Here is a 57671-nt window from a genome sequence, read left to right on the forward strand (position 1 = left end):
TTATTGCTTGCGATCTCACGTCACGCTACTAGTAAAATTAATACGCTTACAGATTTAGACAGTATTAATACATTTGGGTTTAGAGGAGAAGCTTTAGCTAGTATTCGAGCAGTTTCAAGATTAAAATTAATTTCATGCCCTAAAAATAGTAAAATAGCATGGAGTATATATTCAGAAGGATTTTCTGATTATACTCTATTGAAGCCAATTGCTCATCCGTTTGGAACTAGCATAATAGTGGAAAATTTATTCTACAACATTCCTGTTCGCCTTAAATTTATAAAAAACAAAAAATTGGAATTTCTAAAAATTTGCGAAATAATCAAAAGAATAGCTTTATCTCATTTTGATATCAATATTTCTTTTAAAAAAAATAAAAAACTGTTTTTAACCTATAAAGCAATAGAAAAAAATGATAATAAAATTCATCGATTAAAAACAGTATTTAATCACATTGACATAAATTATTTTTTAGAAATTAAAGAAAAAATCGACAATATCACACTATTTGGATGGTTGTTTTTTCCTCCATCTCCACCAAATTCATTTAAAAAAATACAATTTTTTTATGTTAACAATCGATTTATTTATAGTGATCTTATAAATAATGCTATTTTTAATGCTTTTTATGAAATAGCAGGAAATAAAAAAAATATATCATTTGTTTTATATATTACTTTACCTTCTAATGAAATAGATATTAATATTCATCCTACTAAAAATGAAATTAAATTTCATAAATCTAATATTATTTACTTTTTTTTATATAAAACTATTTTATCTCATTTAAAAAAATCTAAAATTAAATATTTTTCGAATAATTCTTTTTCAAAAGTCCATTCTGATAAATATAAAAATAATAATTTTTGTTCCTTAAGCATTGATTCAATGTCTAAAATTTGTTTTAAAAACGAAAAAAAATTTTTATATAAAGATATAATAGCAAATTATTTTTTTAAAATTGATTCTAAAAGATTTTTAAAAAAATATTTTTTTTCTTTTGGACGGTTATTAATGGTTTTTCAAAAATATTATGGATTAATGTATTACTTTGATACTTTTTCATTAATTTCTTTTCCTTTAGCAAAAAAAATAGTCGAACAGTACAAATTAAAAAAAGTTATTAAAAATCATATAATACCTGATTTTTTTTCATGTAACTTTTCGTTTTTAATTACTCTTGAACAGAGTAAAGTGTTATCTGATAATTTAAAATTATTACTAAAATTTGGATTTAATTTTATTTTAAAAGAAGAAACATTTTTTTTAAAAACTATTCCTAATTTTTTAAAATATCAAAATCTTGATATACTTTTATCTAGTTTTTTTTCATTTATTTTTTTAAAAAAAAAAATATGTATTAAAGATATAATTAAATGGTTTGATAGTAATATATTAGTAGAAAAAAACTCTTGGAGTTATTTAGATGGAATTTCAATTTTATTAGAAATAGAATATTTTTGTCCCTCTATACTTAAAAATCCTCCATTTAAACTATTACAAAAAATAAATATTAATGAAGCACTATGTATATTAAAAATATAAATTCTAATAAAGAACAAAAACCTATTGTTTTTTTTTTAATGGGACCTACTGGATGTGGGAAAAGTAAATTATCTATTTATCTCAGAAAATATTTGCCGATAGAGATAATTAGCGTAGATTCAGCATTAATTTATCGAGATATGAATATTGGAACAGACAAACCACATTCTGTGGACTTAAAAAATCATCCTCATCGCTTATTAAACATTAAAGATCCAAGTGAAGTTTATTCAGCTGCAGAATTTAGAAGAGATGCTTTAAAAGAAATTTCTAATATTTTAAAAATAGGTAAAATACCCTTTCTTGTAGGAGGTACAATGTTTTATTATCAAACATTGTTATATGGAATGTCTAATTTACCAGCATCTAATATTGAAATTCGTGAATATTTATTAAATAAAAAAAAAAAACAGAAATTTTTTATATGAAAAATTAATCTTAATAGATCCTATATCTGCTAATCGTATTCATAAAAATGATTCTCAAAGATTACTAAGAGCACTAGAAGTGTTTTATATATCTGGAAAAACTTTAACATCTTTGAAAGAAAAAAAAAATTCTTATTCACTACCATATAATGTTATTCAATTTTCTATTATTCCAAAAAATCAACAATGGTTATACAAAAAAATTGAATTACGTGTACGAAAAATATTGAAATTAGGTTTTCAAAAAGAAGTAGAAAACTTGTTTTTTAGACAAGATATACATAAAAATTTACCATCTATCCGATGTATAGGATATCGTCAAATGTGGGACTATCTCGAATATCGAATTAGTTATGAAGAAATGTTTAATAAAATCATTTTTTCAACAAGAAAATTGGCTAAGCATCAAATAACATGGTTAAAAAAATGGAAAAACGTGTATTATTTATATGCTAATAATCCACATTATCTTTTTTTGCAAATTTTAGAAATTCTTCAGAAAAATATGAATTTAACATTTCATTGTTGAATTGTTAATGCAAAATATATATTTAAAAAATATTAAAGAAAAATTGCATTGGTATTTTTTAAAAAAAATTTTTCTTTATTTTTTAATTAATTTTATTCAATTATCTTTTAAAAAATTTATAAAAAAAATACAGTTTTCATACTATAGAATATAGGATATATTATTTCTATTTATCGTTTTTTAAAAATTAATAAGTATCAAAACTAATAAAATGAGGCATAAAATGGCCTGGAATAAACTTAATGATGGTAAGCCAGAGCTTGATCCCTGGGGGAAAAAGAATAGTCAAGAAAAAAATGATTCAAAAAATAAAAATGATCGAAAAAATCATGAAAATAAAACTTTTTTAGATTTTAAGAAATTTTTATATAATATTAATAATATTGTGAATAGAACAACAAATTCTTCAAATTCATCAAAAAACAAAATCAATCCTTTTTTAATAATAAGTTTTGTTTCTTTTTTTATTTGGTGTTTTAGTGGTTTTTATACCATCAAAGAAGCTGAACGTGGAGTGGTAACTACTTTTGGAAAATTCAGTTATTTAGTCGAACCAGGATTAAATTGGAGACCAGTTTTTATTAACGAAGTAAAAGCTGTGAATGTTGAAACTGTACGTGAATTAGCAACGTCAGGTATTATGTTAACTTCAGACGAAAATGTAGTACGTGTAGAAATGAATGTACAGTATAAAATTACTGATCCCGCTAACTATCTTTTTTCTGTTGCCTATCCAGATGATAGCTTGCGTCAAGCTACTGATAGTGCGTTGCGTGGAGTTATAGGCCATTCAACTATGGATCGGGTATTAACTGAAGGGCGAACTTTAGTTCGAAGCGATACTCAAAAAGAAATTGAAGAAACAATTAAACCTTACAAGTTAGGAATAACTATATTAGATGTAAACTTTCAGACAGCAAGACCTCCAGAAGAAGTAAAAGCTGCTTTTGATGATGCTATTGCAGCACGTGAAAATCGTGAACAATACGTACGTGAAGCTGAAGCATATTCAAACGAAGTTCAACCAAAAGCAAATGGAAAAGCACAAAGAATTCTAGAAGAAGCTAAAGCTTATTCTTCTCGAATTATATTAGAAGCTCAGGGAGAAATAGTTCGTTTTTTAAAAATCCTTCCCGAATACAAAAAGAATAAAGAAATGACTCTAAAACGTTTTTATATAGAATCAATGGAAAGATTATTAAGCAAGACTAAGAAAATTTTTATTGACAAAAAAAATCATTCAAAATTATTTTTATCTTTAAATAATTTTTTTAATCAAGATGAATTTAACAAGAAAAATTTTTTTAATAATCCAATTAATTCAAGTCAAAACTATCCTTATTCTTCTCAAAGCAATAAAGAAGTTAATAATTTCCCTTCATTATCTCCAAATAATTTTTTTAAACAGCGTCATGTAAACTCTATACATAGTAATGTTCAAAACATAGAAAGAGAATGAAAATATGAATAAAATAGTTATTTGTATATTAAGTTTTTTTCTTCTTATTTTCTCATCTTCTTTTTTTATTGTTAAAGAAGGAGAACGTGGAATCATACTTCAGTTTGGAAAAGTTTTAAGAAATAATGAACAAAAAACTTTAGTTTATACACCTGGACTTCATTTTAAAATTCCTTTTTTAGAAAACGTTAAAATTTTAGATTCACGTATCCATACTATGGATAATCAAGCAGATCGTTTTGTAACAAAAGAAAAAAAAGATCTTATTGTTGACTCTTATATTAAATGGCGTATTAGTGATTTCAGTCGTTATTACCTAGCTACCGGAGGAGGAGATGTTTTTCAAGCTGAAGTATTATTGAAAAGAAAATTTAGCGATCGATTACGTTCTGAAATAGGACGTCTTAACGTAAAAGAAATTGTAACAGATTCAAGAGGAAGATTAACTACAGATGTTCTGTATGCTTTAAATAATGGAACAATAAATTTAGATAATACATCACTTATTAATGTAAATAGTATGAAAGCTCTTGGAATTGAAGTAGTAGATGTTCGTATTAAACAAATTAATTTACCCTTAGAAGTATCGGATGCTATATATAATAGAATGAGAGCAGAAAGAGAAGCAGTAGCTAGAAGTCAACGTTCTCAAGGACAAGAAAAAGCAGAAAAATTACGTGCAACAGCAGATTATAAAGTTTCTATGATATTAGCAGAAGCACGAAAAAAAGCTTTAATAATAAAAGGACAAGGAGAAGCCGAAGTAGCTAAATTATTTTCAGAAAATCTTGGTCAAGAAGCGTCTTTTTATTTTTTCGTACGCAGCTTGCATGCTTACGAAAATAGTTTTAAAAATAGTGATAATATAATGTTAATTAATTCAGATAACGAATTTTTTAAATATATGAATAAAATAATCAAAAATTAAAAATATATTTTAAGAAAATAAAAAAATAGGTATTTTAAAAAATGCATAAAAATATTGTAATATTAGGTACCCAATGGGGAGATGAAGGTAAAGGGAAAATAGTAGATTTTTTATCTTCAAATAGTGCTTATACAGTAAGATTTCATGGAGGACATAACGCAGGTCATACTTTAGTAGTTAATGGAAAAAAAATTATTCTTCATTTAATCCCATCAGGATTATTATATCCTAATGTAATTGGAATTATTTCAAATGGAGTAGTGATTTCTCCGTTTGAATTAGTTAAAGAAATTAAAATGTTGGAAAAAAATAACTATTTTATTAGTCAACGTCTTTTTATCTCTGAATCTGCTCCTTTAATATTACCATATCATGTTGCAATGGATTTAGCTCGTGAAAAAAAATTAGGCATTAATTCTATTGGTACAACGGGACGTGGAATTGGTCCTGCATATGAAGATAAAATAGCACGTCGTGCTTTACGGATAGGAGATTTAAAAAATATAAAAAAATTATCTAAAAAATTAGAAGTAATAGTTGATTATTATAATAATCAATTGGTATCTTTTTATAAAGAACAATCAATTTCTTATAAAAAAATTTTACAAGATTTACTAAAAGTAAGAGATATAGTTTATAATATGATTCAAGATACTGCTACTATTTTACATAAAGCAATTGAAGATAAAAAAAGAATTATTTTTGAAGGTGCTCAAGGTACTTTTTTAGATATTGATCATGGTACATATCCATATGTTACTTCTTCTAATAGTACTATAGGTGGTGTAATTACTGGAACAGGAGTTGGTCCTAAAAATTTAGATTATATATTAGGAATAACTAAATCATACACAACAAGAGTTGGAAAAGGACCATTTCCAACTGAATTATTTGATGAAACAGGTGATTATCTTTCTAAAAAAGGAAAAGAATTCGGATCTACAACTGGTCGTAAAAGACGTACTGGATGGCTTGATGGAGTAGCTTTACGTTATGCTGTTAAAATTAATTCTTTGTCTTCTTTATGTATAACAAAATTAGATGTTTTAGATGATTTAGAACAGATAAAAATTTGTACATCTTATAAAGATGTTAATACTTCACAAATTTATAAAGATTTTTCTATTTTTAATTTAGAAAATATAAGTCCGGTATACGAAACACATCCAGGATGGATGAAAAAAACATCAGGTATAAAAAAAATAGAAGATCTTCCCGAAGAAGCTCGTAACTATCTAAATCGCATTGAAGAAATAGCACAAATTCCTATTGATATAATTTCTACGGGTCCAGATCGTTCTGATACTATTTTAGTAAAAAGTCTATTTTTTTAAGTGACAATTTTGATTATCATCATTTATATTTTATTCTAAAAAAACTCTAAGGTATTAAAATTTTTAAATGAAATTAATGATTATTAATTAATAATAAGTTAGTTTAATAAAAAAATATATTATAAAATAATGTAATTGGAGAAGTAAATATGGTAGTAGAATCCTACCAAAAAAAAGAGAATAAGAAAAATAGAAATTTTATCCCATGTCGAGAACAGATTTTATTTTTATTAAAAACAGCTAAAGATTTAATAAGTCAAAAAAAGTTAGAAAAAAAATTTAGTATTAGTACTCAAGAACAGCAAAAAGCATTACGTCGAAGATTAAGAGCAATGGAACGAGATGGCCAAATTATATATACTCGTAATCGCTGTTATATTACTCCAGAAAATTTAAAAACAGTTACAGGTAAAGTTATAGGTCATAGAGATGGTTATGGTTTTCTTAGAACAGAAACATTTAAAGATGATTTCTGGCTTTCAACAGAACAAATGAAATTTTGCATTCATGGTGATATTATTTTAGCTCATGTTATAAAATCTGACAGAAAAGGACGAAATTCAGCAAAAGTTTTAAAAATACTACAACCAAATGATGTTTTAATTGTAGGTCGATATTATATTGATAATAAAAAAAAATTTGTTATTCCGCATGATAGTCGATTTAATTTTAAAATATTTATTTCTGATTCCGTTGTTTCTAATGCATACATTTCTCTAGGAACAATTGTTGTAGTTAAATTAAAAGAAAATTCGATGAAAAAAAACAAGATACAGGGAACTATAGTAGAAATCCTTGGAAAAGAAATGGGAACAAATTTAGCTATAGACATAGCATTGCGTACGCATTGTATTCCTTATTTATGGCCAAAAGAAGTTGAATATCAATTACATGAAATAAAAGATAAAATAAATCAAAAAGACTTTAAAAATCGTATAGATTTAAGACATATTCCATTTTTTACAATTGATGAAGAAGATGCTCGTGATTTTGACGATGCTGTTTTTTGTAAAAAAAAAACTAATGGAGAAAAAGGATGGAAATTGTGGGTCGCAATTTCTGATGTTAGTTACTATGTTAAGCCTGATACTGCTTTAGATAAAGTTGCCTCGAAAAGAGGAACATCTGTGTATTTTCCGTCTTTAGTTATACCTATGTTGCCAGAAAAAATATCTGTAGACGTGTGTTCTTTAAATCCGAACGTAGAACGTTTATCTTTAATATGTGAAATGAATTTATCAAATAAAGGAGAACTAATTGAATATAAACATTATGAAGCGGTTATATGTTCTCATGGACGTTTTACATATAATGAAATATTTAAAATTTGGAATGGAGATATTGAACTTCGTTTTAAATATAAAAAGTTATTGAAATATATTCAAAATTTATCATCTTTACAAAAAATTTTAAAAAAATATAATATTTCTAAAAGAGGTATTTATTTTGAAAATATAGAAGCTAAGTTTACATTAGATTCTGATTTTCGAATTAAAAACATTTATCAAAACATTCGAAATGATGCACACAAATTTATTGAAGCATGTATGATTTTAGCAAATATAGCTTCAGCTGAATTTGTTAAAAAGTACAAATATCCAGTTTTATTTCGCAACCATGACCGTCCTGCTAAAGACAGTATTATTAATTTTCGATCAGTCTTAAAAAAATTAGGATTATCTCTACTAGGAGGTGAAATACCAGAATCTACACATTATTCGGATTTATTAAAAAAAGTCTCAAATCGTCCTGATTATGAGATGATTCAAACAATATTATTACGTTCTATGAAACAAGCTGTGTATTCTCCAGATAATCGTGGTCACTTTGGGTTGTCATTATCCAGCTATGTACATTTTACTTCCCCTATCAGGCGTTATCCTGATCTTTTAGTTCATAGAGTAATTAAATTTTTATTACTAAAAGAAAAAAAAATATCTTTTAAAGGGAAAGACTTATCTAAATTTAAATTACATAATCTTAATGAAGTAAAAAAAATAGGTCTCCATTGTTCAATGACAGAAAGACGCGCAGATGAAGCTACTAGAGATGTTGTAGATTGGTTGAAATGTGATTTTATGCAAAAAAAAATTGGAGATGTACTTACAGGGGTGATTTCTAATGTTACTTCATTTGGTTTTTTTGTTCGTTTAAATCAATTTTTTATTGATGGATTAGTTCATATAGCAACTTTAATTGACGATTATTATTATTTTGATGCTATTGGGTTGAAACTTATTGGAAAATCAAGTAAAAATACTTATTGTCTTGGCGATACATTAAAAGTAAAAGTTATTGCTGTTAATTTAAATGAACGCAAGATAGAATTGTCTTTATATATGTCTCGTTGATTTTTAATCAAAAAGAATGATTTTTTAAAAAACGAAATTTTATTGATTTTTTTTTAAAATTAAAATACCATGTACATACAATTAGCTATAATTTTTTTTTATAAAAGTTCCTTGCTTCCTTGGAAAAATAGCTATAAATAATAAGGAAGATGAAAAATCCAAAAGGAGCATTTAAAATGCGTCATTATGAAATAATTTTTATGATCCATCCAGACTACAGTGAAAAAGTTTCTGCAATAATCGAAAAATATAAAAAAATTATCCATGATAATTTTGGCACTATACATCGTTTAGAAGATTGGGGTAGACGACAATTGTCCTATCCTATTAATAAATTACATAAAGCACATTATATTCTTTTAAATATAGAAGCTTCTCCTACAACTATTAGTCTGTTAGAGACAGATTTTCGTTTCAATAATTCAATTATTAGAAACATTATTATGTCTGTAAAAAAACCGATAAGTGAGCCATCACCAGTAATGAAGTTAAAAGAAGAAAAAAAAGATAAGAAGTAATTTATCATAAAGACATAAATTTTATTTTTTTTAAAAATAAAAATTTTCTTTAATTTTAGAGGATATCCAAGAAATGGCACGTTACTTTCGTCGTCGAAAATTCTGTCGTTTTACTGCAGAAGGAATTCAAGAAATAGATTATAAAGATATTACAATGTTAAAAAATTACATTACAGAAAATGGTAAAATTGTTCCTAGTCGTATTACTGGTACTAGAGCTAAATATCAGAGACAGTTATCTAGAGCTATTAAAAAAGCACGCTATCTTGCTTTACTGCCCTATACTGATCAACATCATTAAGATCTATTTTATTATTAAATTGTTAAATAAAATAGAGCAAAAAAAGAGAGAACAATAAACAATGGAAGTAATTCTTTTATTAAAAATAAAAAAACTAGGTGATTCCGGTGCAATTGTTCATGTAAAATCCGGCTATGCTAGAAATTTTTTAATTCCTAAAGGAAAGGCTATTTTAGCTAATAAAAAAAATATTGAATCTTTTGAAGCTCAGCGTATTGAATTAGAAAAAGAAAATATCAGCAAATTACTTATCGCTCAATCTCGTGCTGAAAAAATAAAGAAAATAAAATCTATAATTATTCAATCTAAAGTTGGTAAAGAAGGTAAAATATTCGGTTCTATAGGCATTAGAAATATTATAAAAGAAATGACTTTATTAGGTATAAAAGTTAATAAAAAAGAAATCAAATTGCCAAATGGAGTATTACGTCAAGTAGGAGAACATAAAGTCATTTTTCAACCACATAATGAGGTACATGAATATTTTATAGTTAGTGTTATTGCAAAAAAATAAATATTTTTTAAATATAAATTTAATATATACACGTGGTGTTAAATGTTAAAAAAAGTTTGTGAATTAGCACAAATTGCAGGTTCTGTTATAATGAATTATTATCTTTCTAAAAAATTAGTAAATATTTTTTATAAATCGGATAATACTCCTATCACTAATGCTGATTATCAAGCAAATAATATCCTGAAAACAGGTTTACTTTCTATTTTTCCAAAAATTCCTATCTTATCTGAAGAAGAATCACATGATTTTAAAAACTATAAAAATTGGCATACGTATTGGTTAATTGATCCATTAGATGGAACTAAAGAATTTTTAAAAAAAAATGGTGAATTTACAGTAAACATTAGTTTAATTAAAAAAGGTATACCTATTTTAGGCGTGATATATGCTCCTTTTTTTAATGTTCTGTATTCTTCTTTTAACAAAGAAGCTTGGAAAGAAGATAAAAGAAAAGGATATAAAAAAAAAATATTTGTTATGCAATCAAAAGAACCATTATTAGTTACGAGTCGTTCTCATCCTGATAAAGAATTAGATAATTTTTTGAGTAAAATAAATAGTAATTATAAAATAAAAAAGTTAGGTTCTTCATTAAAATTTTGTTATATTGCAGAAGGCAAAGCACAAATTTATCCAAGATTTGGAAATACATGTATTTGGGACACTGCAGCAGGTCATGCTATTATTACTGCAGCAGGCGGAAAAGTAAAGACATGGAACGGAGGAGAATTAAATTATTCTCTATCTTCTTTTAATGATAATTTATCTTTAATAAATCCAGGTTTTTTAGCTTCAGCATAATTTTTATTATGAAAGATATATAATAATGTTAATAATTCTTTACGAAAAAAATATTTATGAATAATATTAAAGTTAAAATCTTAGATTCTAATATAAAAAAAAATAGTAATTCTTTTTTACCTAAATATATGACTCCTGGTTCTTCTGGTTTAGACCTTAAAGCAAGTATAAAGAAAAAAATAATTTTACCTTCTAAAGAAGTTATTTTAGTCCCAACTGGAATAGCAATACATATTGATAATCCTTATGTTACAGCTTTAATTTTACCTCGTTCTGGATTAGGTCATAAACATGGAATTGTCTTAGGTAATTTGACTGGTTTAATTGATTCAGATTATCAAGGTGAATTAATGATATCTCTTTGGAATCGAAGTAAAAATGATTTTTCTATTAATCCTTATGATAGGATCGCTCAAATGATATTTATTCCAATCATTAGACCTGTATTTTCTATTGTTGAAAAATTTGAAAAGACCTCACGTTTTGAAAAGGGCTTTGGTCATTCAGGTCTCTAATAATATACTGAAGAAAAAATATGATATATTTTTACTTAAAATTTCTGAAAACAAGAAGAATATTCTTTATAATATTTAATTAATTTATGTGCGTATTTTTTTAACTTCTTTTCTTCTAATAGATAATATATAAAGTCATCAATTGTAATTATTGAGTTGATTGTACACTTTTTTTTATTTTGAGAGTTAATTATCACACTTAAGTTTTCTTCTTTTTTTTCTTTTCGATCTAACAAAACAAAAATTGAAGATATTTCAGCTTTTTCTTTTTTGATTATTTTAGCTGCGTGATTGATTGAAATTCCTGATGTAATAACATCATCTAAAATAATAATTTTTTTATTTTTTATATTTGTTCCTACAGAGTATCCTTTTTCTCCATATTTTTTTTCTTCTTTTCTATTAAAAGAATATGGAATGTCTAAATTATACTGGTTTTTTAATGCTATAGAAGTGGCTACTACAATTGGTATACCTTTATAAGCAGTTCCAAATAACATATCAAATTTGATATTTAAATTAATTATTGATTTTGCATAAACAGAACCAATTTTAGCAATATCTTCTCCGGTAGATAATAGACCTGAGTTAAAAAAATAAGGACTAGTTCGTCCAGATTTTAATGTAAATTTTCCAAAATTTAAGACTTTTTTTTTAAAAGAAATTCAATGAACTCTTTTTTCCACTCCATAAAGTTTGATCCTTATTTTTAGTGAAAAATTGTAATTTAATATAAACATTTTATTTTAATGGCCCTTGCTGGATTTGAACCAGCGACCAAGCGATTATGAGTCGCCTGCTCTTACCACTGAGCTAAAGGGCCTTAAAATTTACTATTATACTATAAATCAATTTCTTCTAATAATCTATAGTTCTTTTAATTTTTTTTAAATTTAATTTTTTATTTTATATCTATTTGACATATGTATAATTTTTTGATATATATATTTGTATTCCTCTGTAGTTCAGTTGGTAGAACGGCGGACTGTTAATCCGTATGTCACTGGTTCGAGCCCAGTCAGGGGAGAAAAAAATTTAATATTTTCTTTTAATCAACTATTAATTTTAATTCTTTTGACAAACTTCTTTTTTCCTTTGAAAGTTCAGCATTTTTTACAACATAGTCGTCTATTCTATCTTCATAATCATTTTTCATCATAAAAATTATTTTTTTAATTTCTTCGTAGTTCATATCGGGTGTGATATATTGATTGAGATTGTCAAGTAATAGTATTCTTTTTTGATTATCTCTAATTTTTTTTTCAATATCAGACATCTCTCTTTTTATTTTATTTTTTCTTCTAAATTTATGTACAAATTCTAATACGCTTTTAAATGTTTTTTTCGTGTTCATTATATTTAAGTAACCTTTTTTAATTATATTTAATGTTTTTTAATAATTTTTTAGGAGTTTAATACTTTTTATTTATTAAAATTAAAAATAAAAGAATATGAAAAATATTTTAAAAAAAAATAAAATAAATTTTTTATTTTATGATTATGAAACTTTTGGAACGCATACATCTTTAGATAAACCAGCTCAATTTTCTTCAATTAAAACGGACGAAAATTTGAATATTATTGAAAAACCAAAATCTTTTTATTGTTTCCCATCAGATGATTATTTACCCGATCCTTCTTCAATTTTAATTACGGGAATTACTCCTGAATATACAGAGAAAAATGGTATGAATGAGTATGAATTTTCTAAAAAAATACATACTATTCTTCTAAAACCGCATACTTGTGTAATAGGCTATAATAACATTAATTTTGATGATGAAATCACAAGAAATATATTTTATCGTAATTTTTTAGATCCTTATGAATGGAGTTGGAAAAACAACAATTCTCGCTGGGATTTGTTAAACATTGTTAGAGCATGTTATTCTTTAAGACCAAGTGGTATCAAATGGCCTAAAAATGAACTTGGATTACCTGTTTTTAAACTTTCAGATTTAACCAAAATAAACAATATACCACATTGTAACGTTCATGATGCTACATCAGATGTATATGCTACTATTGAATTGGCAAAATTAATAAAAAGAAAACAACCGAAATTATTTAATTTTTTTTTCAAATACAGGAAAAAAAATGAATTATACAATTTGATTGATTTAAAAAATTGGGCACCAATGATATATATTTCTAGCTATTTTGGTATTTTACGTAATAATATGAGTTGTATATTACCTTTATCTTGGGATGAAGATAATAAAAACATATTAGTTGCAATTGATTTATTTAAAGATATTGAAAAACTAATTTTTTTTTGCAAGACAGTATCTATTGATAATATTTCAATTAAAAATCTATTTGATTTAGGAATAGTATTAATATATTTTAATCGTTGTCCTATTTTAGCACCTATGAAGTCAATTAGAGAGGAAGATAGAACCCGATTAAACTTTAAAACATCTTTGTACGATAAAAAAATAAATTTAGTAAAAAAAAATTATTTTATAATTCATTTTATTAAAAATGTTTTATTAAAAAAAAAGAAAAATAATGATTCTTTAAATGTAGATTTACGAATTTATGATTCTTTTTTTAGTTTTTATGATAAAAGTTTAATAAAAATGATAAGTCTAACTAAACCAAATTGTTTAAAAAACATGCAGTTAAATTTCAAAGATGCACGTTTAAAAGAATTATTTTTTCGTTATAAAGCTCGTAATTTTTTTCATATATTAAATAAAAGTGAAAAAAAAGAATGGCTTTGTTACTGTTTAGAAACTTTAAACTCATTTTTTTTAACGGGATACATAGATAAAATTGAATCTCTTTTAAAAGTTTACTCTTATGATATAAAAAAAATTAATTTGTTATCTAATTTATTAAAATATGTCTTTGAAAAATATAAAAAAATATTTTTTAAATATTTTAATTTAAATTAATTTCTCGAATTTTTTTAAAGTTGTATTTTTTTAAAAAAAATAATAGTTGTTGTATTTTTTTTTCGTATTTAGAGCATAAAAGAATATTTTTTTTTTTTTTTTTTGATAAGAATATTTTTTAATTTTGTTGACAATTGTTTCTCCTGAATCTATAAAGTTAATAGGTTTGTAAAATATTTTTTGGATCTCTTTTTTTAGAAAAGAAAAGTGAGTACATCCAAGAATAATAGTATCAGGTTGTCTTGAAAGAACAGTCCATGATTGAAAAATTTCTCTTAATTTTACATTTGAAATAAATATTTTTCTAAACTTTTTTTCAGCAATTATTGCTAGTTCATTTGTAGCGATTACTTTTATAGTTTTTTGAAAAGAATATTTATATATATTTTTTTTTATATACGAACTATTAACTGTAGCTCGAGTGGCTATTAAACCAATAGTTTTATTTTTTGTTATTTCAATAGCAGGTTTAAATATAGGTAAGATTCCAATAATAGGAATATTAAACGTTTTTCTTAAAATAGGTAAAGATATTGTGCTGATTGTATTGCACGCTATTATTACCATCTTAATTGGATAAATTTCTTTTATTATATTAATTATTTTGATACTTCTTTCTATAAGAAACTTTTTTTTCTTTTTCCCATAAGGGAAGCCTTCATTATCCAACATATAAATATAATTTATATTAGGAAAATTTTTTTTTATATTATTTAATACAGATAGTCCACCGATGCCAGAATCGATTATAAGCACTTTTTTTACGCTAATAATATTATTAGAAATTGTATTAATGATTTAAATGAATATAGAAAAATATATTTATTCGTTTTTAAATAAAAATAATTTCATATAATCTTCTATTTTTTTTCTATCGTTTGGATTAAACATATTCAGTTTTTCTTCGTTAATTAATTTAGTTTGTTGTAATTTCCACTCTTTCCAAGCTATTTTAGATATTGTATCATATATTTTTTTTCCTAATTCGCCTGGATAAGGAGCATAATCTTGACCTTCAGATTCTTTTTGTAAAAACGCACAAAAAATTATACGACTCATTTTTTTTATAACCTTATTAAAAAACTATTTAAATATTTTTAATATTTTCTGAACTGGTTTAGGAAGACCTACGTCATCAGGATTGTGTAAATCATACCAAATTCCTGTTTTTTTAGTATCATAAATATTCTTGTAAGAAGATAAATTTACTAAAATTGGAATAATATGCAGTTTAAAATGACTAAATTGATGATAAAAAGATTTAATTTTTTTATTTTCTTGACCTAAATTTATTTTATTTTTTTTTAACCATTCTATGCTTTTAATTTCTGTATCAAAATTTGGAAAACAAAATAAATTCTTCCAAATTTTTTTTTCGATGTTTTTTTCTATCCAAAATTTATTTTTATACTTAATAACAACAAACCAAGATTTTTTTTCTAATTTTATTTTTTTATTTTTTTTTAAAGGATATTTAATCCAATTTTGTTCTTTATAAGCTATGCATTTTTTTTTTAACGGGCAAAAGTTGCATTTTGGGTTTTTAGGAGTACAAATTAATGCACCCACATCCATTATACCTTGATTAAAACTACCCGTATTGTTAATCGGAGTAATTAATTCGATTAAATACCATAATTTTTTTTCTATTTTTTTTTCTGTTAAATATCCAATTATACCGTAATATCTCATTAAAATTCTTTTTACATTTCCTTCTAAAATAGGAAAAAAATAATTTAATGACAAAGATAAAATAGCACCTGCTGTAGATCTTCCAATTCCTGGTAGTTTTATTAAGTCTAAAAATTGTGTTGGAAATTGTCCTTGGTATTCTTCCTTAATAATTTTTGCTGTTCTATGAATATTTTCAGCTCTTTTATAGTATCCAAGTCCACTCCATAAATATAAAATATCATCTAATTTACTATTATTTAAAGATTGTATGTTTGGAAATTTTGACATAAAATTTTTAAAATAAGGAATTACCGTTTTTACAGTTGTTTGTTGTAACATTATTTCTGATATCCAAACTTTATATAAAGTTTTATTTTTATTCCATGGAAGGTTTTTTCTTCCATGTATATGATACCAATTAAGAATTAATTGTGAAAAAAAATATTTTGTCATTTTTATAGGATTTTTTACTTTTTAAAAAGTAATCGCGATTTATTTAAAAAAGAATTAAATTCTAATGAATTTTAACATTTTTTGTTTCATTAAAAAAAATTACAATTAAATATGAAAAATAATATTATCACACCTCAATATAATTGCAATGGCACTTTTTTACGTCAAAATCGTAGTTTTGTTTGTCGACAAGGTCGAATAACTAGAGCTCAATTAAGAGCAATCGAAAAATATTGGCGATCGATTGGTATTAATTTTAAATTAGCACCATTGAATTTTACGTCTATTTTTCAAAATAACGCTCCTGTCATCTTAGAAATCGGTTTTGGATCAGGTAGCTCTTTAGTTAAAACTGCTATTAATTGTCCAGATAAAAATTTTTTAGGAATAGAAGTTTACAAATCAGGAGTAGGATCTTGTTTACGTTTAGCTCATTTTTCTAAAATTAACAATTTAAAAATTATATATCATGATGCGATTGAAGTAATAGATAAAATGATTTTAGATCATACCTTATCACGAGTACAAATTTTTTTTCCGGATCCATGGAATAAAAAAAGACATCATAAAAGAAGGATTATACAAGATTTGTTTCTAAGAAAAATTTTAAAAAAATTAAATACTGGTGGCATTTTACATATTGTTACTGACTCAGAAGAATATAATTTTTTTATATTAAATTTAATAAAAAATATTGATCATTATACACATTTATCAAAAAAAAGAATACTTTTTGAACAATCTAAATTTCGTTTAGTAACAAAATTTGAGAAAAAAGCTAAATTATTAGGAAATAAAATATTTGATTTAGTATTGCAATCAAAAAAATAAATATTTTTAATTTAAAAAAATTTTTAATAGTGAATTAAGAAATGTTTTTCCTTTATGTGTTGTATTCCAAAAATTAATTTGATCTTTTATATATCCTTTTTCTATAGCTTTTTTTATTTTTTCTTTTATATAACTTTCATCAATATTAGTTCTTTCTTGGAATTGTTTTTTTAAAACAGGTTTATAAAGTCTAAAAACGTTCATGAAATATTCTAAAGGTTTTTCTTTTTTTAAAATAATATTTTTATAATTTAAGTATTTTCCGTTTATAAAATCATTTATGTTTTTATTTTTTATAGTTCTGATAATATCTCCATTTATTTGAGTTATTTTACCGTGAGCACTACAACCTATTCCTATATAATCTCCAAAATTCCAGTAGTTAAGATTATGTTTACATTCATAGTTTAATTTTGAATATGAAGATATTTCATATTTTTTATACCCTGATTTTTTTAAAAACTTATCTCCTTCAATTGACATTTTAAAAATAATATTTTCATTAGGTAAATTTAATTTTTTTATATAAAAAAGAGTATTAGGTTCTATAGTTAATTGATACCATGATATATGTGTCGGACTATATTTGACAGCATATTTTAAATCTGACAATACGTCTTGTAAAGATTGATTTGGCAATCCATACATAATGTCTAGATTAAAATTTTTGTTTATTTTTCTAATTTCTTCTATTGCTAAAATTGCTTCTTCTTTATTATACGTGCGTTCTATTTTTTTTAAAAAATTCGAGTTAAATGTTTGCACACCTATAGAAAAACGATTAACACCTGCTTTTTTATAATTAAAAAAACGTTTGTATTCTAATGTTGTTGGATTTGCTTCTATTGTAATCTCTGCCGTATTAGAAATATTTATTCTTTTTTTAATTTCTTTTAGTAATTTTTCTATTGAACTACTTTTTAGTAAACTAGGTGTCCCACCGCCAATGAAAATACTATTTATTACTCTTCCATTTATTAAATTTAAATCTTTTTCTAAATCTTTTAATAAATGTTCAATGTATTTTTTTTCTGGAATAGAACTTTTACTGACATACGAATAAAAATCACAATATCCACATTTTTTTAGACACCAAGGAATATGAATATATAAGCTTATAGGTGGAAGTTTAAACATAGTAGTATTTTAAATATTTTAATAAATTTTTAATGTGTTAAATCATTTTATTTTTAAAGATAGAACGTCCGATTCTTATCATATTGCTTTGAAAAAGCAAAGATTGTTCTATATCAAAACTTGTACCTAATGATAAAGTATCAATTGATTGATATTTTTTTTTTAATTCATGAAAAATTATACTTCCTTTTTTATAATTATCATATTTTTTTATGATTTCTTTTTTTGTTGAAGGCATAATCATAATTCCTCGAAAATTTAAATTAGGCATTAAAGAAATAATTTTTGCTAATTTTTTATAATTTTTTATGCATACACCATTTTTATTTGTTTCATTAGAGATATTTATTTGCATTAAAACATTCATAGGAAATAAATTTTTTTTTCTATATTTATTAAGTAAAATTGCAATTTTTTCGCGATCTATGGTTTGACACCAATCAAAATTTTTTGCAATAAGTTTTGTCTTATTTGACTGTACCTTTCCAATGAAATGCCAAATAAGATTGTTATGTTTTTTTAATTTTTGAATTTTATTAATTCCTTCTTGAACATAATTTTCGCCGAATTCGTTTATTCCAGATGATATTGCTAGTTTTATTTTATCAATATTTTGGTTTTTACTCACGGCGATTATTGTTATTTTTTTTAAAGGATTATTTTTTTTCTTTAAAAATTCTTTAATTTTTTTATTAATTGTTTGAATGTTTATATCAATGTTATTCATTTTTTATTTTCTTTAAAATTATTAAATAATTAATATAAATTCTTATTAAACCAACTTTCTAATATAACTACAGCAGCAATAGAATGTATTTTTTCTTTTTTTAATGCTTTAAAACCATTTTTATTAAATGTTAACGATCTAGCTTCTTTAGTACTTAAACGTTCATCATGTAAATCAACAAAAATATTAAATTTACATTTTAATAAATAAGCAAATTTTTCTGCTTTTTTTGTCATATCTTGTTTAGTACCATCTATATTTAACGGAAGTCCTACAACTAAATATTTAGGTTTCCATATTTTTAATAAATCTTTTATGTTATTCCAATTTGGTGATCCGTTTTTTGCAGATAGTTTATTTAAAGCTCTTCCTTTTTTAAGAAGGTTTTCTCCAACTGCTACTCCAATGTTTTTTAAACCGAAATCAAAAGCTATTACTATCATTTTACGAGCTCTATGTGTATATTTCTTTTTCAATATAATCAAGTAAAATACTTGTAATAGAAATTTTTTTCTTTTCTTCAATTTCACAAATACATGTTGGACTTGTAACATTGATTTCTGTCAATTTATCACCTATTACATCTAATCCAACAAGAATTAATCCTTTTCTTTTTAAAATGGGAGCTAAATAATTAGCTATTTCCCAATCTTTATCGCTAAGTTTTTGTACCTTTCCCTCCCCTCCAACAGCTAAGTTTGCTCTTGTTTCTCCGTATTTTGGAATACGTGTTAAAGACCAAGGTATAGGTTTTCCATTTATAATCAAAATTCTTTTGTCACCGAGTTTTATTTCTGGTAAATAAGTTTGAACCATACAATATTTTTTTTCATAATTTGTAAGTGATTCTACAATAACTGAAAAATTAGGATCATTTTTTTTAATGCGAAAAATGTTTTTTCCGCCCATTTCATCTAAGGGTTTTAATATTATATCCTTTTTTTCTTTCCAAAAATTGTATATTTTAGACAATTTTCTTGTAACTAATGTATCTGTAGTAAATTGAGAAAACCATGATATAAATATTTTTTCGTTGCAGTCTCTTAAACTTTTTGGTCGATTAATAACTAATACACCTTTTTCTTCTGCACGTTCAAGAATATACGTTGCATAAATAAATTCAGTATTAAATGGAGGATCTTTGCGCATTAGAATAGCATCTAATTCATTTAATGAAATATCTTTTTTTTGAACAAATTTAAAATAATTATTTTTGTTTTTTTGAACTTCTGTTAAGTATGCTGTTGCATATGATTTACCTTTTCTTAAATAAAGATCATTCATTTCCATATAATAAATTTCATGCTTTCTTTTTTGAACTTCTAGTAATATAGCAAAACTTGAGTCTTTTTTAATGTTAATTGATGTAATAGGATCCATTACTATTCCAATTTTTAAATTCGGTTTTTTTCGCATATGTTATAACTCAGTCATTAATTAAGTAATTTTTATAAAAATAATATAAATTTATTTTTTTTATTGGTTAAGTATGAATACTTAAAGATTTATTTATATGAATAAGTTTTAGATTCTTTAATCTAAAATTATTATTTTATTTAATCATATTTAGGACCACAATAATTGTCAAATCTAGACCAATGTCCATTAAATGTTAAACATATTGTTCCAATCGGTCCATTTCTTTGTTTTCCTATTATAATTTCTGCAACACCTTTAAAATCACTATTTTCATGATATATTTCGTCACGATATATAAACATTATTAAATCTGCATCTTGCTCTAGAGAACCAGATTCACGTAAATCTGAATTTACTGGTCTTTTATCTGATCTTTGCTCTAGAGAACGATTTAACTGCGACAGTGCTATTACTGGTACCTGTAGTTCCTTTGCTAGTGCTTTTAAAGTTCTGGAAATTTCAGCTATTTCAAGAGTTCGATTATCAGAAAGAGATGGAACTCTCATTAATTGCAAATAATCCACCATTATTAAAGTTAATCCATTATTTTCACGATAAATACGACGTGCTCTAGAACGAACTTCACTAGGAGTAAGAGCTGAAGAATCATCTATATAAATATTCTTTTTTTTAAGTAAAACATTAATTGTACCAGACATACGAGACCAATCTTCATCATTTAATTGTCCAGTTCGAATACGTGCTTGATTTACTCTAGACAATGATGCTAGCATACGCATCATGATTTGTTCTCCAGGCATTTCTAAACTAAAAATCAATACTGGTTTATCATATAACATAGCAGCGTTTTCACATAAATTCATTGCAAAAGTTGTTTTACCCATTGAAGGTCTTGCTGCAATAATGATAAGCTCTGAAGGTTGTAAACCTGATGTTTTTTTGTTTAAATCTTGATATCCTGTATTTATTCCTGTTACTCCGTCATTAGGAGATAAAAATAACTTTTCAATACTAGTAACAGTTTCATCAAGGATTTGTTCAATATTTTTTGGCCCTGAATCTTTTTTAAAACGTTTTTCAGCAATTTTAAAAACACTAGATTCTGCATAGTCTAATAATTCTTCGCTTTTACGTCCTTGCGTATCATATCCTGCATTTGCTATTTTATTAGCTACTAATATCATTTCTCTTACTATTGCTCTTTCTCGTATTATATCAGCGTATGCAGTAATATTTGCTGTACTAGGAGTATTTTTAGATAATTCAGCTAAATACGAAAATCTACCTACGCTTTCTAATTTTCCTTTTTGTTCCAAAGATTCTGATAGTGTAATTAAATCAATAGGATGTCCTAAATCTAATAATTGTTGCATTTCTTGAAATATTAAACGATGTGGTTTACTAAAAAAATCATCAGCTACTACATGCTCTGATACTGAATCCCATTGTTCGTTATCTAACATTAATCCACCTAATACTGATTGTTCTGCTTCTAATGAATGTGGTGGAATCTTTAATCTGTTAATTTGATGTAAATATGATTTATTTTTTGCCATATATATTGGATATACCATTATTTAGTAAATAATTGTAAAATTATATTATAGTATTCTAAATAATAGATTATTTATTCACTAATCTAATTCAGTTTTTTATCTTATTTTTAATAAATTAATCATTTGAAAAAGTTTTTGTTTTTATTTTTAAATATCTAATTAATTTTTTCAAAAAAAGTAAATACTAAGATATTTTATTGATTATTTGAAAATTATATTCTAATTTTATTAGGGGAGTATATTTTTAGGGGGAATATCTTTTTGATATACTAAACAATGTTAAAATTAATCTTTACTATATTTTGACAGTTTTTATATAAAAATGTATAAAATAAAAAATTAATACTTATGATGTTATTTTTATATAATTTTTTATTTAAAAATTTATAATTATTTAAAATAATACATCAATAAAGAAAAAATATGATTTAATTTTTTAAAAAATGTAAATTATGATCTATAATTTTAGTTTTTAATAGTTATAATGTAATATAAATATATAAAAAAATTGTATTCTTTTATTTTTTAAAAACACTTTAAAATTTTTTGTAAAAAATAATTATTAAAAAATTTTTATTATTTTTAATATCTCAATCACTATTAATATATCGTTTTTTACAAGTTTAATTGTATTAAATTACTTATTCATGATGTATTTTTATTACAAATAATTAAAAATTCTATTTAAAAAGGTACTTAATTTTTTTAAAGTTAAAAAATGGAGTTTTTATTATGGCAAGTAGAGGTGTAAATAAAGTAATATTAATTGGTCATTTAGGCCAAGATCCTGAAGTTCGTTATATGCCGAATGGTAATGCAGTAGTAAATATGACACTTGCAACTTCAGAGAATTGGAAAGATAAAAATACTGGCGAAAATAAAGAGAAAACAGAATGGCATAGAATAGTATTATTTGGAAAATTAGCTGAAATTGCTGGAGAATATTTGAGAAAAGGTTCTCAAGTATATATTGAAGGATCTCTTCAAACTAGAAAATGGCAGGACCAAAATGGTCTAGAACGTTATACAACAGAAGTCATAGTGAACATTGGCGGTACAATGCAAATGTTAGGAAATCGTAATTCAAATTCTCATAATGTTGTATTAAATGATAATAATAATATTTTAAAAACAAAAAAAACAGAAACAAATAATTCTCCAAAAAATATAGAAAAGTATAAATTAAATAAAGAACAAATAGATTCTTCAGAAATAGATTTTGATGATGAAATTCCTTTTTAGAAATATAAAATTTATAGCCCCAATTTTTTTAGGGGCTGTATATCTTTTAATTAAATTTTTTTATAAATTCTAATAAAATAGAACAAAATTTTTCTTTATGTGAAATAAATGGGATATGAGCAGCTTTTTCTATAATAATAGAAATGCTTTCAGGCCATTTTTTATCGAGTATTTTGGATATTTTTTTTGGAACTAAGCTATCTAATGAACCGTATATCCGCAATAAAGGTATTTTAAGAATATTTTTTTCTAGCCTTAAATCAGTTGTAAGAATTATTTCTAATCCATTTTTTAAAAATTTTTTACTTGGTTTTTCTTCATAGGATATTATTTTTTTTAATTTTTTTAAATCTTCTAAATTTTCTTTTGATTTCATTGTTTGTAAAAACAAAAAGTTATTTATTGTATTATGATAATTTTTTTTTAAATCATTATAAAAATGGTATATTTTTTTTTCTTCTATTCCTGGCCATTTTTTTTTTTATAAAACACGGAGAAGAAGCTACATTTATTATGCCTAAAATATTTTCTGGATACAACGATGCGAATTTATTCGCAACCAATCCACCTATAGACCATCCCAACCAAACAGCATTTTTAGGCATATAATGATATAAAACTTCAGTTATTTCATCGATTTTAAGTGGAAATAAATGTTTATTAAGTCCCATTCCAGGTAAATCAATTATATGAAATTTAAATTTGCTATTAAGTTTATTTACAATAAAAAACCATATTTTTGAATTAAATCCCCATCCATTCAACAAAATAACATTAATATTTCCATTTCCAACAGTTGTCCAGTAAAAATTTTTCATTTTTTTTCCTTAAATAAAAATTTTTCATTTTTTTTCCTTAAATAAAAATTTTTCATTTTTTTAAATAAAAAATTTTTTAAGAATAGAATACTCTTGTATTTATTTTAATAAATTAGTAGAATTAGTTATAATTAAAACTTAACTAAACTAGTATTTATGATTAATATTTCTGATAAAGCACAAAAACATTTTATATCACTTTTATCAAAAGAACCTTTTGACACTCAAATACGTGTATTTATTATAAATCCAGGTACACAAAATGCAGAATGCGGTGTAGCATATTGTACTAAAGATGAAGTAGAAAAGAATGATATTAAATTAAATTATAATAATTTTTTTGTTTATGTCGATCAATCTATTATTTCTTTTTTAAAGAATTCTGAAATTGATCTTGTGGTTGATAATTTAGGTGCACAGTTAACTTTTAAAGCTCCATATGCTAAACAAAATATTTTAAAGAATACTGTATCTTCTTTAAAAGCAAGAATAGATTCTTTAAAAGAAAGAATAGAAAAATTTTTAGATACTAATATAAACCCTCAATTATCAATTCACGGTGGGCAAGTTAATTTAATTAAAATTTCTGAAAATAAGACAGTTTTTATACAATTTAGTGGGGGATGTAACGGATGCTCAATGATTGGAACTACCTTAAAAGAAACAGTAGAGAAAAAAATATTATCTTTCTTTCCTGAAATAAAGAAGGTAACTGATCAAACTAATCATCTTCATGGTAATCATTCTTTTTATTAAAAATTTTAAATTTTTTTTAAATAATATTTTTATAAAAAAATATTTTTTAAAAATTATATCAAAATTACTTAATTTAGTGTTAATTCGCCCCGTAAGTTATTTTGCATTTGAATTCGAATTGTTTCAATTGAAAGATTTTGACTTAATAAAAAATGTAATTTAGTTAACGCCGCCTCTACTGTTAAATCGTATCCGCTAATGACACCGACTTTTATAAGCGAATTACCGGTTGCATAACCATTCATATTAACGCGTCCGGATGTACATTGTGTTAAATTTATTACGATAATATTTTTTTTTTGAGCTAAGTCTAATTCTTTTAAAAAATCTCTATTTTGAGGGGCATTTCCTATTCCGTAAGTGCATAAGATTAATGCTTTTACGGGATTTAATAAAAAATTTTGTATTACTTCTTTAGATATTCCTGGATATATTGTTAGTATACTAATAGGTTGTGGTTTGACTTGATATACCTTTAGTTCTTTTGTTTTTTTTTTATATTTTTCTTTATAAAAAGATCGAATATTAATCCCTACTTCTAATAAAGGTCCTAAATTAGGTGAAGAAAAAGCATCAAAACCGTCAGCATGTGATTTAGTTGTTCTGTTTCCTCTATATAATCTATGATTAAAAAATAAAGTAACTTCATTAATCGGATAGTTTGCAGCCATTAATAATGAATTTAATAAATTTTGCCGTCCATCTGATCGGATTTCTGAAAGAGGAATTTGCGATCCCGTTATTATTACTGGTTTTTCTAAATTCTCTAATATAAATGATAAAGCTGACGCGGTGTACGCCATGGTATCTGTTCCATGAAGAATAATAAACCCGTCATATTTATGATAATTATTTTTAATGTCGTCTGCAATTTTTTGCCATTCTATTGGAGTCATATTAGATGAATCAATTAATGGATTGTATTCCTTAATAGTAAAATTTGGAATTTCTACGCTATGAAATTCTGGCATATTAATTAATTGTTTTTGAAGATGTCCAGAAATAGGAATATACCCACATTTTGATTTTTGCATTCCAATAGTACCGCCTGTGTATGCAATATATATACATTTTTTTTTCATTGCAGAAACTCTTTTTTTTCATAATGAAATTATGAATATTTTTATTATTACATACAATTTAATTCATTTTTATCACATCTAGTATAATATTACTATTTTTTTTAAATAAATCAAGGTAGCTGACATAGACTTTTAGAAAAACCCCTAATTTTTATTTTTAAAAAAACAATTTTTTTTATATCTAAAATTTTTAATTATAAAAAATAATTTAAATGAGTATATATGTTTGATATGAATCATCAATTAGAATTAAGTAAAAGACGTACTTTTGCTATTATTTCTCATCCTGACGCTGGTAAAACAACTGTAACAGAAAAAATGCTGTTGCTTGGAAAAGTAATTCGTACTTCTGGTACTATTAAAGCTAGAGGAAATGGAAAATATGCTAAATCAGACTGGATGAATATTGAAAAAAAACGTGGAATTTCTGTTACTACATCAGTCATGCAATTTACGTATAAAAATATTTTAATGAATTTGTTAGACACTCCTGGTCATGAAGATTTTTCAGAAGATACATATCGAATTCTTACTGCAGTTGATTGTTGTTTATTAGTTATCGATGCTGCTAAAGGAATAGAAGATCGGACAAAAAAGTTAATGAACGTTAGTCGTTTACATAACACTCCTATTATTACTTTTATCAATAAATTAGATCGTGATAGTCGTGAAGCAATAGAAATTTTAGATGAAATAGAAAAAGAGTTAAATTTGAACTGCATTCCAATCACTTGGCCTATTAGTTGTGGGAAAAACTTTAAAGGTATTTATCATATTTACGATAAAATAGTTTATTTATATAAAAAAAATGCTATTAAAAAACTCAATCTTTTTCATTCTAATTCTTTTTCTTCTCTTCTTAATGAATCCTCTTTAAAAAAATATATTGGTATAGATTTATATAAACAATTGCATGAAGAATTAAAATTAGTTACTTGTGTATATCCACGATTTAGTAAAAAAAATTTTTTATCAGGTAATATAACTCCTGTTTTTTTGGTAGTGCATTAAATAATTTTGGTATTGATCACGTATTAGAAAGTTTAATAAAATGTGCTCCTTCTCCTGTTTATCGCTTTAGTAATATAAGAAAAGTTGAACCTGAAGAAAAAAAATTTACAGGTTTTATATTTAAAATCCAAGCAAACATGGATTTAAAACATCGTGATCGCATAGCTTTTATGAGAATTGTTTCTGGACAGTATAAAAAAGGTATAAAACTAAAGCATGTACGAATAAAAAAAAATATTGTTATTTCTGATGCATTTTCTTTTTTGGCTGGAGACAGATTTTCTATAGAACAAGCTTATCCTGGAGATGTAATAGGAATACATAATCATGGAACAATAAAAATTGGAGATACTTTTACAGAAGGAGAAGAAATTAAGTTTACTGGAATCCCAAGTTTTGCTCCAGAAGTATTCCGTCGTATTTTTTTAAGAAATCCACTACAGCAAAAAAAACTAAAAAAAGGTTTATTTCAATTATCAGAAGAAGGCGCGATACAAGTTTTTCGTCCTATGATTAATAATAGTCTAATTTTAGGTGCTATTGGAATATTGCAATTTGATGTTGTCATTGAACGTTTGAAAGTTGAATATCAAATAGATGCAATTTATAAAATAGCAAACATTGCTCTTGCACGTTGGATTAGATCAAAAAACAAAAAAGAGATTTCTGATTTTATAAATAAAAATAAATCTTATCTAGCATTAGATGGTTCTGATCAGCTAATATATTTAGCGCCAAATAAAGCAAATTTAGATATAATAAAAAATGTTTATAAAAATATTTTTTTTGACAAAACAAGAGAACAGTAGATATATTTTACTAATTTTAGGTATTTACGATGAAACGCGTTTTTTTAATGGTTTTAGATTCTTTAGGAATAGGTTCAAGTCTTGACGCACATAAATTTAATGATGTTGGAGCAGATACGTTTGGACATATAGCAGAGCAATGCTTTTTGAACAAAGCAAATATAGGAAGAAAAGGTTCTCTATATATTCCTAATTTAGTTAAACTAGGGATAGTTAAATCATATCAATCTTCTACAGGAAAATATCCATTAGGATTTACTCAAAAAGAAGATGCTAATATTATTGCTAGTTATAGTTATGCCAGTGAGATTTCTTCTGGAAAAGATACCACTTCTGGACACTGGGAAATTGCTGGAGCCCCTTTTTTAAAAGATTGGTATTATTTTACAGAAAAAAATAATTCTTTCCCTTTATCATTAGTTCAGAAAATAATAAGAAAATTAAAATTACCTGGTATTCTTGGTAATTGTCATGCATCAGGTACAGAAATAATAAAAAATTTAGGTGAAGAACACGTTAAAACAGGAAAACCTATTTTTTATACTTCATCTGATTCTGTATTTCAAATAGCATGTCATGAAACTAAATTTGGTTTATCAAATTTATACAAAATATGTGAAACTGTTCGTGAGATACTTGATCGAAACAAATATACAGTAGCGCGTGTCATAGCGAGACCTTTTATTGGAACTAATAAGTTAAATTTTAATAGAACTGGAAATAGACATGATATTTCAATGAAACCTCCTTCTATCACTTTCATGGAAAAATTAATACAAGAAAAGAAAGGTACAGTAATTGCGATAGGAAAAATTTCAGATATTTATGCAGGTGTCGGGATAAGTAAAAAAATTAAATCTACTGGTTTACATGAATTATGTAGTAATACTATTGATCAGATGAAATTAGCAAAAAACAATACTGTTGTATTTACAAATTTTGTAGATTTTGATTCTGTGTGGGGGCATCGTCGTGACGTTTCAGGATACGCTAAAGGATTAGAGTTTTTTGACAGTCAACTATCTAAAATGATTAATTTGGTTAAAGAGCAGGATTTATTTATTGTAACTGCTGATCACGGATGTGATCCTACATGGAAAGGAACAGATCATACCAGAGAAAATATTCCTATATTAATATATTCTCCAGGTAAAAAAATAAAATTTTTAGGTCATCGAGATACTTTTTCTGATATAGGACAAACTATTGCAAAACATTTTTTATTATCTGACATGAAATATGGTAAGAATATGTTTTAAAAAAAATTTATTTATTAAAATAAGGAAAAAATCAGTGCCTACACTTCATATTAAAAGTGAAAAAAATTCTTTTTCAAATATAGTTCTTATGCCCGGTGATCCAATAAGAGCTAAATATATAGCGGAAAATTATTTAAACAGTGCTATTCAAATTAATGATACTAGATTAATGTTAGCATATACAGGATATTATAAAAGCAAAAAAATTTCTATTATGAGTCATGGTATGGGAATACCTTCTGCGTCTCTATATGTAAGAGAGTTAATATCAGAATATAATGTAAAAAAAATTATTCGTGTAGGAACTTGTGGTACTATTCAGAATAATATAAAATTGCGTGATATCGTTATTAGTATGGGCGCTTCTACAGATTCAAAAGTCAATAGAATACGTTTTAATAATCACGATTATGCTGCAATTGCAGATTTTGAAATGATTTTTCATGCTTTTTTAACAGCTAAAAAAATGAATCTTAAAGTTCATATTGGCAATTTTTTTACAACAGATTCATTTTATAGTGATGATGAAGACATGTTAAAAATTTTAAAAAAATATAATATTATTGGTATAGATATGGAGACTTCTGGTATATATGCCGTTGCCTCTGAATTAAAAGCTCAAGCACTATCAATTTGTACTGTATCAGATCATATCATTAAAAAAGATGCATTATCATCTGAGGATAGAGAGTCTAGTTTTCATAATATGATTACTTTATCTCTAGAAACTGCTTTACTATTGTAAAAAAATTAAAAAAGAATTCTGAATAAGAATGTGCAATTTTTAAGATTAAATTTTTAATATTCTAAATCTTATGGTGAGAAAGGGATTCTTGGTGAGAAAGGGATTCGAACCCTTGATACGTTTCCATATACACGCTTTCCAGGCGTGTTCCTTAAGCCTCTCGGACATCTCACCTTTAAAGTTTAAAGAATTTTAAAATTTTTTTATACAAAATCTATTTTAAACTTAAAAAACAAATTACGTCAAGTTTTTTAACTTAACAAAATTATTTTTTTAATAAAGACTCAAATTTGTGAAAATTTTTACAAAAAATATTTGTATTAAAATAATAAATAAATTATAGAAAAAAGAAGGTTTACTCTGATAGAATATGATTCTATTTAGAAAAAAATTTATTCAGTAAGAATTTTTAAAAATAAATTTTTAGATGTTTTTATTCTGTTTTTTTTGATAAAAGTATTACAAGAAATTTTTAAAATTATAAAAATATTATTTTTTTTAAACAATTCTTTTTACATACAAGGATTATATTTTTTAATGAAAAATTAATAAGATTATTATTTCTAAATATATAATTGCTATTAATTTAGAATATTTATATAAATTTAATTTATTCTAAATCGTAGTTTTTTTTATGCCTTGCTAGCAATATTTGCTGAGCATTGCTGTTATTAACGAATTATCTTAGTAATAAAAATATGGCAGAAAAAAGAAATATTTTTTTAATTGGGCCTATGGGAGCTGGTAAAAGTACTATTGGTCGTCAGTTATCTCAACAACTCAACATGGAATTTTTTGATTCTGATCAAGAAATCGAGAAACGCACTGGAGCTAATATAAGTTGGGTTTTTGACGTTGAAGGTGAGAATGGTTTTCGTCAAAGAGAAGTAAAAATTATTGATGAGTTAACAAAAAAACAAGGCATTGTTCTCGCTACAGGTGGAGGTTCAGTAAAATTCAAAGAAAATCGTAATATTTTGTCCGCTCGTGGAATTGTTATATATTTAGAAACTACTATTGAAAAACAGTTGTCACGTACAAAAAGAGATAAAAAAAGACCACTATTACAATCTAATATTTCAAATCGTATTGTATTAGAAAATTTAGCATATGAAAGAAATCCATTATATGAAGAAATAGCAGATTTTAAAATTCAAACTGACAATCAAAGTGCTAAATCTGTTGCATATAGTATTATTCATTTATTAGAAAAAATGTAATGCAATTATTCAAACATAATGTTTACAGAGTATAAAAATTATGGAACAGTTAAAAGTTGTTTTAGGACAACGTAGCTATCCGATTAATATCGGATCTGGTATTATTCAGGAAGACAATATTTTTTGGCCGTTAAATCCTGGAAATCAAGCTATGTTAATCACAAATAAAACATTAGCTAATCTTTTTAAAGACGAGGTATTTTTTCATTTAAGGAAATCTGGTATTAAAATAGATCAGGTCATTCTTTCAGATGGAGAACAATTTAAAACATTAAATGAAATAGAAGTAATCATTTCTACTCTATTAGAAAAAAAACATTCTCGTGATACGACTTTAATCGCATTAGGTGGAGGAGTAATAGGTGATTTAACTGGATTTGCAGCGTCTATTTATCAGAGAGGTGTAAGATTTATTCAAATTCCAACTACTCTTTTATCTCAAGTAGACGCTTCTGTTGGTGGAAAAACTGGAGTAAATCATTTACTTGGTAAAAATATGGTGGGTTCGTTTTGGCAGCCTTCTTCTGTTATTATTGATATCAATTTTTTAAAAACTCTTCCTCATAACGAATTAGTTTCTGGTATGGCAGAAGTTATTAAATACGCTGTTATTTTTGATGCAAATTTTTTTAATTGGTTAGAAGAAAATATTGAAAATTTATTATTATTGAACAATAAATTAATGTCTTATTGTATTAAAAAATGTTGTGAATTGAAAGCAAAAATAATTGCTCTTGACGAAAGAGAAAATAATTTTAGAGCATTATTAAATTTTGGACATACGTATGGTCATGCTATTGAAGCACATGCTGGTTATGGTAATTGGTTACATGGTGAAGCAATTTCAATAGGAATGGTAATGGCATCTCGTACATCAGAACTAATAGGGTGTTTAAAAAAAATAGATTATAAAAGAATATTGTCTTTATTAAAAAAAACAGGATTACCTGTTAAAGGGCCTAAAAATATGTCTGCTGCTTCATATTTACCATATATGATGAGAGATAAAAAAGTTATTTCTGGAGAAATGCGATTAGTGCTTCCAGTTTCTATTGGAAAAGCAGAAATCTATTCAGGAATAGATAAAAATATTATTTTAAGTGCAATTAAAGATTCTCAATAAAATTTTTAATAATTGAAATTAACAATAACATAATAATATTATAAGTTTTTTTATTAAAATAAAAATTTAATTTTTTTCATTTTATATAGTTTTGAAGTTTAATTAAATATTAAAATTTTTCTTCTAAACTATATTTCTTTTTAAAAATATTTTTTTGGTAAAAAGAGAATTTAATTTTTTATTAAGATTTTTAAAAAAGTACTATATAAATAAAAATAAAATTTTATTTAACAATTTGTTAACTTAAATAAAGTTTTATGTATATTTTTTTAAAATAATTTTGCGATAATCACAGCATTTTTTATTGAATTTATTTTTCATTAGAAAACCTTTTTCTAAAGGTTATATTAATAACTTTACTTCTTATTAAAAATATAAATTCAGTGTGTCTTAAAAAATTTATTTTATTTTTAATATTTAACTAAAATGTTATTAATTAATATTTTTTCATGTAAAAGTCATTTTTTCAATAAATATTGGAGTTTTTTTATTTTTTATAATGCAATGAAAAACATACTAATTAAAAGATTTTTTTTTATAAAATTATTAAATAAAATTAAATAAAAGGTAGGAAGATTAAAATGAAAAAGTTTTTTTTATCATCTTCAATTTTATCTGCTGATTTTGCTCGTTTAGGAGAAGATACAAAAAAAGCTATAAATGCAGGAAGTGATTGGATACATTTTGACGTAATGGACAATCATTATGTTCCGAATTTAACAATGGGTCCTATGATTTTAAAATCTCTGCGTAACTATAACATTACTGTACCGATTGATGTTCACTTAATGGTAAAACCAGTAGATAATTTAATCCCGCAATTTGCTGAAGCTGGAGCTGACTTTATTACCTTTCATCCAGAATCAACAGATCATATTGATCGTACTTTAAATCTTATTAAGGACTGCGGATGCAAAGCAGGTTTAGCTTTAAATCCTGCAACTTCTCTTAATTTTCTTGATTATATAATGGAAAAACTAGATTTAATTTTATTAATGTCAGTAAATCCCGGATTTGGTAATCAATCTTTTTTACCGTCTACTTTTAGTAAATTACGTGAAGTTCGAAAAAAAATAGAGTTAAATTCATCAAATATTCTTTTAGAAGTCGATGGCGGGGTTAAATTAGAAAATATTTCTGAGATAGCTTTTTCAGGAGCAAATGTTTTTGTGATTGGTTCTGGACTTTTTGGCTACACTAACTATGATATTATTATAAAAAAGATACGTGAAGAATTAAAAAACGTTTATTCTACATCTATTCATTGATGCATTTAATATATTTTAGGATCATATAATATGATTAATTCTAAACCAATATTATTTAGTGCGATACAGCCTTCTGGAAACTTGAGTATTGGAAATTATATAGGAACAATGCGTCATTGGTCTTCATTTCAAGATAATTATGAATGCTTATATTGTATTGCAGATTTACATTCTTTGACTACATTGAATAAAAATTTTTCTTTACAAAATTCAGTTTTAGATACATTAGCATTATATTTAGCTTGTGGGGTGAATCCGAAAAAAAGTATTATTTTTATTCAATCACATGTTTATCAGCATAGTCAATTAAATTGGATTTTAAGTTGTTTTAGCCAATTTGGAGAACTATCTCGAATGACACAATTTAAAAATAAAAGAAAAATACAAGACAATTATGTTGAAAATATAAACATTGGATTATTAAATTATCCTGTTTTAATGTCATCAGATATTTTATTGTATCAAACGAATTTAGTACCTGTAGGACAAGACCAGAAACAACATTTAGAATTAACTCGTAATATTGCTAATCGTTTTAATCTTTTATATGGAGATATTTTTACCTTACCTAAGCCATTAATTACTAAAACTGGATCTAAAATTATGTCTTTATTGGATCCTACAAAAAAAATGTCTAAATCAGATACTAATAAAAATAATGTAATTTTTTTATTAGAAGATATTTCTTCGGTTTTTTTAAAAATAAAAAATGCTGTTACAGATTCAGAAATGCCACCTAAAATATATTATGATTTAAGAAGAAAATCAGGTATTTCAAATTTATTAGAAATTCTTTCTGCTATTACAAATAAAAAAATTTCTATCTTAGAAAAAGAATTTGAAGGTATAATGTATAGTGAATTTAAAAAAATCATTTTTGATAATATATCTAAATTTTTGCATAAATTGCAAAAATCTTACTTAGTTTATCGAAAAGATGAATCTTATTTGAAAAAAGTTGCTAAAGAAGGAGCAATTAGGGCAAGATTAAAATCTGAAAAAATTTTAAAACGTGTGTCTACTGCTATAGGTATAAATTAATTATTTAAATAAACCAGAAGTTATTATTTATTCTAGTTTATTTAAAAAAATATATTGATCTTAATAATAGTTTTTTATAAATAGTATTTATTTTTTTTGTTATTAAAAATTATACAAGATAGAAAAAAAACTATTATATATAATATATTTGAAAAAATTAACGTTGCATATAATCCTTTTTTTGCGACAATTGGGCTAGTTATCACAAAAGTAAGCAGAGTTCCAATAGTTCCAAAAAATAAAATTAAATTAATTAATTTTGCAGATGGTTTTTTAGTTTCTAACGATGCTATTGTTATAATAATAGTATAAATTGCACTAGAAAAAAAACCTAAAGTAATAATAGTATATTTTAGTGCTAAATAACTTTTGCTATAAATAAAACAATACATAAGTATTGAAGAAATGCCTGTTAAAAAAATAAATATGCGCTCTAAATTAAAAAATTTGATCATAAAACTAAAACACCACATACCAATCATATATGCCATCCAAAAACTACTTACTAAAGTACCAGTTTTTTTTATATTAATTTTGATAACTTCAGTGGCATATTGGGGAACCCAAGAAATAAAACTCAATTGTCCTAAGATATATAATAAAGCTGAAATAGATAATAAAATTATATTTATATTAAATTGTTTAATTTCGTCGTTATTTTTTGTTTTTTTTTCTAAAATTGGAAATTGTGATTTTATTGTTAAAACAAAAATAAAGAAATAAATAATTCCTATAAATACATAGATCCAATACCATAAAAATTTTTTTTCTAATAAATATGCAGAAATAATCGGAAATATCATACCAGACATGCTAAAAAAAGAATCAGTGAGTAATAATTGTGATCCTCTTTTTTCACCTGAATATAAATACGTAATAATAAAAGTACCAATTGACATAGTTATTCCACTAACTAAACCAAGTATGAATATATTTATAGAAAATAGAAGTATATTACTTGAAAGTACTATGCCCAGTATTGCTACTATTGAAAATAAAAAACCAAATATTAATTGTTTTTTTATTGATATAATATCTATTAGCCAAGAATTTAGAAAAATTGATATTAAAATACCTGCATTTAAAAACGTGAAAATATTACTCATCTCTGATACAGACAAACGAAAGTAATTAGCAATATCCCCCATTATCATTCCAGTAATAACAATTAACGCACCTGTAAAAGCGTATGAAAAAAAACTAATCCATGTCAGTTTTATTTGGTTGATATGTTTCATTTTTTTACCTTTTTTTTATAAAAATTAAAATTTTAAGATATTTTTTTAAATCTTATTGGTAATTATTAAAATTATTGTATCAAGATGTTAAAATCTAAAATAGTTTTTTACTTTAAAAAAACTTGTTCTAGTGTTTTCAAGTTTGTTAATAAAATAAGTTTAAATTTAATAAAATATAATGTATATTTTAATTTTATAAATTTAATCTTTTGATCTGTAAAATTCTTTATTATGTCAGTGAATATACTTTAGGAAAATAAATGATAGAAAAAATAAAATTAATTACTCGAGATAGTTTTAATAAGTTAATTTTACCTATTTATAATCCAGCATTTTTTATTCCAGTTAAAGGTAAAGGCAGTCGTATTTGGGATCAAAAAGGAAAGGAATACATTGATTTTTCAGGTGGAATTGCGGTGACATCATTAGGTCATTGTCATCCTGTATTAAATAAAGTTTTAAGTCAACAAAGTAAAAAATTATGGCATATCAGTAACATTTTTACAAACGAACCAGCTTTACGTTTAGCTGACAAGTTAATTTCGTCAAGTTTTGCGTCTCGTGTTTTTTTCGCAAATTCAGGTGCCGAAGCAAATGAAGCAGCGTTTAAATTAGCTCGTTACTTTTCATCTAAAAAATACAGTTTAAAGAAAAATAAAATTATATCTTTTTATAATTCGTTTCATGGACGAACTTTTTTTACTGTTTCTGTAGGTGGACAAGCAAAATATTCTGATTTTTTTGGACCAAAACCTCCCGCTATCATGCATGCTAAATTTAATGAAATTGATTCTGTTAGAAACATTATTGATAATAACACCTGTGCTGTAGTAATGGAACTTATTCAGGGAGAAGGAGGAATTATACCAGCAGAGATTTCTTTTGTCAGAGAAGTTAGAGAGTTGTGTTACAAGTATAATGCACTTTTAATTTTTGACGAAATCCAAACTGGAATAGGTAGAACTGGTAAGCTATATTCATATGAACATTATGAAGTACAACCCGATATTTTAACTATTGCAAAGTCTTTAGGTGGTGGTTTTCCAATAAGTGCGATGTTAACAACGGATAAAATTGCATCTATAATCCAACCTGGAATTCATGGTACTACATATGGAGGCAACCCCCTTGCTTGTTCTGTTGCAGAATCTGTTATCGATATTATTAATACAAAAAAAATTTTATTAGGTGTAGAAAAAAAATTAAAAAAAATTATTTTTGAATTAAATATTATTAATAAACGTTTTAATTTCTTTACAGAAATAAGAGGAAAAGGTTTACTTATTGGTATTGTATTAAGATCAGAGCTTTCTGAAAAAATATATGACATTTTAAATTCTTTATTTTTAGAAGGTGTAATTGTTTTAACTGCAGGTAAAAATGTAATTCGATTAGCTCCTTCATTAATTATTAGTAAAGGTGATATTGTTGAAGGTATGAAGCGTTTTTATCGTGCTTTAGAAAAATGTTTATAGAAAATAAAATTTTTTAAGAAAATCACATTTTTCAAAAATTATTAAAGTAATATAAAAATATTTATATTTTTTATTTTTTAGTAAACTAATACTATATATTATAGTTGAACTTTTTAATAAATAATTTAGTTGAACTTATTAATAAATAATTAATTTATTATTTTATATAATATAATTTCTTGACAAGTCTTGTATTTTTTTTAAATATTAATTATTTCTATTATTGTTATAAAAACATAGCCTATTTAATTTTATTAACATCTTTTTTTAGATTATCTAAAAAACTTTGTAAAGTATTTTTTTATTTTTATTTGTTAAGGTTTTTAAAATTTTTAATATGTAAAAATTAATAATTAAATAATTTTATATTAAAACTATAAATTTAATATAAAAGTTTTTAAATATAAAATAAATTTATTATTTTTTTTTTTTTTTTGCATGTTTTTGGAGTAATAAATGATTTTTTTTCTATTAAAAAGAATTTTATTCTTATATTTAATTTTTTTTATCCCAAAATCATTTTCAGAAAACCTACCTTTTTCTAAAATTCAATCTTATTCAGAAAAGAAAGAATTCTTTAAAAACGATAATGAAAAAATAGGATACTCTTTAGGAGTATCGTTAGGTAATTACGTAAACGAATCTTTTGAAAGACAAAAAAAAATGGGAATAAAATTAGACAAGTATAGTATTTTATTAGGAGTTCAAGATGCTATTTCAGGTAGTTTAAAACTATCACATGAAGAAATTTCTATAATTCTTCAAACATTAGAAGAAAATTTGAAAAATGCAGCAAAAGTTCAATTTGAAAAAAGTGAAAAAGAAAATTTAGTTCAAGGAAAATTATATATGAAAAAATTTTCTGAAATGAAAGGAGTAAATAAAACTCCTAGCGGTCTTTTGTATATTGTTGAAAATTTAGGTGAAGGTGAAGAAATAAAAACAAAAAATACAGAATTTACAGTTCATTACAAAGGATCTTTAATTAATGGTGTGGAATTTGATAGTTCTTATAAAAGAGGAAATCCTGTAACATTAACCTTAAAAGATGTTATATTAGGTTGGCAAGAAGGTTTAAAATATATTAAAAAAGGTGGTAAAATTAAATTAATCATACCTCCTAATTTAGGATATGGAAGTAATAGAATTAATGGAATACCAGCAAATTCTATCTTAATTTTTGATATAGAATTATTAGATATAAAAAATATTTAATATCATTTTGTCACTATTTATATGAAATTATATTTTTACGAATAACATTTTTTTTGACTTAAGATATTTTAATATGAATTATACAGTGTTAGTTACAGGTTCTGCTTACGGAACACAAAATGCCAGTACAGCCTTCCTATTTTGCCAATCATTAATAAAGATGTCTCATACATTAAATAGTGTTTTCTTTTACTGTGATGGAGTTCTTAATGCTAATAATTTAAATAAATCAGCTATCGATGAATTTAATTTACTTGCAGCATGGCAAAAATTAAATAAAAAACATAAAGTAAAACTGTATGTTTGTATTAGTGCTGCTTTAAGACGAGGAATAGTAGAAGATGAAAAATTATCAAATATAATGATTAAAAAAGGTAATTTTGCTTCCTTTTTTCAATCTAGCGGATTAGTAGAATTAGCAAATTCTATACAAATTTCTGATCGTATAATACAATTTTAATTTAATGTGTTTATTTTAATGAAAAAAATTGCCTTTGTTTTTTCTCATGCGCCACATGGGACTAGTTTTGGTAGAGAAGGATTAGATGCTATTTTTGGCGTTTCTTTGATTATAAAAAAAATAAGTTTATTTTTTATTGGAGATGGAGTGTTACAAATTTTAAAAAGTTCTAAATCGGAAAATATTTTATCACGTAATTATACATCTTCTTTTCCTATATTATCTATATACGGTATTAAAAATTTTTATTGTTGTGAATCTTCATTAGTTGATAGAGGATTAAATTTTCATAATAAATTTATATTAAAAGTAAATATACTAAGTTCACATTTTTTTCGTCTAAAGTTAGATGATCATGATGCAATCATTAACTTTTAAGGTACATAAATATGCTACATACTTTAATGAAATCTCCTTTTGAAACTAATATTTCTCCTTTTTCAAGTATGTTAAAAAAAACAGACGATTTTTTAGCTTTACAAGATGGAGTGTTAATTGCATTAGTTGACAATATTTTTTTAGAAGACATCGTTTTTTCTTCAGCAAATTTATATGTTATGAAAGAAGATGTTTATGCTAGAGGAATTCATAAAAATATTTCTAGTAATTTTATTTTAATTAGTTATATTCACTTTGTTACTTTAACATTGAAAAATAAAAAACAAATGAGTTGGTAAAATATACTTTTTTATTCTTTGATTTATATATCCAATCCTAAAATTCTACATGATATAATATGACCTCAATTTTTTTATATTATCTTAATGTTACTCATAGTATTAATTAGCAATAAGGAGTTTATATATGGCCACCGTTAATCAATTGGTCCGTAAACCTCGTTTACGTAAAATAGTTAAAACTAATGTTCCTGCTTTAGAAGGTTGTCCTCAAAAAAGGGGCGTTTGCACTCGAGTGTATACTACTACTCCTAAAAAACCTAATTCAGCATTACGAAAAGTTTGTCGTGTAAGGTTAACTAATGGTTTTGAAGTAACTGCTTATATTGGTGGAGAAGGGCATAATCTACAAGAACACTCTGTAATTTTAATACGTGGTGGTAGAGTAAAAGATTTACCAGGAGTTCGATATCACATTGTAAGAGGTTCTCTAGATTGTGCTGGTGTTAAAGAACGTAAAAAAGGACGTTCTAAATATGGTGTAAAAAAAGCAAAAGTTTAATTATATTTAACTAAGAGAGTAAATAATATTTTTACTTAATTTAATGGAGGGTTTTTTTATGCCTCGTCGTCGTATTATTAGCACTCGTAAAATTTTACCAGATCCAAAATTTTCCTCAGAATTACTAGCTAAGTTTATTAATATTTTAATGATAGATGGAAAAAAATCTATTGCTGAAATAATTGTGTATACTGCATTAAAAAATTTATCTAAACGAACAGATAAAAAAGAATTAGATGCATTTGAAATTGCTTTAGAAAATGTACGTCCAACAGTAGAAGTGAAATCTCGTCGTGTTGGTGGTTCAACATATCAAGTTCCTGTTGAAGTTCGACCAGTTCGTCGTAATGCATTAGCAATGAGATGGATTGTAGATTCTGCTCGAAAAAGAGGAGATAAATCTATGGCGTTACGTTTATCTAATGAACTTTATGATGCTGTTGAAAATAAAGGAACAGCTGTTAAAAAAAGAGAAGAAGTCCATCGCATGGCTGAAGCAAATAAAGCTTTTGCTCATTATCGTTGGTGATTTTTTTTAGAAAATTTTCTAATTCGTATAACATTGGGGCAATTGTTTTATTTTGCTCATACGGTAATAACTTTTTAAAAACCTAAAGATGAGAAAACAATTATGTCTCGTACAACACCTATTTCTCAATATCGTAATATTGGTATAAGTGCCCATATAGATGCAGGGAAGACGACTACTACTGAAAGAATCTTGTTTTATACTGGTATTAATCATAAAATTGGTGAAGTTCATGATGGAGCTGCCACTATGGATTGGATGGCGCAAGAGCAAGAAAGAGGAATTACTATTACTTCTGCTGCTACTACTGCGTTTTGGAGTGGTATGGCCAAACAATTTAAACCTCATAGAATTAATATTATTGATACACCTGGACATGTGGATTTTACTATAGAAGTTGAACGTTCCATGCGAGTATTGGATGGAGCTGTTATGGTTTATTGTGCAGTTGGAGGTGTTCAACCTCAATCAGAAACAGTATGGAGACAAGCCAATAAATATAACGTTCCTCGTATAGCTTTCATAAATAAAATGGATCGTATGGGGGCAAATTTTTTAAGAGCAGTAAAACAAATTAAAACACGATTAGGGGGTAATCCTGTACCGCTTCAATTGGCTATTGGATCAGAAGAAAATTTTAAAGGAGTTGTAGATTTAATAAAAATGAAAGCAATTAAATGGAATGATGTTGATCAAGGAATAACTTTTTTTTATGATGAAATTCCGTCTGATATGATTGAATTATCTGAAAAATGGCATCAAATTTTAATTGAGTCCGCGGTTGAATCTAACGAAAAATTAATGGAAAAGTATTTAAGCGGACTTCCGTTATCTGAAACAGAAATAAAATCAGAATTACGAAAACGATCTTTAAATAATGAAATCACACTTATTACTTGTGGTTCTGCTTTTAAAAATAAAGGAGTACAAGCACTGCTAGATGCAATAATTGAATATTTGCCTGCTCCTAATGATATTCAAGATATTAAAGGTGTTTTAAACGACAAAGTTAATACTTCTGCTGTAAGATCTTCAAATGACAAAGCTCCATTTTCAGCATTAGCATTTAAAATTGCCAGTGATCCTTTTGTAGGGAATTTAACATTTTTTCGTGTATATTCAGGAATAGTAAAATCTGGAGATACTGTTTTTAATTCTGTTAAATCTCAACGTGAAAGATTTGGTAGAATTGTTCAAATGCATGCTAATAAAAGAGAAGAAATAAAAGAAGTCTATGCTGGTGATATAGCAGCTGCGATTGGTTTGAAAGATGTAACTACTGGTGATACCTTATGTGATCTAAATCAACCTATTATCCTAGAATGTATGGATTTTCCAGAACCAGTTATATCTATTTCTGTAGAACCTAAAACAAAAGCTGATCAAGAAAAAATGGGTTTAGCATTAGCTAGATTAGCAAAAGAAGATCCTTCTTTTAGAGTTCGAACAGATCAAGAATCGAATCAAACAATTATTTCTGGAATGGGAGAATTGCATTTAGAAATAATTGTTGACCGAATGAAACGAGAATTTAGCGTTGATGCTAATGTTGGAAAACCACAAGTCGCATATCGCGAAACCATTCTTAATAAAGTTACTGATATTGAAGGAAAACATATTAAGCAATCTGGTGGACGAGGTCAGTATGGTCATGTTGTAATAGAATTATTTCCTTTAGATCCAGGAGGTAAAGGATATTTGTTTATAAACGATATAAAAGGAGGAGTGATACCTAGTGAATATATTTCAGCAATTGATAAAGGCATTCAAGAACAATTAAAGTACGGACCTTTAGCGGGATATCCTGTTGTAGATATAGGAGTACGACTTTATTTTGGTTCATATCATGATGTTGATTCTTCAGAGTTAGCTTTTAAATTAGCAGCTTCTTTAGCTTTTAAAAATGGATTTAAAAAAGCAAAACCAATTTTACTAGAGCCTATTATGAAAGTAGAAGTAGAAACTCCAGATGATTATATGGGTGATGTAATTGGTGACTTAAATCGTCGGAGGGGAATTATTGAAGGAATGAAAGATTTAGAAATGGGTAAAATTATTAATGCGTGTGTTCCTTTATCTGAAATGTTTGGCTATGCTACTGATTTACGTTCTCAAACTCAGGGTAGGGCTTCCTATTCTATGGAATTTTTAAAATATGTAGAAGCACCGTCTGTTGTTTCTGATTTAATTATTAAGAAAAGAGAGAAATAGTAGAATTTTTTCTATAAAATAATATTTGATAAAAACTTTAAATTTAAAAGGGTATAATAATGTCAAAAGAAAAATTTCAACGTTTAAAACCTCATATAAATGTAGGAACCATAGGTCACGTTGATCATGGGAAAACAACATTAACTGCAGCAATTACCACTGTATTATCAAAAAAATATGGAGGTTCTGCCCGTGCTTTTGATCAAATAGATAATGCTCCAGAAGAAAAAGCAAGAGGTATTACTATTAATACTTCTCATGTGGAGTATGATACTGAATTGAGGCATTATGCACATGTAGATTGTCCAGGTCATGCTGATTATATAAAAAATATGATTACTGGTGCAGCTCAAATGGATGGTGCAATTTTAGTTGTAGCTGCTACCGATGGACCAATGCCTCAAACTCGAGAACATATTTTACTTGGTAGACAAGTTGGTGTTCCTTATATTATTGTTTTTTTAAATAAATGTGATATGGTAGACGATGAAGAATTATTAGAATTAGTAGAAATGGAAGTGCGCGATTTACTAACACAGTATGATTTTCCTGGAGATGATACTCCTATTATTCGTGGTTCTGCTCTTAAAGCTTTAGAAGGTGATGCAGATTGGGAATCAAAAATACTTGATTTATCTAAATTTTTAGATACTTATATTCCAGAACCAAAAAGAGCAATTGATCAACCTTTTTTATTACCGATAGAAGATGTTTTTTCTATATCAGGAAGAGGAACTGTTGTTACTGGAAGAGTCGAAAAAGGAATCATTAAAGTTGGAGAGGAAGTAGAAATTGTAGGAATTAAAAAAACTACTAAAACCACCTGCACGGGTGTAGAAATGTTTAGAAAATTATTAGATGAAGGCCGTGCTGGAGAAAATGTAGGTGTTTTGCTTCGTGGTACAAAACGTGATGAAATTGAAAGAGGTCAAGTTTTAGCAAAACCAGGTAGTATTCATCCACATACAACATTTGAGTCTGAAGTTTATGTTTTATCCAAAGAAGAAGGTGGGCGTCATACTCCATTTTTTAAGGGATATCGTCCTCAGTTTTATTTTCGAACTACTGATGTAACGGGTTCTATTGAATTGCCTGAAGGAGTAGAGATGGTTATGCCAGGAGATAACATTAAAATGACTGTTACTTTAATTCATCCAATTGCTATGGCAGATGGTTTGAGATTTGCTATACGAGAAGGTGGTCGTACTGTTGGAGCTGGTGTTGTTTCTAAAGTTTTAGTTTGATTTTTTATACTGTACTTAGTTGAATTTGTTAAGAAAAGAGTATAAAATGCTCTTTTCTTGATTAATTTTAGTGAAAGTCTAATAATTTTTTTTTTTTTTTTGGATAAATAATCGTGAAATAAAACTTTTTTTTATATACTTAAATTCTAAAAATACTACAATACTCCTAATATAGGAGTTATATAAAAGCAATTAACTGCATCCAATCTCTAAAAATATATATAGAGACAGGATAAAATTTTTTATTTTTAAAATAAAATTGGAGTTCTGGTCTAATGCAGAACCAAAGAATTCGTATTCGTTTAAAAGCTTTTGATCATAGATTAATTGATCAATCAACTACAGAAATTGTTGAAACAGCTAAAAGAACTGGTGCGCAAGTTCGCGGACCAATTCCCTTACCAACTCGTAAAGAAAAGTTTACTATTTTAATTTCTCCACATGTAAATAAGGATGCACGTGATCAATATGAAATTCGTACACATAAACGATTAATCGATATAGTAGAACCTACTGAAAAAACTGTTGATGCACTTATGCGTCTCGATCTTGCTGCTGGTGTAGATGTTCAAATCAGCCTGGGTTAATCAAATATATATATGATTAAAAGGTTTTAAATAATGATTGGTTTAGTTGGTAAAAAACTTGGTATGACTCGTATTTTTACTAAGGAAGGAAGTTCAATTCCTGTTACAGTAATTGAAATACAAGAAAATCGAATTACACAAATAAAAAATATTAAAATTGATAAATATCGTGCCATTCAAGTGACAACTGGTCTAAAAAAACTAAATAGACTTAAAAAACCAGAGTCAGGCCACTTTTTGAAATCAGGAGTCATTCCTGGTCGTGGATTATGGGAATTTAGAACTAATAGCGATGAAAATTTTCAGATAGGTCAAAGTATAAAAATTAATATTTTCAATAATATTAAAAAAGTAGATATTACAGGTATTTCTAAAGGGAAAGGTTTTTCTGGTACTGTAAAACGTTGGAATTTTCGCACTCAAGATGCAACACATGGAAACTCTTTATCTCATAGAGTACCAGGTTCTATTGGTCAGAATCAAACTCCAGGTAGAGTATTTAAAGGAAAAAAAATGGCGGGGCATTTAGGTAATAATCGTGTTACAGTACAAAATTTAAATGTAGTAAATATTGACCAAAATCGTAACTTACTTCTAGTAAAAGGTGCTGTTCCAGGACCTACCGGTAGTGATATTATCGTTAAACCAGCTATTAAGAAGATTTGAGGAATAAGGAGTTAAGCATGGAATTAGTGATTAAAGACGTGCCAAGCCTTCTTAGTGTTTCTGAAATCATTTTTGGTCGAGATTTTAATGAAGCTCTAATTCATCAAGTAGTTGTCGCTTATTCAGCTTCTACTCGTCAAGGTACACGAGCACAAAAAAGTCGTGCTGACGTTTCCGGATCAGGTAGAAAACCATGGCGTCAAAAAGGTACTGGTCGCGCACGTGCAGGTTCTTTCAGAAGTCCTATCTGGCGATCAGGAGGAGTCACATTTGCTTCAAAACCACAAGAACATGCTCAAAAAATTAATAAAAAAATGTATCGTGGTGCTTTAAAGAGTATTTTTTCTGAATTAATACGTCAAAAAAGATTAATTATATTTGAAAGATTTTCGTTAGATTTACCTAAAACCAATCTTTTAGTTAAAAAATTAAAAGAAATTAATTTAAATAATGTGCTTATTTTAACTAGAAGAGTAGAAAATAATTTATTTCTTGCGTCTAGAAACTTATATTCAGTTGATGTAAAAGATGTATGTTCGATTGATCCAGTTAGTTTAATTGCTTTTGAGCATATTATAATTACTGTTGAAGCATTAAAGAAGGTAGAGGAAATACTTTCATGATTTCTGAAGAGCGTTTACTTAAGGTATTACTTTCTCCACATATATCTGAAAAATCGTCTATGTCTATGGAAAAATTTAATACTGTAGTTTTAAAAGTTTCTAGGAATTCAACGAAAAACGAAATTAAATTTGCAGTACAAAATTTATTTAATATAGAAGTTGATAGCGTAAAAACAGTATATGTAAAAGGAAAAAAAAAGCGTCAATCTAATCGTGTTATTTGTCGAAGTGATTGGAAAAAAGCTTATATTAAAATCAAAAAAGGTCAAAACTTAGATTTTATGAGTAACATAGAGTAAGTCGGAGGAGAAAAACAATGGCAATTGTTAAATGCAAACCGACATCTCCGGGTCGTCGCCACGTTATTAAAGTTGTAAATAAAGAACTATATAAAGGAAAACCATATTCTTTACTTTTATCAAAAAAAAGTAAAACTGGAGGACGTAATAATAATGGTAGAATTACAACTCGTCATATTGGTGGAGGACACAAAAGAGCATATCGAATAATAGATTTTAAAAGAAATAAAGATAATATAACAGCATTTGTAGAAAGATTTGAATACGATCCCAATCGTTCATCTAACATTGCATTAATCTTGTATCAAGATGGGAAAAGAGATTATATTTTAGCACCTAAAAATTTAAAAGTAGGTGATTCTATTATATCTGGTGTAAATGTTCCTATTAAAACAGGAAATTCTTTGCCTATCAAAAATATCCCAGTTGGTTCATTCATTCATAACGTAGAAATGAAACCAGGAAAGGGAGGTCAAATAGCTCGTTCTGCTGGAAGCTATGTCCAATTAGTTGCATGTGACAATGATTATGCTACCTTAAGATTAAGATCTGGTGAAATGAGAAAAACAGAATCTAATTGTAGAGCTACAATTGGTGAAGTTGGAAATTCTGAACATATGTTAAAAGTTTTAGGAAAAGCGGGCGCTTCACGTTGGATAGGAATTCGGCCAACTGTTCGTGGTACAGCTATGAATCCAGTTGATCATCCTCATGGAGGTGGTGAAGGAAGAAATTTTGGAAAACATCCAGTAACGCCATGGGGACTCCAAACTAAAGGTAAAAAAACTCGGAAAAATAAGCGCACTGAAAAATTTATTTTGCGTCATCGTCATAAATAACTTTAGAGGATCATTTATGCCACGATCTCTTAAAAAAGGTCCTTTCATTGATGTAAATTTATTAAAAAAAGTAGAAAGAGCAGTAAAGATAAATGATAAGAAACCTTTAAAAACCTGGTCTAGACGTTCAACAGTTTTTCCAAATATGGTGGGTTTAACAATATCTGTTCATAATGGGCGTCATCATATTCCAATTTTTATTACTGAAGAAATGGTTGGTCATAAACTAGGTGAATTTTCTTTAACTAGGACATACAGAGGACATATTGCAGATAAAAAAGTAAAAAAACGTTAGATAAAAAATGAGGAATAAATGGAAACCTTAGCTCAACATCGTCAAGCTCGTTGTTCTGCTCAAAAAATTCGTTTAATAGCAGATTTAATTCGTGGTAAAAAAGTTCCAAAAGCATTAAATATTTTGAATTTTAATAATAAAAAAGCTGCTGTTTTAGTAAAGAAAGTTTTAGAATCAGCTATAGCAAATGCTGAACACAATGATGGTTTAGATATAGATCAATTACGAATAAAAAACATATTTATTGACGAAGGCTCAACAATGAAAAGAATGATGCCACGTGCTAAAGGACGTGCAGATCGTATTCTAAAACGTACTAGTCATATTACTGTAATTGTGTCTGATCGTTAACATTTTGGAGAAGAGGTAAATGGGTCAAAAAGTACATCCTAATGGTATGCGACTGGGTATAATAAAAAAATGGAATTCTGTATGGTTTGCAAATACTAAAGATTTTGCTGATCATCTAGACAGTGATTATAAAGTTCGTCAATTTTTGATGAAAAAATTAATAAAGGCATCAGTTTCTCGGATTATTATTGAAAGACCAGCTAAAAGTATTCGCGTTACTATTTATACAGCTAGGCCAGGTATTGTAATAGGGAAAAAAGGAGAAGATGTAGAAAAACTCAGGATTAAAATTGCAACAATTACTGGTGTTCCAGCTCAGATAAATATTTCTGAAGTACGTAAACCAGAATTAGACGCTAAACTTGTTTCAGAAAATATTACTTCTCAGTTAGAAAGACGAGTGATGTTTCGGCGTGCTATGAAAAGATCTGTTCAAAATGCTATGAGACAAGGTGCAAAAGGCATTAAAGTAGAAGTTAGTGGTCGATTAGGAGGTGCTGAAATCGCTCGTAGAGAATGGTATCGAGAAGGAAGAGTACCTTTACATACTCTTCGTGCAGATATTGATTATAGCGTTTCAGAAGCTCATACAACATATGGTGTAATAGGTGTAAAAGTATGGATTTTTAAAGGAGAGATACTAGGTGGAATGTCAACTGTTGAAAATTTAGAAAAACCTTCTGTTCAAATAAAAAAGCAACATCGAAAAAATCGCAAGTAGGAGAAAATATTAATGTTGCAACCAAAACGTACTAAATTTCGTAAAATGCATAAAGGACGCAATCGTGGTCTTTCTATTGGTGCTAATGTTAGTTTTGGTATATTTGGATTAAAAGCAATTGATCGAGGACGTTTAACAGCTCGACAAATTGAATCTGCACGTAGAGCTATAACTCGTTGTATTAAAAGACAAGGTAAAATTTGGATACGTGTTTTTCCGGACAAACCTATCACTCAAAAACCATTAGAGGTAAGAATGGGTAAAGGAAAAGGCAACGTCGAATATTGGGTTGCTTTAATTCAACCAGGTAAAATTCTTTATGAAATGGATGGAGTTTCTGAAGAAGAATCACGTGAAGCTTTTAAATTAGCTGCAGCCAAATTACCTATTAAAACTACTTTTGTAACTAAAATGGTGATGTAATGAAGGAAATATTAAAATTTCGCAATAAAAATTGCCAAGATCTTAATATAGAACTTCTACAATTATTAAGAGAACAGTTTAATCTTCGTATGCAATCTGTATCTGGAAAATTAAAACAACCTCATTTATTGCGTAAAGTGAGAAGAAATATTGCACAAGTAAAGACGTTATTAACACAAAAGGAACGTCTAAAATGAAGGAAAAAATTCGTACTTTACAAGGTCGTGTTACAAGTGACAAGATGAATAAATCTGCTGTTGTTGCAATCGAACGTTTTGTAAAGCATCCAATTTACGGAAAATTTGTTAAAAAAACGACGAAATTACATATTCATGACGAAAAAAATGAATGTTCTATTGGCGATTTAATAGAAATTCGTGAATCTAGACCAATTTCTAAAACTAAGTCTTGGATTTTAGTTAGAATTGTTGAAAAGAATATTTTTTAAAAAATAATTTTTTAAAAACATGAACAAACTTAGGTCTGCTCATGTTTTCTATTCATTGAATATAACTAATGTTACAATATTTAAACTTGTTTTTTTAATTAAATAACCATAATTATTCGGAATTTTATAAAAATGATTCAAGAACAAACTATTTTGAATGTAGCTGATAATTCAGGTGCTCGTTCAGCCATGTGCATTAAAGTACTCGGTGGTTCTCGTCGCCGATACGCTCGTATTGGTGACATAATTAAAATCACAATTAAAGAAGCAATACCTCGTGGGAAAGTAAAAAAAGGAGAGGTATTGAAAGCTGTAGTTGTTAGAACAAAAAAGGGAGTAAGAAGATCTGACGGTTCAATTATTCGTTTTGACAACAATGCTTGTGTTGTTTTGAATAATAATGAACAACCTGTTGGTACTCGTATTTTTGGACCTGTTACTCGGGAACTTAGAACCGAAAAATTTATGAAAATTATTTCTTTAGCTCCTGAAGTTTTATAACATAAAAATTTTTAAGGAATAAATCATGGCATTGAAATTACGCCGTAATGATGAAATTATTATTTTAACAGGAAAAGACAAAGGAAAAAAAGGTATTATTAAAAATATTTTGCCTTCAAATAAAGCTATTATTAATGGTTTAAATTTAATTAAAAAACATCAAAAACCACTTCCTTCTCAAAATAAAAATGGTGGTATTCTTGAAAAAGAAGCACCTATTCACATATCAAATATTGCTATTTTTAATCCAGAATCAAGTAAAGCTGATCGAATTGGTTTTAGATTTGAAGAAGGTAAAAAAGTTCGTTTTTTTAAATCAAATAAAAAAACGATTAAATAGTTTTGGAGCAATTTAATGGCTACGTTTTACAATTATTATAAATCAAAAATAATTAACAAACTTATGATGGAACTAAATTATAGTTCTGTTATGCAAGTTCCTAAAATTGATAAAATTACTTTAAATATGGGGGTAGGTTCTGCTGCTTCAGATAAAAAAGTACTAGACAATGCTATTTTAGATTTAACTGCAATTTCTGGACAAAAACCTATTATTACCAAAGCTCGAAAATCTGTAGCTGGTTTTAAAATTCGTCAAGGTTATCCTATTGGTTGTAAAGTAACTTTACGTGGAAAAAGAAAATGGGATTTTTTTGAACGCTTGATTATTATTGCTATTCCTCGTATTCGAGATTTTAGAGGTTTATCCATAAATTCTTTTGACGGAAGAGGAAATTATAGCTTAGGAATACGAGAACAAATTATTTTTCCTGAAATTGATTATGATAAAATCGATCGTGTTCGTGGTTTAGATATAACTATTACTACTACTGCAAAATCTAATCATGAAGCGCGTTTGTTATTGTCTTTTTTTAACTTTCCTTTTCGTAAGTAAATTAATAAGGTTATTCAATGGCTAAACAATCAATGAAAGCACGTGAAATTAAACGTGTAAAATTAGCTAATAAATTTTATGCTCAGCGTATTGCATTAAAAAATATTATTACTAATCTGAAATTATCGGAGGAAGAACGTTGGGATGCTGTGCTTAAATTACAGGTTTTTCCACGAGATTCAAGTCCATCTCGTCAAAGAAATAGATGTCGTCAAACTGGTCGCCCACATGCTTTTCTTCGAAAGTTTGGGCTTAGTCGAATTAAAGTTAGAGAAGCTGCTATGAAGGGTGAAATTCCTGGTTTAAAAAAATCCAGTTGGTAATTTTTCATAAATTTTGGAGTAGTTTAAAAATGAGTATGCAAGATCCAGTCGCAGATATGCTCACTCGAATTCGAAATGGTCAATCAGCGAATAAGTATTCTATTAAAATGCCTTATTCTAAGTTAAAAATTTCTATTATTGAATTGTTAAAAAAAGAAGGTTACATTAAAAAATTTAATGTTGAAGGTAATCATAAATTAGAGATAGAAGTTATTTTAAAGTACTTTAAAGGCAAATCTGTAATAGAAATGATTCAGCGTGTAAGTAGACCAAGTTTAAGAATATATAAAAAGAAGAATACTTTACCTAAAGTAATGGCAGGTTTAGGAATAGCGGTTATTTCTACTTCTAAAGGAATTATGACAGACCGTACAGCACGTCGACTTGGTCTTGGTGGCGAAGTTTTATGCTATGTAGCTTAATGGAGGAAAAATGTCTCGTGTTGCTAAACGTCCAATTTTAATTCCTTCAGATATAAAGATTGAATTAAATTTACAATCAATATCTATTAAAGGAAAGTATGGTTGTCTTTCACGTATTATTCATAATTCAGTTAAGGTAGAATACTTAAATAATAAAATAACTTTTTCAGCACGTTTGGGTTTTTCTAATGCTTGGGCACAAGCAGGGACTTCAAGAGCTCTTGTAAATTCAATGATTATAGGAGTTTCAAAGAAATTTAGTAAAAAATTACAATTTTCTGGAGTAGGATATCGTGTTTCAATAACAAAAGGCAACATTATTAATATGTCATTAGGTTATTCTCATCCTATTGAATATTCCTTACCTCCTTATATCGAAGTAGAAAACCCATCTCCAACAGAAATTATTATCAAAGGAGTAGATAAGCAATTAGTTGGTCAAATAGCTGCGAATTTAAGATCTTATCGCAAACCTGAACCTTATAAAGGAAAAGGAATTAGATATTCAAATGAATTTGTACGTATGAAAGAGGCTAAGAAAAAGTAAAATGATGTTTTATAGGAATAAAAAAATAATTTCTCGTATACGTCGATCTGTTAAGGCACGTTGTAAAATTAAATCATTAGGTGCGATTCGTTTAGTTGTACACAGAACTTCTCGTCATATGTATGCTCAAATAATTTCTCCTGAAGCAAAAGTTTTAGTTTTTGCTTCGACTTTAGAAAAAAAAGTTAAGTTAGACTTAAAATATACCGGAAATAAAGAAGCGGCTGAAATTATTGGTAAAATTATTGCTGAAAGAGCTTTGTCAAAAGGTATTTCTAAAGTTTCTTTTGATCGATCTGGTTTCAAATATCATGGACGCATAAAAAAACTAGCAGATTCTGCACGCAATTTTGGATTAAAGTTTTAAGGTGAAAAATATAGAATGGCTAATATCGAAAAAAAAAATAATAGTGAACTACAAGAAAAATTAATTACTGTAAATCGTGTTTCAAAAACAGTTAAAGGTGGTCGTATATTTTCATTTACTGCTTTAACAGTAGTAGGAAATGGAGAAGGGCGTGTTGGTTTTGGTTACGGAAAAGCTCGTGAAGTTCCAGCAGCAATCCAGAAAGCTATGGAAAAAGCTAGACGTAATATGATCACTATACCATTAGTCAATAAAACTCTACAGCATTCATTAAAGGGTTCACATACTGGATCTAATGTTTTTATGAAACCCGCTTCAGATGGAACAGGAATAATTGCAGGTGGAGCCATGCGTGCAGTTTTAGAAGTAGCTGGTATACATAATGTACTAGCTAAAACTTATGGTTCAACAAATCCTATTAATGTAGTTCGTGCTACTATAAATGGTTTAACTAATATGAAATCTCCAGAAATGATAGCTGCTAAAAGAAATAAACCTATTGAAGATATATTAGGATAAATTTTTTGATGAAAACAATTAAAATAACTCAAATTAAAAGTTCAATAGGGCGAATACCTAAGCACAAGAAAACGTTATTAGGACTTGGTTTACGTCATATTGGTCATAGTGTAATACGTCAGGATACTCCTTCTATTAGAGGTATGATAAGAAAAGTATCTTATATTTTAAAAATACAAGAGGAATAATAAGATGCGTTTAAATACTCTTTCTCCATCTTTAGGATCTCGGAAAAATCATAGACGATTAGGTCGTGGCATTGGTTCTGGTTTTGGAAAAACTGCAGGTCGAGGTCATAAAGGTCAAAAATCTAGATCTGGAGGTCATATTAATCGTGGTTTTGAAGGAGGTCAAATGCCTCTTTATAGAAGACTTCCTAAATTTGGGTTTAATTCTCATAAAAAAAATATTACAACAGAAGTTCGCTTGTCAGATATATCAAAATTATCTAGTAATATCATTGATTTAAAAATTTTGAGAAAAGAAAATATTATTAATAAAAACATTAAATATGTAAAGGTTATTCTTTCAGGAAAATTAGAAGTTCCTTTAATATTACGTGGTTTACGTGTAACTCGAGGCGCTCGTCTTGCAATTGAAAACCATGGCGGTAAAATTGAAGGATAAGCGGTAAACAATGATTAAGAAATTAGGATTAAATTTTAATAATACTTCAAAAGTTACAAATGAACTTAAGCAAAGAATTTTTTCTGTAATTACTGCATTAATTATTTTTCGCATTGGTTCTTTTATTCCTATTCCTGGAATTGACACGACAATTTTGTCTAGGTTATTAAATAATCAGAAAGGTACTATTATTGAAATGTTTAATATGTTTTCTGGTGGTGCTCTAAGTCGTGCTTCTATCTTTGCATTAGGAATTATGCCGTATATATCGTCTTCTATTATTATTCAATTATTAACATTAGTAATTCCTTCTTTATCTGAAATTAAAAAAGAAGGAGAAGTTGGACGTAGTAAAATTAATCAATACACAAGGTATACTACTTTAGTATTAGCACTATTTCAAGCTATTGGTATTGTTACAAGTCTTCCTAAAATATCAGGTATGCATCAAATTATAATTCATCCTGATTTTTATTTCTATTTTACTGCTATTGTTATTTTAGTTACTGGTACAATGTTTTTAATGTGGTTAGGAGAATTAATTACAGAATGTGGTATTGGTAATGGAATTTCTATCATAATTTTTATAGGTATAATAGCTGGTTTGCCGTCAGCTATAGTTCATACAATTGAGCAAACTAGACAAGGTAATCTACATATACTATTATTTTTATGTATTTTAATATTAATTTTTTCTGTTGTTTTTTTTGTTGTATTTATTGAGCGTAGTCAAAGAAAAATTATTATTCATTATGCTCAACGTCAAAAAGGTCGTCGTATTTATTCTACTCAAAGTACTCATTTACCTTTAAAAATAAATATGGCAGGTGTTATACCAGCTATTTTTGCTTCCAGTGTTGTTTTATTTCCTATAACAATTATATCTTGGTTTGGAATAGATCAAAAATGGTATTTACTAAAAATTATTTCTTTTTATTTTCAACCTAATCAACCTTTGTATTTAGTATTGTATATTTTTTCTATAATATTTTTTTGTTTTTTTTACACTGGATTGGTTTTTAATCCTCGTGAAACTGCAGATAATTTAAAGAAATCAGGTGGTTTTATTTCAGGAATTAGACCAGGTGAACAAACAGCTAAATATATTAATAAGATTATGATTCGATTAACACTTTTTGGTTCGTTATATATTACATTTATTTGTTTAATACCTGAATTTATGAGAAGTGCTATGAACGTTCCGTTCTATTTTGGTGGAACATCTTTATTGATTGTTGTTGTTGTGATTATGGATTTTATTACTCAAATTCAAACTTTAATTATGTCGAGTCAATATGAATCTGTATTAAAAAAAGCTAATTTAAATTAAATTATTTTTACTATAAAAAAGGAAAATAGAGTGAAAGTTAAAGCTTCTGTAAAAGTTCTTTGTCGAAATTGTAAAATAGTACGAAGAAATAATGTTGTTCGAGTAATTTGTAGTAATGATCCTAAACATAAGCAGCGTCAGGGTTAAAACTATATTTATTAATAAAATATTCTAATAAAAAATTTTTCTAAAATTTGTTAATATATTTTAAATAAATTGTTAAATTAATAATTTTTCATCAATTTTAAAAGGTTTTATAAAATGGCGCGTATTGCAGGTATTAATATTCCTGAACATAAGCATACTTTAATTGCATTAACTTCCATATATGGAATTGGAAAAAAACGTTCTAAAATTATTTGTTTTAATTCAAATATTTCTGAAAGTTGTAAAATTTCGGATTTAAAAGAAGAAGAAATTGAATTATTAAGAGAAAATGTTGCTAAATATGTTGTTGAAGGTGATTTAAGAAGAGAAAAAACTTTAAATATTAAACGTTTAATTGATTTAAATTGTTATCGAGGCCTACGTCATCGAAGAGGTTTACCAGTCCGTGGACAAAGAACGAAAACTAATGCTCGAACTTGTAAAGGTCCTCGAAAAGCAATAAAAAAATAATTTAGGTAATTTTAATCATGGTAAAAAATTCAGCTGTTCGAACACGAAAACGTATAAAGAAACAAATTACAGATGGTATAGCTCATATTCATGCTTCATTTAACAATACTATTGTTACTATTACTGATAGACAAGGAAATGCTTTAGGTTGGGCAACGTCTGGAGGTTCAGGTTTTAGAGGTTCTCGTAAATCAACTCCTTTTGCGGCGCAGATTGCTGCCGAACGATGTGCTGAAATAGTTAAAGATTACGGCATAAAAAATTTAGAAGTAATGGTCAAAGGACCTGGACCAGGAAGAGAATCTACTATTCGAGCGTTGAATGCCGCTGGTTTTCGTATTACAAATATTACTGATGTAACACCTATTCCTCATAATGGTTGCCGTCCTCCTAAAAAACGTCGTGTTTAAATTTTAGGAAATATTGGAGAATAAAATGGCAAGATATTTAGGTCCTAAATTAAAGTTAAGTCGACGTGAAGGTACTGATTTGTTTTTAAAATCAGGATTTCGTTCAATAGATTCTAAATGTAAATTAGAACATCCACCTGGACAACATGGGATTCGAAAACCAAGATTATCAGATTATGCTATTCAATTACGTGAAAAACAAAAAGTTCGTCGTCTTTATGGTGTTTTAGAGCGTCAATTTAGAATATATTATAAAAAAGCGTCTCGTTTAAAAGGTAATACTGGAGAAAATTTATTACAATTGTTAGAAAGAAGACTTGATAACATAGTTTATAGAATGGGATTTGGTTGTACTCGTTCTGAATCTAGACAATTAATAAATCATAAATCAATTAAAGTAAATAATAATATTGTTAACATTGCTTCATATCAAATCTCTCCTAATGATCGTATTTCTGTACGAGATAAATCTAAAAATCAATCTAGAATAAAAGCTTCTTTAGAACTTACTGAGCAAAGAGAAAAATCAATGTGGATTGAAGTCGATATTACTAAAATGGAAGGAATTTTTAAAAGATTTCCTGAACGTTCTGATTTATCTGCAGAAATTAATGAGCATTTAATTGTAGAACTTTATTCTAAATAGAAAGTTCACTCTTAATCGAGAGGATATTATGCAGAATTCTATTATCGGTTTTTTAAAACCACGTTTAGTTGAAATTGAACAAATTACTTCAACTCATACTAAAGTTACTTTAGAACCATTAGAAAGAGGTTTTGGTCATACATTAGGAAATGCACTTCGTAGAATTCTGCTTTCTTCTATGCCAGGATATGCTGTAACTGAAGTTGAAATTGATGGAGTACTACACGAATACAGTACTAAAGAAGGTGTGCAAGAAGATATTTTAGAAATTTTATTAAATTTAAAAGAATTAGCAGTAAGAGTACACGGAAAAGATGAAGTTTTTATTTCTTTGAAGAAATCAGGAATTTGTTCTGTTACTGCAGCTGATATTATTCATGATGGTGATGTAGAAATTATTAAACCAGATCATTTAATTTGTCATTTAACTGATGAAAATGCTTCTATTCAAATGAGAATTAAGGTACAACGTGGAAGAGGCTATATTCCTGCTTCTTCTAGAATTCATATGGAAGATGATTCGAGACCAATAGGTTGTTTATTAGTAGATGCATGCTATAGTCCAATAAATCGCATTTCTTATAATGTAGAAGCAGCACGTGTAGAACAAAGAACAGATTTAGATAAATTAATTATTGAAATGAAGACAAATGGAACGATAGATCCTGAAGAAGCAATTCGACGTGCTGCTACTATTTTATCTGAACAATTAGAAGCATTTGTTGATTTAAGAGATGTAAGAGAACCTGAAATAAAAGAAGAAAAACCTGAATTTGAACCTATTTTATTGCGTCCTGTAGATGATTTAGAACTAACTGTTCGTTCTGCAAATTGCCTTAAAGCTGAATCAATACATTATATTGGTGACTTAGTTCAAAGAACAGAAGTAGAACTTTTAAAAACTCCTAATTTAGGTAAAAAATCATTGACTGAAATTAAGGATATATTAGCTGCTCGAAATTTATCTCTTGGAATGAAGTTAGAAAAATGGCCTCCATCGAGTATTTTAGAAGAATAATATTAAATATTAATTAGATATTACTTATCTTCTTATTTTTAAAAAGGATAAATTTATGCGGCATCGGAAAATTGGTCGTAAATTAAACTGCAAGGGTGATCATCGTAATGCTATGTTTAAAAATATGGTTTGTTCGTTAATTCTTAACGAGATTATTAAAACTACGTTAGCAAAAGCAAAAGAATTGCGACGTATTGTCGAACCTATGATTACTTTATCTAAAAAAGATACTGTATCACATAGAAGATTGTTATTTTCTCGTATTCGTAATAATGAAGTAGTAGCAAAATTATTTAAAAAAATTGCTCCTGTTTTTTATCATAGACCAGGCGGTTACACTCGTATTTTAAAATGTGGATTCCGATCTGGAGATAAGGCACCTATGGC

At 26.5% G+C, this 57671-nt stretch carries 70 protein-coding genes, 3 tRNA genes and 3 pseudogenes (2 of these 76 only partly in view); 60 read left to right on the forward strand and 16 right to left on the reverse strand.

The genetic code is table 11. The annotated features are described in order from the left end of the window. The 11 genes and pseudogenes from mutL to dut form a co-directional block, all read left to right on the forward strand. Nucleotides 1-1545, forward strand: partial view of a DNA mismatch repair endonuclease MutL gene (mutL, locus tag D8S97_RS00865; RefSeq protein ID WP_158361032.1) — the 3' portion only. Its footprint begins 207 nt before the window's first position; 1545 of the gene's 1752 nt are visible here — the last part of the coding sequence; the start codon falls outside the window, past its left edge; it ends in the stop codon at nt 1543-1545. Between the two features lie 38 nt (nt 1546-1583). Continuing rightward, a pseudogene (miaA, locus tag D8S97_RS00870) lies at nt 1584-2502 on the forward strand (tRNA (adenosine(37)-N6)-dimethylallyltransferase MiaA). Nucleotides 2503-2725: 223 nt separating this feature from the next. Continuing rightward, nucleotides 2726-3961, forward strand: a complete 1236-nt coding sequence (hflK, locus tag D8S97_RS00875; protein ID WP_158361033.1) for an FtsH protease activity modulator HflK — start codon at nt 2726-2728, stop codon at nt 3959-3961. Nucleotides 3962-3965: 4 nt separating this feature from the next. Further along, nucleotides 3966-4889, forward strand: a complete 924-nt coding sequence (gene hflC / locus D8S97_RS00880) for a protease modulator HflC (protein ID WP_158361034.1) — start codon at nt 3966-3968, stop codon at nt 4887-4889. Between the two features lie 41 nt (nt 4890-4930). Further along, nucleotides 4931-6223: an adenylosuccinate synthase gene (locus D8S97_RS00885; RefSeq protein ID WP_158361035.1), complete on the forward strand. Its 1293-nt coding sequence runs from the start codon at nt 4931-4933 to the stop codon at nt 6221-6223. A 149-nt stretch (nt 6224-6372) separates the two neighbouring features. Then, nucleotides 6373-8574, forward strand: coding sequence for a ribonuclease R (gene rnr, locus D8S97_RS00890; RefSeq protein ID WP_158361036.1), 2202 nt, complete (start codon nt 6373-6375; stop codon nt 8572-8574). A gap of 176 nt (nt 8575-8750) precedes the next feature. Next, on the forward strand, nt 8751-9092 hold the full coding sequence (gene rpsF / locus D8S97_RS00895; RefSeq protein WP_158361659.1) for a 30S ribosomal protein S6: 342 nt from the start codon (nt 8751-8753) through the stop codon (nt 9090-9092). Between the two features lie 73 nt (nt 9093-9165). Continuing rightward, nucleotides 9166-9393, forward strand: coding sequence for a 30S ribosomal protein S18 (rpsR, locus tag D8S97_RS00900; RefSeq protein ID WP_158361037.1), 228 nt, complete (start codon nt 9166-9168; stop codon nt 9391-9393). A gap of 61 nt (nt 9394-9454) precedes the next feature. Further along, nucleotides 9455-9907, forward strand: a complete 453-nt coding sequence (rplI, locus tag D8S97_RS00905) for a 50S ribosomal protein L9 (protein ID WP_158361038.1) — start codon at nt 9455-9457, stop codon at nt 9905-9907. A gap of 42 nt (nt 9908-9949) precedes the next feature. Further along, nucleotides 9950-10711, forward strand: coding sequence for a 3'(2'),5'-bisphosphate nucleotidase CysQ (gene cysQ, locus D8S97_RS00910; RefSeq protein WP_158361039.1), 762 nt, complete (start codon nt 9950-9952; stop codon nt 10709-10711). Between the two features lie 56 nt (nt 10712-10767). Continuing rightward, nucleotides 10768-11226 carry a dUTP diphosphatase gene (gene dut, locus D8S97_RS00915; protein WP_158361040.1) on the forward strand — a complete coding sequence of 153 codons (459 nt, stop codon included), beginning with the start codon at nt 10768-10770 and terminating at the stop codon, nt 11224-11226. Nucleotides 11227-11261: 35 nt separating this feature from the next. Here the strand turns inward: dut and pyrE are convergent. After that, nucleotides 11262-11917: pseudogene (pyrE, locus tag D8S97_RS00920) on the reverse strand (orotate phosphoribosyltransferase). 59 nt (nt 11918-11976) lie between these two features. Continuing rightward, nucleotides 11977-12049 (reverse strand) — tRNA-Ile (locus D8S97_RS00925). Between the two features lie 131 nt (nt 12050-12180). On the opposite strand from D8S97_RS00925, the gene D8S97_RS00930 reads away from it, so the two are divergent. Next, nucleotides 12181-12253, forward strand: a tRNA-Asn gene (locus D8S97_RS00930). A gap of 21 nt (nt 12254-12274) precedes the next feature. Here D8S97_RS00930 and D8S97_RS00935 read toward each other — a convergent pair. Continuing rightward, the gene (locus tag D8S97_RS00935; protein ID WP_158361041.1) at nt 12275-12583 is read right to left on the reverse strand and encodes a DUF496 family protein; all 309 of its coding nucleotides are present in this window, start codon (nt 12581-12583) and stop codon (nt 12275-12277) included. A gap of 94 nt (nt 12584-12677) precedes the next feature. Here D8S97_RS00935 and sbcB point away from each other — a divergent pair, with 94 nt between their 5' ends. Beyond that, nucleotides 12678-14126: an exodeoxyribonuclease I gene (sbcB, locus tag D8S97_RS00940; RefSeq protein ID WP_158361042.1), complete on the forward strand. Its 1449-nt coding sequence runs from the start codon at nt 12678-12680 to the stop codon at nt 14124-14126. A gap of 30 nt (nt 14127-14156) precedes the next feature. On the opposite strand, the gene murI is transcribed toward sbcB, so the two are convergent. The 3 genes from murI to mutY all read right to left on the reverse strand — a co-directional run bounded on the left by murI (nt 14157) and on the right by mutY (nt 16253). Beyond that, complete coding sequence (gene murI, locus D8S97_RS00945) at nt 14157-14882, reverse strand: glutamate racemase (protein ID WP_261789586.1); 726 nt, start codon at nt 14880-14882, stop codon at nt 14157-14159. Nucleotides 14883-14948: 66 nt separating this feature from the next. Beyond that, the gene (locus D8S97_RS03115) at nt 14949-15185 is read right to left on the reverse strand and encodes an oxidative damage protection protein (RefSeq protein ID WP_186821880.1); all 237 of its coding nucleotides are present in this window, start codon (nt 15183-15185) and stop codon (nt 14949-14951) included. Between the two features lie 24 nt (nt 15186-15209). Then, on the reverse strand, nt 15210-16253 hold the full coding sequence (gene mutY / locus D8S97_RS00950) for an A/G-specific adenine glycosylase (RefSeq protein WP_186821881.1): 1044 nt from the start codon (nt 16251-16253) through the stop codon (nt 15210-15212). Between the two features lie 111 nt (nt 16254-16364). Here mutY and trmB point away from each other — a divergent pair, with 111 nt between their 5' ends. Continuing rightward, complete coding sequence (trmB, locus tag D8S97_RS00955) at nt 16365-17084, forward strand: tRNA (guanosine(46)-N7)-methyltransferase TrmB (RefSeq protein ID WP_158361043.1); 720 nt, start codon at nt 16365-16367, stop codon at nt 17082-17084. Between the two features lie 6 nt (nt 17085-17090). Here trmB and hemW read toward each other — a convergent pair whose 3' ends face one another. The 5 genes from hemW to dnaB form a co-directional block, all read right to left on the reverse strand. Further along, complete coding sequence (gene hemW / locus D8S97_RS00960; protein ID WP_158361044.1) at nt 17091-18221, reverse strand: radical SAM family heme chaperone HemW; 1131 nt, start codon at nt 18219-18221, stop codon at nt 17091-17093. 37 nt (nt 18222-18258) lie between these two features. Next, nucleotides 18259-18948: a YggS family pyridoxal phosphate-dependent enzyme gene (locus tag D8S97_RS00965; RefSeq protein ID WP_158361045.1), complete on the reverse strand. Its 690-nt coding sequence runs from the start codon at nt 18946-18948 to the stop codon at nt 18259-18261. A 29-nt stretch (nt 18949-18977) separates the two neighbouring features. Then, nucleotides 18978-19391, reverse strand: a complete 414-nt coding sequence (ruvX, locus tag D8S97_RS00970; RefSeq protein ID WP_158361046.1) for a Holliday junction resolvase RuvX — start codon at nt 19389-19391, stop codon at nt 18978-18980. Between the two features lie 10 nt (nt 19392-19401). Next, nucleotides 19402-20364, reverse strand: a complete 963-nt coding sequence (gene gshB / locus D8S97_RS00975; RefSeq protein ID WP_158361047.1) for a glutathione synthase — start codon at nt 20362-20364, stop codon at nt 19402-19404. A gap of 140 nt (nt 20365-20504) precedes the next feature. Beyond that, nucleotides 20505-21902 carry a replicative DNA helicase gene (gene dnaB, locus D8S97_RS00980; protein ID WP_158361048.1) on the reverse strand — a complete coding sequence of 466 codons (1398 nt, stop codon included), beginning with the start codon at nt 21900-21902 and terminating at the stop codon, nt 20505-20507. Nucleotides 21903-22616: 714 nt separating this feature from the next. Here dnaB and D8S97_RS00985 point away from each other — a divergent pair. Beyond that, the gene (locus tag D8S97_RS00985) at nt 22617-23126 is read left to right on the forward strand and encodes a single-stranded DNA-binding protein (RefSeq protein ID WP_158361049.1); all 510 of its coding nucleotides are present in this window, start codon (nt 22617-22619) and stop codon (nt 23124-23126) included. 46 nt (nt 23127-23172) lie between these two features. On the opposite strand, the gene D8S97_RS00990 is transcribed toward D8S97_RS00985, so the two are convergent. Next, nucleotides 23173-23502 (reverse strand): alpha/beta fold hydrolase, encoded by a 330-nt coding sequence (locus D8S97_RS00990; RefSeq protein WP_158361050.1) that lies wholly within the window; start codon nt 23500-23502, stop codon nt 23173-23175. A gap of 55 nt (nt 23503-23557) precedes the next feature. Beyond that, the gene (locus tag D8S97_RS00995) at nt 23558-23944 is read right to left on the reverse strand and encodes an alpha/beta fold hydrolase (RefSeq protein ID WP_158361051.1); all 387 of its coding nucleotides are present in this window, start codon (nt 23942-23944) and stop codon (nt 23558-23560) included. Between the two features lie 156 nt (nt 23945-24100). Between D8S97_RS00995 and D8S97_RS01000 the strand changes: the two genes are divergently transcribed. Further along, entirely contained in the window at nt 24101-24700 is a 600-nt protein-coding gene (locus D8S97_RS01000; RefSeq protein WP_158361052.1) for an NfuA family Fe-S biogenesis protein, read from the forward strand. Between the two features lie 68 nt (nt 24701-24768). On the opposite strand, the gene ansA is transcribed toward D8S97_RS01000, so the two are convergent. Continuing rightward, a complete protein-coding gene (ansA, locus tag D8S97_RS01005) occupies nt 24769-25782 on the reverse strand; it encodes an asparaginase (RefSeq protein WP_158361053.1) in 1014 nt (337 codons plus the stop codon). A 222-nt stretch (nt 25783-26004) separates the two neighbouring features. On the opposite strand from ansA, the pseudogene D8S97_RS01010 reads away from it, so the two are divergent. The 3 genes and pseudogenes from D8S97_RS01010 to deoD all read left to right on the forward strand — a co-directional run bounded on the left by D8S97_RS01010 (nt 26005) and on the right by deoD (nt 29606). After that, nucleotides 26005-27602 (forward strand): annotated as a pseudogene (locus tag D8S97_RS01010) (peptide chain release factor 3). A 29-nt stretch (nt 27603-27631) separates the two neighbouring features. Then, entirely contained in the window at nt 27632-28861 is a 1230-nt protein-coding gene (locus D8S97_RS01015) for a phosphopentomutase (RefSeq protein ID WP_158361054.1), read from the forward strand. Between the two features lie 34 nt (nt 28862-28895). Beyond that, entirely contained in the window at nt 28896-29606 is a 711-nt protein-coding gene (gene deoD / locus D8S97_RS01020) for a purine-nucleoside phosphorylase (protein ID WP_158361055.1), read from the forward strand. 89 nt (nt 29607-29695) lie between these two features. Here deoD and D8S97_RS01025 read toward each other — a convergent pair. After that, a tRNA-Ser gene (locus tag D8S97_RS01025) sits at nt 29696-29780 on the reverse strand. Between the two features lie 524 nt (nt 29781-30304). On the opposite strand from D8S97_RS01025, the gene aroK reads away from it, so the two are divergent. The 4 genes from aroK (at nt 30305) to trpS (ending at nt 34258) form a co-directional block, all read left to right on the forward strand. Beyond that, entirely contained in the window at nt 30305-30826 is a 522-nt protein-coding gene (aroK, locus tag D8S97_RS01030; protein WP_158361056.1) for a shikimate kinase AroK, read from the forward strand. A gap of 40 nt (nt 30827-30866) precedes the next feature. Beyond that, a complete protein-coding gene (gene aroB / locus D8S97_RS01035; RefSeq protein ID WP_186821882.1) occupies nt 30867-31949 on the forward strand; it encodes a 3-dehydroquinate synthase in 1083 nt (360 codons plus the stop codon). A gap of 581 nt (nt 31950-32530) precedes the next feature. Continuing rightward, on the forward strand, nt 32531-33217 hold the full coding sequence (gene rpe / locus D8S97_RS01040; protein ID WP_158361058.1) for a ribulose-phosphate 3-epimerase: 687 nt from the start codon (nt 32531-32533) through the stop codon (nt 33215-33217). A 30-nt stretch (nt 33218-33247) separates the two neighbouring features. After that, the gene (gene trpS / locus D8S97_RS01045; protein WP_158361059.1) at nt 33248-34258 is read left to right on the forward strand and encodes a tryptophan--tRNA ligase; all 1011 of its coding nucleotides are present in this window, start codon (nt 33248-33250) and stop codon (nt 34256-34258) included. Nucleotides 34259-34332: 74 nt separating this feature from the next. On the opposite strand, the gene tsgA is transcribed toward trpS, so the two are convergent. Then, nucleotides 34333-35496: an MFS transporter TsgA gene (gene tsgA / locus D8S97_RS01050; protein ID WP_158361060.1), complete on the reverse strand. Its 1164-nt coding sequence runs from the start codon at nt 35494-35496 to the stop codon at nt 34333-34335. A 260-nt stretch (nt 35497-35756) separates the two neighbouring features. On the opposite strand from tsgA, the gene D8S97_RS01055 reads away from it, so the two are divergent. The 37 genes from D8S97_RS01055 to rplQ all read left to right on the forward strand — a co-directional run. After that, nucleotides 35757-36971: an aspartate aminotransferase family protein gene (locus D8S97_RS01055; RefSeq protein WP_158361061.1), complete on the forward strand. Its 1215-nt coding sequence runs from the start codon at nt 35757-35759 to the stop codon at nt 36969-36971. A 456-nt stretch (nt 36972-37427) separates the two neighbouring features. Beyond that, complete coding sequence (fkpA, locus tag D8S97_RS01060; RefSeq protein WP_158361062.1) at nt 37428-38186, forward strand: FKBP-type peptidyl-prolyl cis-trans isomerase; 759 nt, start codon at nt 37428-37430, stop codon at nt 38184-38186. A gap of 73 nt (nt 38187-38259) precedes the next feature. Next, nucleotides 38260-38646, forward strand: coding sequence for a sulfurtransferase complex subunit TusD (tusD, locus tag D8S97_RS01065; RefSeq protein ID WP_158361063.1), 387 nt, complete (start codon nt 38260-38262; stop codon nt 38644-38646). A gap of 18 nt (nt 38647-38664) precedes the next feature. Next, nucleotides 38665-39024: a sulfurtransferase complex subunit TusC gene (gene tusC / locus D8S97_RS01070; protein WP_158361064.1), complete on the forward strand. Its 360-nt coding sequence runs from the start codon at nt 38665-38667 to the stop codon at nt 39022-39024. Nucleotides 39025-39035: 11 nt separating this feature from the next. Further along, nucleotides 39036-39323, forward strand: coding sequence for a sulfurtransferase complex subunit TusB (tusB, locus tag D8S97_RS01075; RefSeq protein WP_158361065.1), 288 nt, complete (start codon nt 39036-39038; stop codon nt 39321-39323). A 127-nt stretch (nt 39324-39450) separates the two neighbouring features. Beyond that, entirely contained in the window at nt 39451-39825 is a 375-nt protein-coding gene (rpsL, locus tag D8S97_RS01080) for a 30S ribosomal protein S12 (protein WP_158361066.1), read from the forward strand. A 58-nt stretch (nt 39826-39883) separates the two neighbouring features. Next, nucleotides 39884-40354, forward strand: a complete 471-nt coding sequence (gene rpsG, locus D8S97_RS01085) for a 30S ribosomal protein S7 (RefSeq protein ID WP_158361067.1) — start codon at nt 39884-39886, stop codon at nt 40352-40354. Between the two features lie 102 nt (nt 40355-40456). Next, nucleotides 40457-42565, forward strand: coding sequence for an elongation factor G (fusA, locus tag D8S97_RS01090; RefSeq protein ID WP_158361068.1), 2109 nt, complete (start codon nt 40457-40459; stop codon nt 42563-42565). A gap of 59 nt (nt 42566-42624) precedes the next feature. Next, nucleotides 42625-43809, forward strand: coding sequence for an elongation factor Tu (gene tuf / locus D8S97_RS01095; RefSeq protein WP_158361069.1), 1185 nt, complete (start codon nt 42625-42627; stop codon nt 43807-43809). A gap of 275 nt (nt 43810-44084) precedes the next feature. Then, on the forward strand, nt 44085-44396 hold the full coding sequence (gene rpsJ / locus D8S97_RS01100; RefSeq protein ID WP_158361070.1) for a 30S ribosomal protein S10: 312 nt from the start codon (nt 44085-44087) through the stop codon (nt 44394-44396). Nucleotides 44397-44429: 33 nt separating this feature from the next. Further along, a complete protein-coding gene (rplC, locus tag D8S97_RS01105; protein WP_158361071.1) occupies nt 44430-45062 on the forward strand; it encodes a 50S ribosomal protein L3 in 633 nt (210 codons plus the stop codon). Between the two features lie 17 nt (nt 45063-45079). Next, entirely contained in the window at nt 45080-45685 is a 606-nt protein-coding gene (gene rplD / locus D8S97_RS01110) for a 50S ribosomal protein L4 (RefSeq protein WP_158361072.1), read from the forward strand. Next, nucleotides 45682-45984, forward strand: a complete 303-nt coding sequence (gene rplW / locus D8S97_RS01115) for a 50S ribosomal protein L23 (RefSeq protein ID WP_158361073.1) — start codon at nt 45682-45684, stop codon at nt 45982-45984. Before rplD ends, rplW begins: the two co-directional genes overlap by 4 nt. A gap of 17 nt (nt 45985-46001) precedes the next feature. Then, a complete protein-coding gene (rplB, locus tag D8S97_RS01120; protein WP_158361074.1) occupies nt 46002-46823 on the forward strand; it encodes a 50S ribosomal protein L2 in 822 nt (273 codons plus the stop codon). Nucleotides 46824-46839: 16 nt separating this feature from the next. Beyond that, nucleotides 46840-47118 carry a 30S ribosomal protein S19 gene (gene rpsS / locus D8S97_RS01125; RefSeq protein WP_158361075.1) on the forward strand — a complete coding sequence of 93 codons (279 nt, stop codon included), beginning with the start codon at nt 46840-46842 and terminating at the stop codon, nt 47116-47118. Between the two features lie 18 nt (nt 47119-47136). Then, complete coding sequence (gene rplV / locus D8S97_RS01130; protein WP_158361076.1) at nt 47137-47469, forward strand: 50S ribosomal protein L22; 333 nt, start codon at nt 47137-47139, stop codon at nt 47467-47469. 19 nt (nt 47470-47488) lie between these two features. Then, nucleotides 47489-48190, forward strand: a complete 702-nt coding sequence (gene rpsC / locus D8S97_RS01135) for a 30S ribosomal protein S3 (RefSeq protein WP_158361077.1) — start codon at nt 47489-47491, stop codon at nt 48188-48190. A 12-nt stretch (nt 48191-48202) separates the two neighbouring features. Further along, nucleotides 48203-48613, forward strand: a complete 411-nt coding sequence (gene rplP / locus D8S97_RS01140; RefSeq protein ID WP_158361078.1) for a 50S ribosomal protein L16 — start codon at nt 48203-48205, stop codon at nt 48611-48613. Next, nucleotides 48613-48810, forward strand: coding sequence for a 50S ribosomal protein L29 (rpmC, locus tag D8S97_RS01145; RefSeq protein ID WP_158361079.1), 198 nt, complete (start codon nt 48613-48615; stop codon nt 48808-48810). Before rplP ends, rpmC begins: the two co-directional genes overlap by 1 nt. After that, complete coding sequence (gene rpsQ, locus D8S97_RS01150; protein WP_158361080.1) at nt 48807-49061, forward strand: 30S ribosomal protein S17; 255 nt, start codon at nt 48807-48809, stop codon at nt 49059-49061. The genes rpmC and rpsQ overlap by 4 nt, the downstream gene beginning before the upstream one ends. A 132-nt stretch (nt 49062-49193) precedes the next feature. Then, nucleotides 49194-49562, forward strand: coding sequence for a 50S ribosomal protein L14 (gene rplN, locus D8S97_RS01155; RefSeq protein ID WP_158361081.1), 369 nt, complete (start codon nt 49194-49196; stop codon nt 49560-49562). Nucleotides 49563-49587: 25 nt separating this feature from the next. Then, complete coding sequence (rplX, locus tag D8S97_RS01160; protein WP_158361082.1) at nt 49588-49902, forward strand: 50S ribosomal protein L24; 315 nt, start codon at nt 49588-49590, stop codon at nt 49900-49902. Between the two features lie 15 nt (nt 49903-49917). After that, on the forward strand, nt 49918-50457 hold the full coding sequence (rplE, locus tag D8S97_RS01165) for a 50S ribosomal protein L5 (RefSeq protein WP_158361083.1): 540 nt from the start codon (nt 49918-49920) through the stop codon (nt 50455-50457). Nucleotides 50458-50474: 17 nt separating this feature from the next. Further along, on the forward strand, nt 50475-50780 hold the full coding sequence (rpsN, locus tag D8S97_RS01170) for a 30S ribosomal protein S14 (RefSeq protein WP_158361084.1): 306 nt from the start codon (nt 50475-50477) through the stop codon (nt 50778-50780). A gap of 29 nt (nt 50781-50809) precedes the next feature. Further along, the gene (gene rpsH, locus D8S97_RS01175) at nt 50810-51202 is read left to right on the forward strand and encodes a 30S ribosomal protein S8 (protein ID WP_158361085.1); all 393 of its coding nucleotides are present in this window, start codon (nt 50810-50812) and stop codon (nt 51200-51202) included. 10 nt (nt 51203-51212) lie between these two features. Next, nucleotides 51213-51749, forward strand: coding sequence for a 50S ribosomal protein L6 (rplF, locus tag D8S97_RS01180; RefSeq protein ID WP_158361086.1), 537 nt, complete (start codon nt 51213-51215; stop codon nt 51747-51749). Nucleotide 51750: 1 nt separating this feature from the next. Then, nucleotides 51751-52116 carry a 50S ribosomal protein L18 gene (gene rplR, locus D8S97_RS01185; RefSeq protein ID WP_158361087.1) on the forward strand — a complete coding sequence of 122 codons (366 nt, stop codon included), beginning with the start codon at nt 51751-51753 and terminating at the stop codon, nt 52114-52116. Nucleotides 52117-52131: 15 nt separating this feature from the next. After that, on the forward strand, nt 52132-52635 hold the full coding sequence (gene rpsE, locus D8S97_RS01190; protein WP_158361088.1) for a 30S ribosomal protein S5: 504 nt from the start codon (nt 52132-52134) through the stop codon (nt 52633-52635). 5 nt (nt 52636-52640) lie between these two features. Continuing rightward, the gene (rpmD, locus tag D8S97_RS01195) at nt 52641-52823 is read left to right on the forward strand and encodes a 50S ribosomal protein L30 (RefSeq protein WP_261789587.1); all 183 of its coding nucleotides are present in this window, start codon (nt 52641-52643) and stop codon (nt 52821-52823) included. Nucleotides 52824-52827: 4 nt separating this feature from the next. Further along, on the forward strand, nt 52828-53262 hold the full coding sequence (gene rplO / locus D8S97_RS01200; protein WP_158361090.1) for a 50S ribosomal protein L15: 435 nt from the start codon (nt 52828-52830) through the stop codon (nt 53260-53262). 10 nt (nt 53263-53272) lie between these two features. Next, a complete protein-coding gene (secY, locus tag D8S97_RS01205; protein ID WP_158361091.1) occupies nt 53273-54592 on the forward strand; it encodes a preprotein translocase subunit SecY in 1320 nt (439 codons plus the stop codon). Nucleotides 54593-54622: 30 nt separating this feature from the next. Beyond that, complete coding sequence (gene rpmJ, locus D8S97_RS01210) at nt 54623-54739, forward strand: 50S ribosomal protein L36 (protein ID WP_158361092.1); 117 nt, start codon at nt 54623-54625, stop codon at nt 54737-54739. A 114-nt stretch (nt 54740-54853) separates the two neighbouring features. Continuing rightward, entirely contained in the window at nt 54854-55210 is a 357-nt protein-coding gene (gene rpsM, locus D8S97_RS01215; protein WP_158361093.1) for a 30S ribosomal protein S13, read from the forward strand. Nucleotides 55211-55227: 17 nt separating this feature from the next. Continuing rightward, nucleotides 55228-55620: a 30S ribosomal protein S11 gene (gene rpsK / locus D8S97_RS01220; RefSeq protein ID WP_158361094.1), complete on the forward strand. Its 393-nt coding sequence runs from the start codon at nt 55228-55230 to the stop codon at nt 55618-55620. A gap of 25 nt (nt 55621-55645) precedes the next feature. Then, nucleotides 55646-56266, forward strand: a complete 621-nt coding sequence (rpsD, locus tag D8S97_RS01225) for a 30S ribosomal protein S4 (RefSeq protein WP_158361095.1) — start codon at nt 55646-55648, stop codon at nt 56264-56266. A 28-nt stretch (nt 56267-56294) separates the two neighbouring features. Next, nucleotides 56295-57284, forward strand: coding sequence for a DNA-directed RNA polymerase subunit alpha (locus tag D8S97_RS01230; RefSeq protein WP_158361096.1), 990 nt, complete (start codon nt 56295-56297; stop codon nt 57282-57284). A 55-nt stretch (nt 57285-57339) separates the two neighbouring features. Next, nucleotides 57340-57671, forward strand: partial view of a 50S ribosomal protein L17 gene (gene rplQ / locus D8S97_RS01235; RefSeq protein ID WP_158361097.1) — the 5' portion only. The gene runs 64 nt beyond the window's last position; only the first 332 of its 396 coding nucleotides appear in the window; the start codon lies at nt 57340-57342; the stop codon falls past the right edge of the window.

The organism is Buchnera aphidicola (Rhopalosiphum maidis) (genome assembly GCF_003671935.1).
GTDB classification, from domain to species: Bacteria; Pseudomonadota; Gammaproteobacteria; order Enterobacterales; family Enterobacteriaceae; genus Buchnera; species Buchnera aphidicola_AL.

Coding starts and splice junctions, on each gene's coding strand:
- hflK (WP_158361033.1), top strand. CDS start 2,726: ATGGCCTGGAATAAACTTAATGATGGTAAGCCAGAGCTTGATCCCTGG.
- hflC (WP_158361034.1), top strand. CDS start 3,966: ATGAATAAAATAGTTATTTGTATATTAAGTTTTTTTCTTCTTATTTTC.
- D8S97_RS00885 (WP_158361035.1), top strand. CDS start 4,931: ATGCATAAAAATATTGTAATATTAGGTACCCAATGGGGAGATGAAGGT.
- rnr (WP_158361036.1), top strand. CDS start 6,373: ATGGTAGTAGAATCCTACCAAAAAAAAGAGAATAAGAAAAATAGAAAT.
- rpsF (WP_158361659.1), top strand. CDS start 8,751: ATGCGTCATTATGAAATAATTTTTATGATCCATCCAGACTACAGTGAA.
- rpsR (WP_158361037.1), top strand. CDS start 9,166: ATGGCACGTTACTTTCGTCGTCGAAAATTCTGTCGTTTTACTGCAGAA.
- rplI (WP_158361038.1), top strand. CDS start 9,455: ATGGAAGTAATTCTTTTATTAAAAATAAAAAAACTAGGTGATTCCGGT.
- cysQ (WP_158361039.1), top strand. CDS start 9,950: ATGTTAAAAAAAGTTTGTGAATTAGCACAAATTGCAGGTTCTGTTATA.
- dut (WP_158361040.1), top strand. CDS start 10,768: ATGAATAATATTAAAGTTAAAATCTTAGATTCTAATATAAAAAAAAAT.
- sbcB (WP_158361042.1), top strand. CDS start 12,678: ATGAAAAATATTTTAAAAAAAAATAAAATAAATTTTTTATTTTATGAT.
- D8S97_RS03115 (WP_186821880.1), bottom strand. CDS start 15,185: ATGAGTCGTATAATTTTTTGTGCGTTTTTACAAAAAGAATCTGAAGGT.
- mutY (WP_186821881.1), bottom strand. CDS start 16,253: ATGACAAAATATTTTTTTTCACAATTAATTCTTAATTGGTATCATATA.
- trmB (WP_158361043.1), top strand. CDS start 16,365: ATGAAAAATAATATTATCACACCTCAATATAATTGCAATGGCACTTTT.
- hemW (WP_158361044.1), bottom strand. CDS start 18,221: ATGTTTAAACTTCCACCTATAAGCTTATATATTCATATTCCTTGGTGT.
- D8S97_RS00965 (WP_158361045.1), bottom strand. CDS start 18,948: ATGAATAACATTGATATAAACATTCAAACAATTAATAAAAAAATTAAA.
- ruvX (WP_158361046.1), bottom strand. CDS start 19,391: ATGATAGTAATAGCTTTTGATTTCGGTTTAAAAAACATTGGAGTAGCA.
- gshB (WP_158361047.1), bottom strand. CDS start 20,364: ATGCGAAAAAAACCGAATTTAAAAATTGGAATAGTAATGGATCCTATT.
- dnaB (WP_158361048.1), bottom strand. CDS start 21,902: ATGGTATATCCAATATATATGGCAAAAAATAAATCATATTTACATCAA.
- D8S97_RS00985 (WP_158361049.1), top strand. CDS start 22,617: ATGGCAAGTAGAGGTGTAAATAAAGTAATATTAATTGGTCATTTAGGC.
- D8S97_RS00990 (WP_158361050.1), bottom strand. CDS start 23,502: ATGAAATCAAAAGAAAATTTAGAAGATTTAAAAAAATTAAAAAAAATA.
- D8S97_RS00995 (WP_158361051.1), bottom strand. CDS start 23,944: ATGAAAAATTTTTACTGGACAACTGTTGGAAATGGAAATATTAATGTT.
- D8S97_RS01000 (WP_158361052.1), top strand. CDS start 24,101: ATGATTAATATTTCTGATAAAGCACAAAAACATTTTATATCACTTTTA.
- ansA (WP_158361053.1), bottom strand. CDS start 25,782: ATGAAAAAAAAATGTATATATATTGCATACACAGGCGGTACTATTGGA.
- D8S97_RS01015 (WP_158361054.1), top strand. CDS start 27,632: ATGAAACGCGTTTTTTTAATGGTTTTAGATTCTTTAGGAATAGGTTCA.
- aroK (WP_158361056.1), top strand. CDS start 30,305: ATGGCAGAAAAAAGAAATATTTTTTTAATTGGGCCTATGGGAGCTGGT.
- aroB (WP_186821882.1), top strand. CDS start 30,867: ATGGAACAGTTAAAAGTTGTTTTAGGACAACGTAGCTATCCGATTAAT.
- rpe (WP_158361058.1), top strand. CDS start 32,531: ATGAAAAAGTTTTTTTTATCATCTTCAATTTTATCTGCTGATTTTGCT.
- trpS (WP_158361059.1), top strand. CDS start 33,248: ATGATTAATTCTAAACCAATATTATTTAGTGCGATACAGCCTTCTGGA.
- tsgA (WP_158361060.1), bottom strand. CDS start 35,496: ATGAAACATATCAACCAAATAAAACTGACATGGATTAGTTTTTTTTCA.
- D8S97_RS01055 (WP_158361061.1), top strand. CDS start 35,757: ATGATAGAAAAAATAAAATTAATTACTCGAGATAGTTTTAATAAGTTA.
- fkpA (WP_158361062.1), top strand. CDS start 37,428: ATGATTTTTTTTCTATTAAAAAGAATTTTATTCTTATATTTAATTTTT.
- tusD (WP_158361063.1), top strand. CDS start 38,260: ATGAATTATACAGTGTTAGTTACAGGTTCTGCTTACGGAACACAAAAT.
- tusC (WP_158361064.1), top strand. CDS start 38,665: ATGAAAAAAATTGCCTTTGTTTTTTCTCATGCGCCACATGGGACTAGT.
- tusB (WP_158361065.1), top strand. CDS start 39,036: ATGCTACATACTTTAATGAAATCTCCTTTTGAAACTAATATTTCTCCT.
- rpsL (WP_158361066.1), top strand. CDS start 39,451: ATGGCCACCGTTAATCAATTGGTCCGTAAACCTCGTTTACGTAAAATA.
- rpsG (WP_158361067.1), top strand. CDS start 39,884: ATGCCTCGTCGTCGTATTATTAGCACTCGTAAAATTTTACCAGATCCA.
- fusA (WP_158361068.1), top strand. CDS start 40,457: ATGTCTCGTACAACACCTATTTCTCAATATCGTAATATTGGTATAAGT.
- tuf (WP_158361069.1), top strand. CDS start 42,625: ATGTCAAAAGAAAAATTTCAACGTTTAAAACCTCATATAAATGTAGGA.
- rpsJ (WP_158361070.1), top strand. CDS start 44,085: ATGCAGAACCAAAGAATTCGTATTCGTTTAAAAGCTTTTGATCATAGA.
- rplC (WP_158361071.1), top strand. CDS start 44,430: ATGATTGGTTTAGTTGGTAAAAAACTTGGTATGACTCGTATTTTTACT.
- rplD (WP_158361072.1), top strand. CDS start 45,080: ATGGAATTAGTGATTAAAGACGTGCCAAGCCTTCTTAGTGTTTCTGAA.
- rplW (WP_158361073.1), top strand. CDS start 45,682: ATGATTTCTGAAGAGCGTTTACTTAAGGTATTACTTTCTCCACATATA.
- rplB (WP_158361074.1), top strand. CDS start 46,002: ATGGCAATTGTTAAATGCAAACCGACATCTCCGGGTCGTCGCCACGTT.
- rpsS (WP_158361075.1), top strand. CDS start 46,840: ATGCCACGATCTCTTAAAAAAGGTCCTTTCATTGATGTAAATTTATTA.
- rplV (WP_158361076.1), top strand. CDS start 47,137: ATGGAAACCTTAGCTCAACATCGTCAAGCTCGTTGTTCTGCTCAAAAA.
- rpsC (WP_158361077.1), top strand. CDS start 47,489: ATGGGTCAAAAAGTACATCCTAATGGTATGCGACTGGGTATAATAAAA.
- rplP (WP_158361078.1), top strand. CDS start 48,203: ATGTTGCAACCAAAACGTACTAAATTTCGTAAAATGCATAAAGGACGC.
- rpmC (WP_158361079.1), top strand. CDS start 48,613: ATGAAGGAAATATTAAAATTTCGCAATAAAAATTGCCAAGATCTTAAT.
- rpsQ (WP_158361080.1), top strand. CDS start 48,807: ATGAAGGAAAAAATTCGTACTTTACAAGGTCGTGTTACAAGTGACAAG.
- rplN (WP_158361081.1), top strand. CDS start 49,194: ATGATTCAAGAACAAACTATTTTGAATGTAGCTGATAATTCAGGTGCT.
- rplX (WP_158361082.1), top strand. CDS start 49,588: ATGGCATTGAAATTACGCCGTAATGATGAAATTATTATTTTAACAGGA.
- rplE (WP_158361083.1), top strand. CDS start 49,918: ATGGCTACGTTTTACAATTATTATAAATCAAAAATAATTAACAAACTT.
- rpsN (WP_158361084.1), top strand. CDS start 50,475: ATGGCTAAACAATCAATGAAAGCACGTGAAATTAAACGTGTAAAATTA.
- rpsH (WP_158361085.1), top strand. CDS start 50,810: ATGAGTATGCAAGATCCAGTCGCAGATATGCTCACTCGAATTCGAAAT.
- rplF (WP_158361086.1), top strand. CDS start 51,213: ATGTCTCGTGTTGCTAAACGTCCAATTTTAATTCCTTCAGATATAAAG.
- rplR (WP_158361087.1), top strand. CDS start 51,751: ATGATGTTTTATAGGAATAAAAAAATAATTTCTCGTATACGTCGATCT.
- rpsE (WP_158361088.1), top strand. CDS start 52,132: ATGGCTAATATCGAAAAAAAAAATAATAGTGAACTACAAGAAAAATTA.
- rplO (WP_158361090.1), top strand. CDS start 52,828: ATGCGTTTAAATACTCTTTCTCCATCTTTAGGATCTCGGAAAAATCAT.
- secY (WP_158361091.1), top strand. CDS start 53,273: ATGATTAAGAAATTAGGATTAAATTTTAATAATACTTCAAAAGTTACA.
- rpsM (WP_158361093.1), top strand. CDS start 54,854: ATGGCGCGTATTGCAGGTATTAATATTCCTGAACATAAGCATACTTTA.
- rpsK (WP_158361094.1), top strand. CDS start 55,228: ATGGTAAAAAATTCAGCTGTTCGAACACGAAAACGTATAAAGAAACAA.
- rpsD (WP_158361095.1), top strand. CDS start 55,646: ATGGCAAGATATTTAGGTCCTAAATTAAAGTTAAGTCGACGTGAAGGT.
- D8S97_RS01230 (WP_158361096.1), top strand. CDS start 56,295: ATGCAGAATTCTATTATCGGTTTTTTAAAACCACGTTTAGTTGAAATT.